The 57,671-nt window shown below is 62.9% G+C and carries 21 protein-coding genes and 2 pseudogenes (1 of these 23 running past the window's edge); 10 read left to right on the top strand and 13 right to left on the bottom strand.

Annotated elements, in window-relative coordinates:
- Window positions 1-904, bottom strand: the 5' portion of a protein-coding gene (locus MWU77_RS23565; protein ID WP_247274927.1) for an enolase C-terminal domain-like protein. It extends 200 nt beyond the left edge of the window; only the first 904 of its 1,104 coding nucleotides appear in the window; the start codon lies at window positions 902-904; its stop codon lies off the left edge, out of view.
- A 4-nt stretch (window positions 905-908) separates the two neighbouring features.
- Entirely contained in the window at window positions 909-2,702 is a 1,794-nt protein-coding gene (locus tag MWU77_RS23560; RefSeq protein ID WP_247274926.1) for a thiamine pyrophosphate-requiring protein, read from the bottom strand.
- Window positions 2,703-3,053: 351 nt separating this feature from the next.
- On the opposite strand from MWU77_RS23560, the gene MWU77_RS23555 reads away from it, so the two are divergent.
- Window positions 3,054-4,808, top strand: a complete 1,755-nt coding sequence (locus tag MWU77_RS23555) for a glycoside hydrolase family 15 protein (protein ID WP_247274925.1) — start codon at window positions 3,054-3,056, stop codon at window positions 4,806-4,808.
- 63 nt (window positions 4,809-4,871) lie between these two features.
- Complete coding sequence (locus MWU77_RS23550; RefSeq protein WP_247274924.1) at window positions 4,872-5,897, top strand: SDR family oxidoreductase; 1,026 nt, start codon at window positions 4,872-4,874, stop codon at window positions 5,895-5,897.
- A gap of 28 nt (window positions 5,898-5,925) precedes the next feature.
- Here MWU77_RS23550 and MWU77_RS23545 read toward each other — a convergent pair whose 3' ends face one another.
- Together MWU77_RS23545 and MWU77_RS23540 are read right to left on the bottom strand one after the other, a co-directional pair.
- Complete coding sequence (locus tag MWU77_RS23545) at window positions 5,926-6,432, bottom strand: MarR family winged helix-turn-helix transcriptional regulator (protein ID WP_247274923.1); 507 nt, start codon at window positions 6,430-6,432, stop codon at window positions 5,926-5,928.
- Window positions 6,433-6,501: 69 nt separating this feature from the next.
- Window positions 6,502-6,918, bottom strand: coding sequence for a hypothetical protein (locus tag MWU77_RS23540; RefSeq protein ID WP_247274922.1), 417 nt, complete (start codon window positions 6,916-6,918; stop codon window positions 6,502-6,504).
- Window positions 6,919-7,089: 171 nt separating this feature from the next.
- Here MWU77_RS23540 and MWU77_RS23535 point away from each other — a divergent pair, with 171 nt between their 5' ends.
- Window positions 7,090-11,454, top strand: coding sequence for an AAA domain-containing protein (locus MWU77_RS23535; protein ID WP_374229967.1), 4,365 nt, complete (start codon window positions 7,090-7,092; stop codon window positions 11,452-11,454).
- Window positions 11,455-11,570: 116 nt separating this feature from the next.
- Window positions 11,571-12,293 carry an endonuclease/exonuclease/phosphatase family protein gene (locus tag MWU77_RS23530; RefSeq protein WP_308198863.1) on the top strand — a complete coding sequence of 241 codons (723 nt, stop codon included), beginning with the start codon at window positions 11,571-11,573 and terminating at the stop codon, window positions 12,291-12,293.
- Window positions 12,294-12,498: 205 nt separating this feature from the next.
- On the opposite strand, the pseudogene istA reads toward MWU77_RS23530, so the two are convergent.
- Window positions 12,499-13,386: pseudogene (istA, locus tag MWU77_RS23525) on the bottom strand (IS21 family transposase); the annotation flags it as partial.
- A 579-nt stretch (window positions 13,387-13,965) separates the two neighbouring features.
- Between istA and MWU77_RS23520 the strand changes: the two are divergent.
- Window positions 13,966-20,643, top strand: coding sequence for a DUF3320 domain-containing protein (locus MWU77_RS23520; RefSeq protein ID WP_308198862.1), 6,678 nt, complete (start codon window positions 13,966-13,968; stop codon window positions 20,641-20,643).
- Between the two features lie 266 nt (window positions 20,644-20,909).
- Here the strand turns inward: MWU77_RS23520 and MWU77_RS23515 are convergent.
- Window positions 20,910-21,554 (bottom strand): annotated as a pseudogene (locus MWU77_RS23515) (transposase); the annotation flags it as partial.
- A 34-nt stretch (window positions 21,555-21,588) separates the two neighbouring features.
- Window positions 21,589-22,808 (bottom strand): IS3 family transposase gene (locus tag MWU77_RS23510; protein WP_169691051.1). Its coding sequence is split into 2 segments (ribosomal slippage): window positions 21,589-22,499 and window positions 22,499-22,808, totalling 1,221 coding nucleotides; the frame shifts between segments, so codons are not numbered across the junction.
- 129 nt (window positions 22,809-22,937) lie between these two features.
- Here MWU77_RS23510 and MWU77_RS23505 point away from each other — a divergent pair.
- Window positions 22,938-25,592, top strand: coding sequence for a DEAD/DEAH box helicase (locus MWU77_RS23505; protein ID WP_247274920.1), 2,655 nt, complete (start codon window positions 22,938-22,940; stop codon window positions 25,590-25,592).
- A gap of 847 nt (window positions 25,593-26,439) precedes the next feature.
- Here MWU77_RS23505 and MWU77_RS23500 read toward each other — a convergent pair.
- The 5 genes from MWU77_RS23500 to MWU77_RS23480 form a co-directional block, all read right to left on the bottom strand.
- A complete protein-coding gene (locus tag MWU77_RS23500; RefSeq protein WP_247274919.1) occupies window positions 26,440-28,680 on the bottom strand; it encodes a 3'-5' exonuclease in 2,241 nt (746 codons plus the stop codon).
- The gene (locus MWU77_RS23495; RefSeq protein WP_247274918.1) at window positions 28,680-35,057 is read right to left on the bottom strand and encodes a DEAD/DEAH box helicase; all 6,378 of its coding nucleotides are present in this window, start codon (window positions 35,055-35,057) and stop codon (window positions 28,680-28,682) included. The genes MWU77_RS23500 and MWU77_RS23495 overlap by 1 nt, the downstream gene beginning before the upstream one ends.
- A gap of 97 nt (window positions 35,058-35,154) precedes the next feature.
- On the bottom strand, window positions 35,155-36,837 hold the full coding sequence (locus tag MWU77_RS23490) for an AIPR family protein (RefSeq protein ID WP_247274917.1): 1,683 nt from the start codon (window positions 36,835-36,837) through the stop codon (window positions 35,155-35,157).
- Between the two features lie 51 nt (window positions 36,838-36,888).
- Complete coding sequence (locus MWU77_RS23485) at window positions 36,889-41,472, bottom strand: DNA methyltransferase (RefSeq protein WP_247274916.1); 4,584 nt, start codon at window positions 41,470-41,472, stop codon at window positions 36,889-36,891.
- Between the two features lie 3 nt (window positions 41,473-41,475).
- Window positions 41,476-44,373, bottom strand: coding sequence for a helicase-related protein (locus tag MWU77_RS23480; RefSeq protein ID WP_247274915.1), 2,898 nt, complete (start codon window positions 44,371-44,373; stop codon window positions 41,476-41,478).
- A gap of 136 nt (window positions 44,374-44,509) precedes the next feature.
- Here MWU77_RS23480 and MWU77_RS23475 point away from each other — a divergent pair, with 136 nt between their 5' ends.
- The 3 genes from MWU77_RS23475 (at window position 44,510) to MWU77_RS23465 (ending at window position 56,393) form a co-directional block, all read left to right on the top strand.
- Window positions 44,510-47,923 carry a hypothetical protein gene (locus tag MWU77_RS23475; protein ID WP_247274914.1) on the top strand — a complete coding sequence of 1,138 codons (3,414 nt, stop codon included), beginning with the start codon at window positions 44,510-44,512 and terminating at the stop codon, window positions 47,921-47,923.
- On the top strand, window positions 47,923-52,821 hold the full coding sequence (locus MWU77_RS23470) for a DEAD/DEAH box helicase (RefSeq protein ID WP_247274913.1): 4,899 nt from the start codon (window positions 47,923-47,925) through the stop codon (window positions 52,819-52,821). The genes MWU77_RS23475 and MWU77_RS23470 overlap by 1 nt, the downstream gene beginning before the upstream one ends.
- Before the next feature lie 65 nt (window positions 52,822-52,886).
- Window positions 52,887-56,393 carry a hypothetical protein gene (locus tag MWU77_RS23465; protein ID WP_247274912.1) on the top strand — a complete coding sequence of 1,169 codons (3,507 nt, stop codon included), beginning with the start codon at window positions 52,887-52,889 and terminating at the stop codon, window positions 56,391-56,393.
- Here the strand turns inward: MWU77_RS23465 and MWU77_RS23460 are convergent.
- Complete coding sequence (locus MWU77_RS23460; RefSeq protein WP_247274911.1) at window positions 56,346-56,693, bottom strand: hypothetical protein; 348 nt, start codon at window positions 56,691-56,693, stop codon at window positions 56,346-56,348. The two genes, MWU77_RS23465 and MWU77_RS23460, sit on opposite strands and share 48 nt — an antisense overlap.
- An 84-nt stretch (window positions 56,694-56,777) precedes the next feature.
- Here MWU77_RS23460 and MWU77_RS23455 point away from each other — a divergent pair, with 84 nt between their 5' ends.
- Window positions 56,778-57,569 (top strand): hypothetical protein, encoded by a 792-nt coding sequence (locus MWU77_RS23455; RefSeq protein ID WP_247274910.1) that lies wholly within the window; start codon window positions 56,778-56,780, stop codon window positions 57,567-57,569.
- The last annotated feature ends 102 nt before the right edge of the window (window positions 57,570-57,671 follow it).

The raw sequence follows: 57,671 nt of genomic DNA, 5'->3' as shown, positions 1-57,671 counted from the left end.
GCGCGCAGTGCCCGGACAGCTGCAGATTGTGCGCGGCAGCGACGGCGGCCACCTGCGCGAAAGCGGTGATACCGCCACAGCGAGAGACGTCGGCCTGAAGGCAGTCGACTGCGCCTGCCGCACACATACACTCGAAATAGTGCAATGCATAGCCGTATTCACCGGCCGTGACGTCCGGGAGCACGGCGTCACGGACCTGCCGCAGGCCGTCGAGATCGTCGGACGAGACCGGTTCTTCGAACCATCGAACGTCGAACTTCTCTGCCCGGTCGATGATCCGGATGGCCTGCTTGCGTTGATAGGCACCGTTGGCGTCGACGTAGAGCTCAGTGTGGTCGCCGATCACGGTGCGGGCCTGCTCGATCCGCGCGAGATCACGGTTCTCGTCGGAGCCGAAGGACTCTCCGATTTTGATCTTCACCCGTGGAATCGACTGCTCGTACACCCAGTGTTCGAGTTGCGCGGTGAGCTGATCGGCGTCGTAGGTGGTGAATCCACCCGAGCCGTAAACGGGCACCTCACGGTGTACGGCGCCGAGGAGCCGGTGCAGTGGTAGGTCGAGGAGGCGTGCTTTCAGATCCCACAACGCCACGTCGACCGCAGAGATCGCGCACGCGGCGATACCCGGCCTCCCGGCGTTGCGGACCGCTTTGGTCATACGGTCGTAGGCGCCGGCGATATCCAGCGCGCTACATCCGCGTACTCGGTCGGCGAGGACGGACTCGACGACAGCGGCGGAGGCCGCAGGCGCGTAGGTCCAGCCGGTACCCACCCGATCGGCTGCGCGGACCTGCACGAGGACGAGGGTCGTCGAATCCCAATCGAGGGTGCCGTCGGCCTCGGGCAGATCGGTGGGGATGGTGTAGGCGGCGGTGGATACCTCCCGTATCGGTGCGTCGAGCATCCGGTCAGCCGTTTCTGTGCGGCAGGAACTCCTGGGCCTTGGTCTTGATACCCGCCATGGTGAATCCCCAGCTGTCCTCGTCGCCGGAGAGAACCGCCGTAGCGACGGACTTGAACTGCTCCCAGGTCGCGTGCGGCGGGATGGGCGGCATGTTCGGATCGGTGTGAACATCGAGGACGGTCGGACGATCGGCAGCCAATGCCTTGTCCCACGCACCGGCAAGCCGACTCGGATCGGTGATGGTCTCGGCGTGCAATCCGAGGCTCGCAGCGAACCCGGCATAGTCGACATCCGGAAGCATCTGGGACTCGACGAATTTCGGCGCCCCCGACATCGCCCGCATCTCCCAGGTCACCTGGTTGAGATCGTTGTTGTGCAGAATCGCGATGATCAGCCGTGGGTCGTCCCACTCCTGCCAGTACCGTTTGACGGTGATCAGCTCGGCGAGTCCGTTCATCTGCATCGCCCCGTCTCCCGCGAACACGATCACCGGACGCGAAGGATGAGCGAACTTCGCGCCGATCCCGTACGGCACACCCGGCCCCATCGTGGCCAACGTCCCCGAGAGGGAACCGCGCATGCCCGGACGGAACTTCAGCTGGCGGGCATACCAATTCGCGGCCGACCCGGAGTCGGCGGTGACGATGACGTTCTCGGGCAACCGGGGCGAGAGCTCGGCGAACAAACGCAGTGGGTTGACGGGATCGGCCGCGACTTCCGCCTCCTTCGCCATCGTCTCCCACCACCGCGACACGTTCGATTCGATCTCCTCCTGCCACGAACGGTCCGTTTTACGTTCCAACAACGGAATCAACGCTCGAAGCGCGCTTTTCGCGTCGGCGACCAGGTTGACCTCATTGGGGTAGCGCATGCCGATGAACCGGCCGTCGATGTCGATCTGCACGCCACGGGCCTGGTCGTACTCGGGCAGGAACTGTGTGTACGGGAACGACGAGCCGATCGTGAGGAGGGTGTCGCAGCCCATCATCAGCTCGTAGCTCGGCCGCGTGCCCAGCAGACCGATTGAACCGGTGACCCAGGGCAATTCGTCCGAGAGCACGTCCTTGCCGAGCAGCGCCTTCGCGGCACCCGCTCCGAGGAGATCCGCGACCTGAGCGATCTCCTCGTCTGCGCCGCGCGCTCCCTGCCCGACCAGCAGCGCCACCTTCTTCCCGGCATTGAGGACCTCGGCGGCCCGTGCGACCGCGGCATCGTCGGGTGTGGTGTTCGGCCAGTCGATACCGATGCTCGACGGCACCATCTTGAACTCGTGGGTGGGAGCGGCGTACTCCAGTTCCTGGACGTCGGCGGGGATGATCAGCGCGGTCGGCGCCCGTTGGCTCAGTGCCACTCGAATGGCCCGGTCGAGAACGTTCGGCAGTTGCTCGGGCACGGTCACCATCTGCACGTAGTCGCTGGCCACGTCCTTGTAGAGGCTGAGCAGATCGACTTCTTGCTGGTAGGAGCCACCCATAGCGGTGCGGTTCGTCTGCCCCACGATCGCGACGACCGGGACGTGGTCGAGTTTGGCGTCGTAGAGACCGTTGAGGAGATGGATCGCGCCGGGGCCGGAGGTAGCGATACACACTCCGACCCGGCCGGTGAACTTCGCGTAGCCCACCGCCTCGAACGCGCTCATCTCCTCGTGCCGTGACTGGATGAACCGCGGTTGATTATCGGCTCGGCCCCAGGCGGCCATGATTCCGTTGATGCCATCTCCCGCGTAGCCGAAGACGTGTTCGACTTCCCAGGCGCGTAACCGCTCCAGCAGGTAGTCGGCAACGTTCTGACTGGCCATCGGATTGTGTCCTTCCCTCGGCTCACGGGCATTGTCCGGTACCGGACAACGCCATCGACGTGACGGAGCAGGGTGCGTGTTCGACGCGCAGCAGAGGCGAGACGTCTTCCTTCCATCATTACGCGCAAACGTTGCGGTAACGCAAGGTCCCTGATGGCGTCGATTCGGCGACTGTCCGTCCTTGCCCGAATGCCCATCCCGACGCCGTTCAACCGTGAATTCTCATTTCGAATCTCGATGTTTGAACCATCTTCGTGCGGGAACACTGCCCACCACCCATGTAGTTGCGACCCCGCAATCATTGCGAATACGGGCATAAGATGACCACCTCGTCCGAGGGAGGCGAAATTCATGACGCCCCACGAGTCCGGCTTCGGCGCCTCCTGGCCACCACACGTGCTTCGCGAGTACGCCCTGATCGCAGACGGGGAGCGGGGCGCCCTGATCGGCCCGCGCGGAGACTTCGCGTGGATGTGCGCACCGCGGTGGGATTCGGGCGCGGTGTTCAGCTCACTGCTCGGCGGACCCGGCGGATATCTCGTGTGCCCCGCGACCCCGCGCTTCACCTGGGGTGGACACTACGAGGAAGGGACGCTGATCTGGCGCAGCCGGTGGGTCACGACCGCCGGCATCATCGAGTGCCGTGAAGCACTAGCGTTTCCGGGCGATCCGCACACGGCAGTGGTGCTCCGCCGGATCGTGGCGGTGGACGGCGAGGCGCGGGTTCAGGTCTCGTTGTCTGCCGATGCAGACTTCGGTGCCCACCCGATGCATCAGGTCGCGCACCGCGAGGACGTCAGGGTGTTGCGCGCCGGACCGCTCCACCTGCGGTGGGCCGGCGGCCGCGGCGCTCATCTTCGGAACGGGCAACTGGAGACGGCTCTCGAGCTCCGGGAGGGCGAGCACCACGACCTCGTCCTCGAACTCAGCGACCGGCCGCTACCCGAACACCTCCCGAACCCGGATCAGCTGTGGCGGCAGACCGAACACGAATGGCACCGACGTGTTCCGCACATGGACGGGACGCTCGCCGACCGCGACGCCCGGCACGCCTGCGCGGTCCTGACGGGGATGACCAGCAGCTCGGGCGGGATGGTCGCCGCCGCGACCACCGCTCTGCCCGAACGGGCCGAACAGGGCCGCAACTACGACTACCGCTACTGCTGGATCCGCGACCAGTGCTACGCCGGTCACGCGGCTGCCGCAGCGGGCGCCGACTCGCTTCTGGACGCCTCCGTCGCCTTCATCGCCGAACGCCTACTCGACGACGGTCCCCAGCTGAAGCCCGCCTACACCGTCGGCGGAGGGCGGGTGCCCGACGAATCCGTCCTCGACCTTCCCGGGTATCCCGGAGCGGACGCACGCCTGGGGAACTGGGTCAACGAGCAATTCCAACTCGACTCCTTCGGTGAAGCTCTGCTTCTCTTCGCCGCCGCCGACCGCGTCGGCCACCTCGGCAGTGAGCGCTGGAAGGCCGTCGAGATCGCGACCGAGACGATCGAACAACGCTGGACCGAACCCGACGCCGGTATCTGGGAGCTCGACAACGCGGAGTGGGCGCACTCGCGTTTGACCTGCGCCGCCGGTCTGCGTGCCATCAGTGCGGCCGCTCCGGCCGCGCACTCTGTTCGCTGGGATGCCCTCGCCGACGCTCTCGTCGCCGACACCGATGCCCGGTCGCTGCACCCGAGCGGGCGCTGGCAGCGCGCCCCCGGCGACGATCGCATGGATGCGGCGCTGCTTCTGCCTGCGATCCGCGGTGGTGTTGCGGCCGACGACCCCCGCACCCGGCTCACGTTGGATGCCGTGCGCGCCGATCTCGGCCGGGAGGGATACGTATACCGGTTCCAACATCGGGGCCAACCTCTCGCCGACGCCGAGGGCGCGTTCCTGCTGTGCGGTTTCGTCATGGCGCTGGCCGAACATCAGCAGGGCCACTATGTCGCGGCGGCGCGCTGGTTCGAACGCAACCGCGCTGCGTGCGGTTCGCCTGCCTTGTTCACCGAGGAGTTCGACATCGTCGAACGGCAGTTGCGCGGCAATCTGCCGCAAGCGTTCGTTCATGCGCTCTTGCTCGAGTCCTCCCATCGCCTCGCCAAAACGTGATCGTTCACGTTCTCCGCCAAAGCAACTCACAGTCCCAACTTCGATCGTGACAAGGAGGCCGAGATGAAGGCACCGCATTCGGAACAGGTTGTCGTGGTCACCGGCGCCTCGGGCGGGATCGGCCGGGCCGTCGCCCGCGCTTACGGTGCCCGCCGGGCCAAGGTGGCGCTGCTCGCCCGCGGTGAGACGGGGCTCGCGGGCGCGGTCGACGACGTCGAGGCGGCCGGAGGCCGCGCTCTCGCGATCCCCACCGACGTCGCCGATCCCGAGCAGGTGGAGGCCGCTGCCGCGGAAGCCGAGCAGACGCTGGGCCCCATCGATATCTGGGTGAACGTGGCTTTCACCTCCGTCTTCGCCCCCGTCAGCGAGATAAGCCCCGCCGAATTCCGGCGGGTCACCGAGGTCAGCTACCTCGGCTACGTCTACGCCACCCTGTCGGCACTGCGGCGGATGAAATCCCGCAATCGCGGTGTGATCGTGCAGGTCGGCTCGGCGCTGGCCTATCGCGGTATCCCGCTGCAGAGCGCGTACTGCGGTTCCAAACACGCCATTCAGGGGTTTCACGAAGCGCTGCGCTGCGAACTGTTGCACGAGCGCAGCGGTGTCCGGGTGACGATGGTGCAGATGCCTGCGGTCAACACCCCACAGTTCTCTTGGGTGCGGTCGAGGCTGCCGCATCACGCGCAGCCCGTCCCACCCATCTTCCAACCCGAGGTCGCGGCGCGCGCAGTGCTCTACGCCGCCGATCATCCGCGCCGCCGCGAGTACTGGGTGGGTGCCAGTACTGCGGGCACCCTCGCTGCCAATGCGATTGCGCCAGGCATCCTGGACAGGTACCTCGCCCGCACGGGGTACTCCTCCCAGCAGACCGACACCCCACGCGATCCTGATCAGCCGGAGAATCTCTTCACGCCGGCCGACGGCGTGGACGGTCGCGACTTCGGGGCGCACGGCATCTTCGATGATCGATCCCGTGACCGCAGCGCACAACTGTGGGCGTCGCAGCACCACGGCCTCCTCGGTGTCGCCGCGGGTCTGGCGGCCGCGGCAGGCGCCGTCGCCGTGTTCGCCGGACTAAACCGGCGGTGATCCTGCATCCGCTGGAGGAGACGCGACATCAGCGGTTCGGCGGCCACAGCAGGGTGAGCACGTCTCCGTCGATCGGCTCACCGGCAGCGGCTGCGAAGCGGCGTAGCGCGACGGTGAGGGAGTCGCGGTCTTCGGGGGTCATCCGCTCCAGAACCGCTGAGATCGAGTCGCGTCGATGCGCGCTGACCTTTTCGACCAATGCTTTTCCCTCAGCGGTCAACGTCAGGTTCAGGTTGCGCCGATCCTCCGGTGCATCTCGCCTATCCATCAAGCCTGCCTTGATGAGCCGGTCGACCGCGCGGCTGGCATTGGACGGATTGACTCCCAGCGCCTGCGCGACCGCCGCCAGATTCAGCGGACCCCAGGTGTCGACCATGACGAGAATCCGCAAGTGCGGCACCGACACCACGTCTTCCACCTCGGCCACCGATGCCGCCGCGATCCCCACCAGCGCACGCGACGCCCACAGCACCGCATCGACCTGAGCCGGGAAATCTTTTCCTCGGCCGGATCGTCGACGCTGCGTAGCGTTCATATCCCGCATCCTTCCGCAGTCGATTGCGGTCTCGCAACCATTGCGTCCGTGGGAGAAATGAGTCGGTCACTACTTCTGCGGCGGTAGGGCTCCACCGGCCGAGGCAGCACCGAACACTTCGCGTCCGGTGCGTGCGCGAAACGGATCGAGGACAGTGCGTTGGCGCTCGGCGCGGGCGATCAGTTCGTCGAAGTCGATCTCGGGCAGCCGGGAATCGAGTTCTGCGAGATCACGCAGCGTGGTCCACAGCTGTTTCTTGCCCTCGATACCCATCAATAGGAACTCGAGCTCCACGAACCGGCTCAGCGGCGAATAGCCGCGAAGCCGACCGTTGAGTTTCAACCGTCCCATGCGCTCGGCCCACGTATCGACCTCGTCTTCGCTCACTCCCTCTGCGAGGTGCATGTCGACGCGGGTGGGCCACCGCTCGCCGGGACCGTACGGGGTGCGGGTCCCCCAGGGTTGCCCGATTCGGTCTGTTGCCATGACCACGCGATACCCGACGGGTAGGTGTCCAAACAGGCGTCGCGAGGAGCGATCCGCGGGACGACTGCTGTCGCGAAGCGGGGGTGGGCATGAACATGTCGGGGAGAGTTCTTAAGGTTGGTCGTGCCCGCGCCGCTGACGGGCGGAAGTGGTGTCCGCAGAGTGAGGGGAGTGGGTGTGGAGTCGAGGGACAACGATCCTGAACTGAGGGATCGAGTACAACGCCTGCTCACCTTCCTGTCCGAGCTCGTCAAAGCGCGCAGCACCCCCGTCCGAGTGCTCGCCAAACACCGCGCCGTGATGTCTCTCGAGGAAGGCAACCTCGACATCGGACTGAGTGCCGCTGCCGCAGCGGGCGACGTCGTCCTCCGCGCACGACGTGTTCAACTCGAAGACCCGCCGCAACCTCCCGCGTTGATCGCGAGGTATGTGCAGGGAGCCATCGACGACTCCGCGGTCGAACCCACTCTCGACCCGAACGCCACCGACGCCGCCGAACGTTTCGACAGCTGGCTCACCGAATGGCGGGTGTGGGCGGCAGTCGACCGTGAGCGGCGACCCGCCTCGCACCTCTACACCTTCCTGCAGCGCGCGATGCTCGACCTCGAAGCCCAACCCGAATCGCTAGAGCTCGTACTCGCGTCGGGGCTGCTGCATCTGTCGGCCGAGGTCGCGGGGGAGCAGGTGCGCACGCACCTGATCACGCAGTCCACCCTCGTCGAACGACACGCAGCAACCGGCGACCTGCTGGTGCGGTTGAATCCCGACCTCGGGCCGTCGCTCGAAGACACCCAGCTCCTCACGGGGCTGGAGGTGTTCGACCCGTCCGGCACCCGCAGCCTCCACGAGTCCCTTGCAACCCAGGTTGCATCGCCCGTGGATCCCGCAGCCCGCGGTTTTCTCAAAGGCTGGGCCGACCGCGCGCTCATCGTGCCCGTCGACGTCGTGGACCAGGCCGAGGACGCGTCGTCGCCCGACATGTTCCTCACACCGTCACCTTCGCTGGTGCTGCGTAAGCACGGCGCTTCAGCACTCATCGAGTACTACAACCGTATGGCCGAGGCCGTTGCCGACGAGTCGAAGCCGGTGCCGCTCGGTCTGGCGCAGCTCGTCGAGGCGATCGAACCGGAAGAGCGTGTGGCCTGGCTCGACCACATCGGCAGGCCGCCCGCCCTGTTCACCGGCGACCCGATGTTCCCGCTGCCTGCGAACGAAGAGCAGCGCGACATCATCGATCGCCTCACCGGCGACAGTGGGGTCGTGGTCGAAGGGCCGCCGGGTACCGGCAAGACCCACACCATCGCCAATATCGTCTCCGCGCTGCTCGCTCGCGGCCAGCGGGTGCTGGTCACCAGTGAGAAGGCCCAGGCGCTGCGCGTGCTCCGCGACAAGCTTCCGCCCGAACTGCAGGAGCTGTGCGTATCGGTGACCGACCCAGTGCAGGGTGGTTCGGCGGAGCTCACCCACAGCGTCAGCGAGATCGCCACGCGCAAAGCGCAATTCAACGCGCGGCGAGCACAAGAACGCATCGACGACCTCACGGCGCAACGTGATGAGGCACTGAGCCGCCGCGCGATGTTGATGGAACAGGTCCGGCAGGTCAGAGCGGAGGAGACGGTCGTACAACCCGCCGTCGCCGCCGGCTACGAAGGCACAGCCGCGTCGATCGTCCGGAGGGTCCGCGCACAGGAATCCAAGTACGAGTGGTTGCCCGCGCCTCTTCTCGCCGACGTTCCACCGCTGACCGTCGATGAGGTCGTCACCCTTCACGGGCTCCACCAGCGGTCGAGTGTCGAGCGTGCACGGCGCAGGCACCAGCTTTTCCCCGATCTGTCCCTCCCCACCCAGAGGGAGGTGCAGTACGCGTGCGCTGCGGTCGCGCAAGCGCCGAAGGACATCGGGAGCAACGCACTGCAAGAGGTGCTGCGAATACTCGAGGGTGCGCCACTCGACGCACTCGCCCGCATCCGCGACCTGTGCGAACAACTACAGGGCGCCCTGGAGGACGCAGAGCGGCTCGATGCGCGAATTCAACGCGTGACCGACGACGTCCTGTCCGGCAAGGCGCAGCACCTGTGGGGCAAGACCGCTGAACTCGCAGATCTCGTGCAGTCCGCTCAGGCCGCAGACCGCGCAGTCGGCGCCAGCTCGGTCGAGGTGCCGGTGACGGGACCGCTCGCGCTCGAGGCGTATGACGCGCTGGCCCGCAAACTCGAGGCCGGCGACACGTGGCGCAGCGGCTTCACGCGCTTCCGCAGGAGCGACGAGCAATCAGCCGTCGAGGCGCTGGGCGAGGTCGCTACCGTCGACGGCGTCGCAGCCACCACCGCACACACGGCACGCATCGTTGCGGAACACCTCCGCGCGCTCGAAGCGATTCGGGTCGCGGGGATCGTCCTCCGAGATCTCGGCATCGATGTTGCGCTCGACGAGTCGCGCAGCCGAGCTGTCGGCACCATGGCATTCATCGACCGCGACCGCGGCATCGTCGACAATCTCGTCACCCGCGTCGGAGCCGTCGAAACGGAAATGCGCCACATCCACCCCGGTGCACCGCGGATCACGAGTATCGAACAAGCTCGGTCGGTTGCGGAGTCCGCGCGAGTGATCGCTGCAGCCGGCACTGCTGAAGCAAGCAAGACCTGGCTCGAATCCATCGGCATGGACGTGCGGGGCAAGACCGCAGGGGGAGCATCGCCTGAGGGACGCGCGCTGGCGCGGGCCTTCCACGACGCGGACTTCGACGGCATCAACACGGCGCTGGACGCGTGGGATCGCGCAGTCGGTGAACAGCGCGAAGAGCTCGAGCTCGTCTCGCTGCATGCGAAGCTGACCACCGCCGCACCGGCGCTCGCGCAGGCGATTGCTGAGAATCCGTTGAGTTTGGGCTGGCCTGTCCGTCTCGCGGACATCGAGGATGCGTGGGCGTGGCGTCGCGCGGATCAGTGGGCAAAAACGTTCCACGAGCATGGTGACGACGGGCAGTTCGAACGCGACCTTGACGCAGTCGAACAAGACATCGCGCGTGCGACGACGCAGCTCCTCGCCGTGAAGGCGTGGAGCGCGTGCCTCGATCGCACCACGGCCGAACAGGTCCAGGCCCTCCACTCGTACCGCGACCATGTCGCGAGCATCGGTAAGGGCACCGGAAGGTACGCCGAGCGTTACCGGGCTGCAGCGAGAGAAGCCATGCAGGTCGCGCAAGGTGCTGTGCCCGCGTGGGTGATGCCGCTGCAGCAAGTGTTGTCTTCGGTTCCGCCCGAACAGAATTCATTCGACGTCGTCATCGTCGACGAAGCGAGCCAGGCCGACATCAGCAGCCTGTTCCTGTTGTGGCTCGCTCCGCGTGTGATCGTCGTCGGCGACGACAAGCAGTGCGCGCCCAGCGGGGTGTCGCTGGGTGCGCTCGACGGGGTGTTCAGTCGTCTCGATTCGTACCTTCCCGACATCCCGAAGTATCTGCGCGACAGTTTCACTCCGCGATCGAGCATGTTTTCGTTGCTGCGGTCGCGGTTCGGGAGCATCGTCCGCTTGCGGGAGCATTTCCGGTCGATGCCGGAGATCATCACGTGGTCGAGCGAACAGTTCTACGCGGACGACCCGTTGGTTCCGTTGCGGCAGTATGGAGCCGACAGACTACCGCCGCTGCGCACCACTTTCGTCGAGAATGGTGCTGTCGCAGGGCAGAATTCGTCGCTGACGAACCGAGCCGAGGCTCTCGAGCTTGTCAAGGTGCTAATGCGGTGCCTGCATGACAAGGCCTATGACGGGAAGACATTCGGCGTAGTGGTGCTGCAGGGGCAGTCGCAGGTCGACGTCATTCAGAACGAACTGCTGGCAAGGCTCACCCCCGAACAGTGGGAACAGCGCAGGCTCCGTGTGGGCGCGCCCCCGGATTTTCAGGGCGACGAGCGGCACGTGATGTTCCTGTCGATGGTCGTGGCGCCCGAACAGAACATCGCGGCGATGACGAGGACCGAATACCAGCGACGGTTCAACGTCGCAGCGTCGCGGGCGCAGGACCAGTTGTGGTTGTTCCATTCGCGCACGGCAGACACACTGCGACCGACGGACCTGCGACATTCTCTGCTCACATACATGCAGTCGGTGTCGCCGGCACCTGCCGAGTCGATTCCGGTGGGTGTGACGCGCAGCGAGCGGCACGAGGCGTTCGGCAGCCTCTTCGAACAGGCCGTGTTCCTCGATATCGAGTCGCGCGGGTATCACGTGAATCCGAGAGTCGACGTGAACGGTTACTTCATCGACCTGGTGGTGACGGGTGCGGCGGGGAAGCTGGCTGTCGCGTGCGATGGCGAGCTATGGCACACCAGCCCCGAGCGACAGGGTGCAGATCTCGAGCGGGAACGTGAGCTGACGCGAAGCGGGTGGAAGTTCTGGCGGGTTCGCGAATCCGAGTACTACTTCGATCCGGTTGCGGCGATGGCGGGGTTGTGGGATGAGCTCGAGCGGCGCGGGATCACACCGGACGTCGCGGATGCTGTGGGCGTGGTCGATGCAGGTTGGACGCCGGTGTAGTTGGCGGGTGAGGAGGTGATCGTGTGTGTCATTGGAAGCTAGACGAACCCACCGTCGACCAGGTCCACCAGAACAGCAAGGGCGCGGTCGAGTCACGCTCCTCGTAGGGTACGAGAGTGGACAACAACGAACTCACGGTCGCTACCTGGAACACGATGTGGGCGACTGGGTCAGGCCCACGCGCTACACGTGTGCGTAATTGCCTCCGCGATGTGAACGCTGACCTGCTTGTGGTGACGGAAGGTAGGCGCGATTTGCTTCCGGATGGTGGCTATGTCGTCGACGCAGGGACGAACTGGGGATACGACGTGACTTCCACCCCTCACCGACGCAAGACCATGCTGTGGTCGAGGTGGCCGCTCACCGACGTGGTAGCGCTGACAAGCCGAGCCGGCGCGGGCAGGGTCGTGACCGCGCAGACTGTGTCGTCAATCGGCCCCATCAGGATCCTCGCCGTGTGCATTCCGTGGGCAAGCGCACATGTGAGTACCGGCCGCTGCGACGCCAAGACCTGGTCCGAACACCTCGAATGCTGTGACCAGATCGAGGAGTTGGCCACACAGTTCGACCCGCGGATCCCCACCGTTGTCGCCGGGGATTTCAATCAACGTGTTCCTCGAGTTCGGCAACCGGTTCGTGTGGCCGATCGCCTCACCGGCTTGATGGCGCGCTGGACGATCCACACCAGGGGTGTCGTCGATCATGGCCCGCTGATCGACCACGTTGCGTCGGATCTCGAGTGCACCTCGGTGCGCACGTGGCCGGGTAGCGACGAGGTCGGGCGACTGAGTGATCATTCAGGAGTCGTGTGCTCATTGCGCGCGGCAACCGTGGGTTGAGGGAGCGAAGGCTGGACCTCCGCATCGCCGTGTAAGGGAATCCACTGCATACCAGGATGTACACCCTGATAGCTGTTTGAGCAGGTCAGAGAGGCGAGACGGCCGGTGTGGCGACGGGGTCGTCGAGGACTTTCTGGCGTGACAAGGTTCTGTCGCAGTGAGGCCTTATGGTGTGTATGTCCGTTCCGTGCTCGTGGTGGAATGGACCGTAGACGTCGGTGCACCATGTCAGCGCGGCGGCCTGCATCTGCGTCAGCGAGGTGAATTCGTGGCCCCGGAAGAACGAGTCCCGGATGTAAGGCATCGGTCGCTCGATGCGTGGTTTGTCCTTGGGTTTGCCGACCCGGGCCGGATCGATCAATACCTGATAGAAGTCGGCGAGTTCGGTGTAGGCCCGGTTGATCTGCGGATCGTAGAGATCGGGGCGGTCTACCCCGGTTTTGAGGTTGTCGCACACCATCCGCGCCGGGGTCCCGCCGAAGAACTCGAATGCGGCCACATGCGAGGCGCACCACGAGGTTTGATCCATCCGCAGCGCGGGTTGGACGAACAGCATCCGCGAACACGCCAGAATCATCGCAAACGCCCATACCGCCACCCGCCGATCCGTCGCCGGGTCGCGCCACATCCCGAGCTTGCTGTAGTCGACCGTGCCCTCGTCGCCCGGCGGGACCGGACCGCGGGGAAAGGTGGTCGTCGACGCCGCGACCCGGTCGGCGAATCATGTTGCGATATATCGCCGCACGGTCGATTCGGACACCGCAACACCGCGATCGTCACGCAGACGTTGAGCGATCGTCGCCACGGTCACCGACTCGTCGAGTTGGCCCTCGATCCAGGCGTGGTGGGCGGCGATCGCCGGCCAGGTTACCGCCCGCGCCGTCGGGTTCACCACGTCCGGGAACCAGGCCGGGATCAACTCACGCCACAGGTTCTCGTCGAACTTGTCGCCGTCGCCCGGCGTCGACCCCGCCGCCAGCGCTGGGGTCAGGTACTTGCGGATGGTTTTGCGGTCGAGTCCCAGGGCTGTCGAGATCTGCACCTGGGAGCGGCCGGGATGCCAATGTCGGAACAACTCCATCAGATCGGTCATCGTCCACGTTCTCCTTGCCACCGTCGGGCCCCTTCCCAGGCCCTCGTGGTGGACCTTGGGAAGAAGCGAACCTGCAGCAGCACCCACACCCCGGTCGACACGCCCCAGGGGTGGGGAATTACGTGACGGCTGGGTGAGGAATTACGTGACGGGCCGACCCCTCAACCTGGGGAATTACATGACCGCTGACACCCTCAGTGCGGAGACGGGAGACCGTCAATGGCTGGCGTGATCGGACAGAAGACCTGGGCAATCGCGTCTCACAAGGCTTTCGTTACGTGGGACGGTGAAAGTTAGGGGCAGATTCCACCATGTCGGAGCGAGTATGGAGAATGTCCGAAATAGTGGAATTACTTGACCCATGAAGATCAGGAGGTCGCCGTGAGAGACCCAACAGCCACTGCGGGCACAACCTCGCATACCTGTGTGCGCTGACAATGATGGTTTCACATCCTGAAGCGACGGACTGGATACCTCTGCTATCCAGGTGATGCCTGGTGAGGATGTGCTACAGGATCTTCATGCACCTCCGATAAGCCACTTGCGGCGCTCGCGTGGCTTCCGAACGAACGATAGAAGATGGCAGTGATGAGTGTGGCAACTCCGAGCGGATCTGGCGACGATGCCGAACGTTTGAGCGGTGTTATCGCCAAATGGCGCACTTCCTTGGTCGACTTGAGCGGTAGAAACCGTCTATTGAACTTTCGTCACACGCGTGCGGCAACGTTGGAGATCGTATATCCTGCTGCCGCAGACCTCGTCGCAGGTCTTGAACGCGGATGGGATTTCGAGCCCCTGCCCGAGGAAGAATCTGAGCCAGAGCAGAGGGTCGTTCCCAGGACAACGGGGAAGCACCAACGCGTTGTGACCCAGAAGACGACTGCACCAGCTCTGTTCCGAGCGCAGAGCAATCTTCGCAAGAAGGCTACGCAGGTTTTCAATGACTATGGGATTTGGACACTCCAGCTCGGAATTGGAATGCTCAACTGGCGGGAAGATGGTGCGGTCACGGGGAGTGATGCTCCGCTCGTCTTATTTCCGGCGTCACTCGAGCGCACTGCGAACGGTCGGATTCGGCTCGCTCTCAATGAGGATGAGGAACCGAAGCTCAATCCTGCGCTGCCGGTGAAGCTGGAACAGTTTCACATCGACTGGTCGTCTGTTTCGAAGTTGGATCCGACCGACTTGACCTCGGTGCTGGCAGCAGCAAGATCATGCATTGCAGGAAAGCCGGGCTGGCAAGTTACGGAACGCGTAGTTTTAGGGCAGTTCGCGTCCCACAAGGAGTCCATGTACAAGGATCTGCTTGATAACGAAGAGCAGGTCATGCAGAGCGACTTGATCAAAGCTATCGCGCTGGGTCCCGCAGCGAAACTGGCAGCTGACCGCTTCGACTTCGAGGAGATTCCGCTCGGGCGCATTGATGAGCTTGCTCCGCCGGAGGAAAGTCCGCTCGTCTTGGATGCTGACTCCTCGCAACGACAAGCGGTAGCCGCGGCCGTCGCGGGCAACTCATTCGTAATGGATGGCCCTCCGGGTACTGGCAAGAGCCAAACGATCGCCAACATGATCGCTGGGCTCATCAGCGCTGGTCGAAGCGTGTTATTCGTGAGCGAGAAGGCTGCGGCCCTCGACGTGGTTCTTGATCGTCTTCGCGCGGTCGGACTGGGTTCATATGCCCTGGCCCTGCATAGCAATTCTGCGAGTCGCGGTGCGGTCGCTAAGGAACTTGGTCGTGCTTTGGATGAGGAGCCCAGTGCTTCAGGCATGACGCACGACGCCAAGATGGCGGTGCGTGAGGCACGCGAAGCACTCACCGGATACGCCGACGCCATGAACGAGACTCGCGATCGGTTGGGGCGGACACTGCACGATGTGATCGGCAGGATTGGGGTACTTTCCAGCGCCACGGTTGCATACACTGACCCGCACACTCCAGACGGTGGCTTCCGGGCGGAGGAATTGAGCTCTAGAGATCTGGATAGCATCATTGCGGCAACTGAGGTGATCTCGAGGGGATGGGCTGCAATCGCAGACTCTAAATTCCCATGGAGAGATGTGCGCCGGGACGTTGCGAATGCAAGGCCGGCGTTGGCTCAGGCCCTGGCGGCGCTTGGGGAGCTGATGAGATCAGTCGACGAATATCGTGAGTCGGCAGGTTCCGACCTCCAGGTGCGCGATGAACGTGATGTCGAGCGGTTGATCAACATACTCACATTGGTTCGTTCGAGGCTCCCAGTTCCGCAATGGTGGTTGACCACACCCGACTTCGCTGGCGCGGTTGAGGACCGGACAGATCAATTCTTGGAAGAATTGGACCTTGTCCACGATGCTCTTCTCGGAGCTCAAGTGGTTGGTGGTAGACGTTGGCAGGAATTGCCGACCGGACTCGCGGTGGACAGCAGCGCTGCTGCAGACGCCCTGTCGAAGATGTCACCGGCGGGGATGGATCTGCGCGGGTTGAACGAGAAACAGGTCCGAGAGACCGCAACCAACTTTCGCAGTGTCGCTGAACAATTGGAGCGCACGCACGGGCTGATAACCGAGTTGGTAGACGAGCTTGGGTTAGAGCACCCGCAGGATGTAGCAGGTGCCTACCGAATCTGCGAGATTATCGACCTCACGGAAGCCCAACATCGGCCGCTCGACCACTGGCTTATTCCGAACGGTGCGACCAAGGCTCGCCATTCGGCCGTCGAGTTGGTAGCGGAACGGGTGGCTGCATTCAAAACCAGGCGTGACCTCACGATTCGTGCAAGGGACCGAGCAGTTCAGTCGGCAGGCCGCGAGTGGGAACAGGTCGAACGATCACTCACCCCGGTACGTCCAGCATGCGAGTTGGCGCTCGAGGCGCTACACCCGGCGGGTTTGAATCTCGAGCCGTTCAACCGCAAGCAACTTGGCAGTATGCAGGACACCTTGGCGGGGGCAGCGTCGGCACTCGAAGAAGGCGACGTATTGGCAGGTGCGTTGGCTGACCGTCTGGGCTGCCCCAATCCTGATTCGGTCGCGGCGGCCGAAGTGCTTGTCGAACTTGTCGAGGTGAGTTCGATTCCAGATCGTGCGTTGAAGCTGTGGTTCGACGCGGAAGTCCTCGCAAAGGTGCGGGAAGCGGTGACCGAGGTATCTGCGGCAGTCGACCGGTTGTCCGCGGCTGAGTCGCACGCGAAAGACTTGTTCCTACCGACCGTCATCGAGGTACCGGATCTCCCGGACGTGATCTCACGGCTCGATGAGGGACCGCGTGGGATCGGTGCATTGTTCTCCAAGCAGGTTCGGTCCGACAGGAAGCTGATCGCGGCGACCACGGTTCAGGGCGCATGGCAAGGTGAACACTACGATGCCTTGCCCCTTGCCTTGGAGTGGCACGACGCGTACCTGAGCTTGCGCGCTCTATGTGAATCTCATGGCGCACTGCTTGGACGTTTTGTGGATCGGCAGAGCGTGAGTGTCGACTCCGATGCGCTGAATTCTGCATTGGCTCACGCCGAAGAAGTTCACCGCCTTGCGCCGACTGCTATCACGAATCCTGTAAGTAGAGAATCTATCGCGGGCGAGTTGTGCGACGGAGGTGCACTCGATCCTGTGTTGCGCGATAGTGCCATTCGGCTCAGGGAGCTACTGGGGGTGTGGAGAAAGACCATCGAATACTTGGAACTTCACGAGAAGTCTGGTGAGCTCGCCAGAATCCCTCTCGGGCAGTCCGCATACTGGGCAGGTGCTCACGCTGAGCCTCTACAAGTCGCGACTCAATTCATCGACATGGCGCAGCCGACAATCGGTCGCTACGCTCCTGATGCTCAGGAGCATTCGCTCGGTACCGTCAGGGCAGCGATCGCGTACGCTCACGATGCTCAGGTGAAATGGAAGAGTTTCCAGGCCGCGGAACCTCAGGATCGAGAATTGCTTGGGCGGTTGTACGATGGGCTCAATACATCACTTACCTCGCCGGACGGAACCCCAGTTCCAACTTTGGAGGGGAATGCCCCTGCGAGTAGCCTAATCAAGAGTGCTCTTGTGAAGTTGTTGCGGCAGCCTGAAATTCATATTTCCCCCCAGAGGATTGAGTTCCTCGATAGCTACGCCCCACAGGGAAACCCCAGTGTATTAAGACTTTCGGAGGCCCTCGAAGTAGCCGAGTCGCTTGATAGATTGGCGCCGGCCACGCTCAAAGATCCTCGACAGCGTATGAAACTGGTGTCGGCAATCGCAGGTAGACCCGGAGTCGAGGTCCTACAGGAAAGGGGACGGGAGCTCCGCGGCCGGCTTGTCGACTGGGAACGAATGGTCTCATCCCCCGAACTGGGGCACGCGAGTGCCGGGTTGATCGCTATGCCAGCCGACGACGCGGCCAAGTGGTTCCGCAATCACTCAGAGGCCTTTTCGGAGGTCGGTGAACTCCTCCGCCTGGTGGGGAGGGTCGTCGACGACGTCGAGAATCTTACAGTGGAGGGTGCGCGCTCAACCGTTGTTGCTGTCTCGAAGGCTCGCGAAGCAGAAGGCGCCTTCTTGGCGAATCATGAGCGTTACAGAGGCTTGATGGAATCCTTGTACGAAGGGATCGCGACAAAGCCGGAAAGGATTCGCGAGGCCGTTGAATGGTCTCAATCGCTCAGAAGAGCTGCGAACAAAGGAGTGTCGGCGCCTCTTGACAGCCCTCTCGCACTACTTGTGCTCTCCGCGGAGCCGGACACCTCTCTGCAAAGACACTTCGAAGACTGGCGGCGTCAGAGGAATGGACTTCTCAAGTTTTTCGCACGGGAGCGCCGTCGGGAACTCGAAAACGAGCTTTCGAGCACTCTGGTCCACGCGTTCGAGGTGCTCGACGAACTCGAGAAAGATCCGTTCGGGCCCGAGACGTGGGTGAGTTGTAAAGATGCGCTTGGCGTTCTCAGCAAGTACCACCTGGATGGTTTGCCGTCGCAGCTAGCTGGGCGGGGTGTATCGGACCGTGAGTTCCCGTCGGCGGTCGAACGGGCAGTGCTAGTCGCTTGGGTCGAGCACCTGCTCGCAGTCGACGGGAGACTCAAACCGCAGAGAGCAATTGATCGAGACAATCTGGTTTCTAACTTCCAACAACTCGATCTTCGGTTGATTGAAGGCGCTCACGCTGATGTGATCGCTGCGTGTAACGCACGTCGCCCGCGAAAGACCACGGTTGGTCAGGCGGCGATACTCCGTCGAGAAGCTGGGAAACAGCGGCGCCATATGCCAGTTCGGAGACTCCTCGACGAAACTCGTGACGTCGTTCGCCGCGTCAAGCCATGTTTCATGATGAGTCCACTCACCGTCAGTCAGTTTCTGTCATCTGACTACCGCTTTGATGTGGTCATTTTCGATGAGGCATCACAGGTTCTGCCTCAAGATGCAGTGAATTCGATCTATCGCGGTGATGCGCTTGTGGTGGCAGGCGATGCTCGTCAACTACCCCCAACGTCGTTCTTCAGCGCGGCGAATGACAGGGACGACGACGATGAATGGGACGAGGATGACATAAGCTTCGAATCCATCTTGGACGGCTGCAAAGCAAGTGGGGTGCTTCGTTCCCTCCCGCTTCGTTGGCACTACAGGAGTCGGCATGAGAATCTGATCGCATTCAGCAATTTCGAGTTTTATGACAACTCGATGATTACGTTCCCCAGCGCACGCGAGGACGGTCACGACATCGGAGTCGAGTACTTCAAGGTCGACGGGATATATGACCGTGGTGGGCGCCGAGACAATCAGATTGAAGCTACGCGCGTGGCGGAACGGGTTATTCACCACTTCGTGACCCGACCGGACCTGACTCTTGGCGTGGTTGCGTTTTCGAAGGCGCAAGCCGAAGCGATTGAAGTCGCGGTTGAGCAGGAGCGGAGGAAGCGCCCCGACCTCGCGGCGTCCTTCACTGAGGATCGATTGGGCGGATTCTTCGTCAAGAACCTCGAGACCGTGCAGGGCGACGAGCGGGACGTCATTATTCTGTCGGTCGGGTACGGTCCTGACGCGCAGGGTCGCTTGCGGTCCGAGTTCGGCCCGATCAATAGGGAGGCGGGTTGGCGCCGACTGAATGTCGCTGTCACGCGTGCACGTCGGCGAGTGGAAGTCGTGGCCTCGTTCAGAGGCAGCGAACTGTCGGATAGCGCCAACAAGAGCGTCCACCACCTGAAGCGCTACTTGGAATACGCAGAACACGGGCCAAACATCCTCGAAACTGAGGCGGCAGATCCAGATGCAGTTCCCGAGAGTCCCTTTGAGCAAGAGGTTCTCGATGTTCTGAATGAATGGGGATACACGGTACAACCACAGGTGGGCGTCGCAGGGTTCAGAATTGATATGGCAGTCCGCCACCCTGATGCGCCTGGAGCATACGCGCTGGGAATCGAATGCGACGGTGCGATGTATCATTCGTCGCGTGCCGCACGAGACCGGGACCGACTTCGTGAATCCGTTCTGCGAGATCTTGGTTGGGAGCTACATCGGATCTGGGGTACGGATTGGTATCGAAATCGAAGTGCTGCATTGACACGTCTCAGAGAAGCTGTAGAGGCGGCTTGCACCGTCGATCCGTACGTTGCGAGTGCTTCACTCAGTCCCGCCCAACCGGAGGGTGAAACGGGAGATGCTGAGCAATCCGTGACTCCCGGCAGCGTGCGAGCCATGCAGTTTGTTCCGGTGGAGGAAAGCACTTCTGAATGGGCGCGCGAGTACGAGCATGTCGGCAGTGACGAGCTTTGGGAGATTCGAGACGAGGCAGTTCGGGAGTCAGTTGGCCATTGGGTCGACCTGCGGGAAAGTGGATCCACGAGTGCGATTGCCATGGTGGTGCTTAAGGTCCTCGATCGTGAAGGGCCCATCGAGGAGGATTTGATATTCACCCGGGTGCGGACCGCATGGGCACTGTCAAAGTCGGGGAAAATCATTCAGCAACGGATTCGCGCAGTCTTGATGGCTCTCGTCCGGAGGGAGGTAATCGTTCGAGTTGGTTCAGCATATAACCTTCCGGACCGGGAGATCACTGTTGCACGTACTCCCTCGCGCGAGTGTCTCCGAAAAGTTGTGCAAGTGCCAGCAGTTGAACGGCAGTTTGCGCTTAAACAGGTTGTGGCTGAGAGTCCAGGGATAGTGCGAGCCGAATTGTTGCGGGAGGTTGCGCGCTTCTTTGGCTGGGGGAGAACCGGATCCGATATCAGAGCCGCCTTGACAGGAGACTTGGATTGGCTGATGGACCAAGGTGTCGTCGTGGAATCTGCAAGTGGAACCTTGTCTTTGGTGTAGACCGCGAGCGTGAAAGCGAGGGATCGGATGGCCCCCGATCCATGGTTACCGGAACCATGGTTGCTGGGTATGCCTATACCCCAATACTGGTGGCGTGTCCCCTGTGAGTAGGTCCGGGCTGTTCTAGAGTCCTGATTGCCCTGGTGAGGGCGAAGAAGGGACGATAGGGATCATGGCGGGACGCAAACGTCACTCGGCGGAGGACATCGTGCACAAGCTGCGCCGAGCCGACGAGTTGGCCGCGGACCTGAGTTAGGACATTTGGCTTAGTACCCCGATTCGAACCCGAGACGAGACAAAATCGCCTGCTCAGCAGCACCGATCTGCGGTGGGAAGTCCTGCACAGCACCATTGATCGCGATCATCGTCGAGGTTCGCAACGGCCGCAGCTGCTTGACCAACCTTGCGATCGCCACACCCGTCTCGTCCTGAACACAGCGGGCCACGGCCAACGCCGTGAACACGATCGTCAGGTGTGCTTCGATCGCGTCGCGGGTGCGGTGGAACATCGGCCGTGCCCGCAGGTCGGTTTTCGACATCCGAAACGATTGCTCGACATGCCACAGATCGTGGTATTTGCTGATCACCTCGCCAGGTTCCATCAGCCTGACCGGGATGTTGCTGACGTAGCCTTTGAGCCCGACGAGGGATCGCGCCCTGGTCAATGCCGTTTCATCGAGCTGCTGACCGCCGGCGGTGGTCTTGACGAATCGGGTGGCCTTGGCCTTCTTCGTGCCGTCGACGACCGCCTTCGCGCGCGCTTCCTGAGCGTTCAAGGTTTGGTTGTCGCGCACGGCGCGTTTTCGGGTGTACTGCCAGATCGCCCGCCACGACGTGGGGTGCTCCGCCGGACCCCACCTCGGTTCGGCGCGTCGTTTCACGGTGTTGACCACGCTGCGCGCATGCCGCGGGGGGGCGTTCCCCCCGAGATGTGGACACCAATACCTATGCGGCGGAAGCCATCATAGTCGATCTCTGCTCGAACTCGATAGGACAGATCTGACCGAGAGCGGAATGCCTCCTTCGCGTGTTGTAACGCGTGATCCAACGGAAGACGGCGGTGCGGGCCTCACCTGCGCTGTTCCACCGCTTCCGGCCCTGGAGTGTCTCCCGCTTCAACGTCGCGTTCCATGATTCGGCGGCGGCGTTGTCCGCCGACGTTCCGACCGCACCTCGCGACCGGGTCACGCCCAGCTCGCGGCAGACATCCGCGAAGTTCTGCGAGACGTATTGGGCACCGTTGTCGGAGTGGAAGATCGCGCCGTCGAGACCGGCGGCACCGCGGGCGGCGGCCGCTGCCCGCAGGGCGTCGGTGACCAGCTCGGTGCGCATATGCGGTGCGATCGACCACCCCGCCAACCGTTTGGAGTTCAGGTCCAATACTGTTGCCAGATAGAGGAAGTCACCGTCCCCGACGGGGAGGTAAGTGATGTCGCCGACGTACTTGGTGTTCGGTGCGCTCGCGGTGAAGTCCCGCCGGATCAGGTCCGGCACCGGGCTCGCGGAAGGTTCGGGGACTGTGGTGCGCACGGTCTTGCGCAGGTGCACCCCGACGATCCCGTTCGCACGCATCACCCGTTCGACCCGCTTGTGGTTCACCTCGATCCCGGCGTCGCGCAACTCAGCCGTGATGCGCGGGGCACCGTAGGTGCCGTCGAACTCGTCGTGAATCCCACGGATCCGCGTCGCGAGCTCCTCGTCGGCACGGGCACGTTCGGCCCGGGCAGGCGCGGCGGCGAGCCACCGGTAGAAACCGGATCGGGACACCTCGAGGATCTGGCACAGCCACTTCACCGGCGCGGTGTTGCGGTGGTCGTCGACGAACTGGAAGCGGCTCACCAGTTGGTCTCGCCCGCGAAATATTTCGCGGCCCTCCGCAGAATTTCCCGCTCGGTCTCCAGCTTGCGGATCTGCGCTTTGAGATGCCTGTTTTCCTCTTCCAACACGGACTCGGACGATACCCCGCCCGCCGGTGCCGGCTTCCGGGGCCGGTCCGCTGCGGACGCAGTGCCGGTGCGTTTACGTTCCGCACGCACCCAGTTGCGCAGGGTTTCGCGGCTGACGCCCAGGTCCTTGCCGATGCCCTCGAAGGTGTGGCTCGGGTCGGACAAGTACAGCGCGACGGCATCGGCCTTGAACTCCGCCGAATACGCCTTCATCACCATCGTGACATCACTCCTTCTGGGCCCTTCATGGCCCAGTGTTCAGGATGTCCACACTCCGGGGGGAATGCCCGATCACGTTGTCGGGACACCGGCTAGTGTCTTGGATAAGAACTCAGATAGATCGGGCATATGGAACGAAACGACAATAAACGACTGAAGGCGATCACTGACGAAGTCGCAGGCTGGGTTGGCCTCGGCGATGCCATCATGAGTGACCGCAAGAAGGTCGAACAGTCCGCTGAAGGTGCAGTCCGCACACTTCGCAAGTCCTTCGTGTCAGTGTCGCGCGACGGTGCCGCGGTTTGGCGGGTACTCCCATTGCGTGCCGCCGACGGTCAATTGCTCGGCTCTGTTGCGCAATATGAGCATCTCGTTCCGCTGGCAGCTGCCGACAAACAGACTTTCAGACTGCTTGCCACCGACATTGCCGACGCGTCCCGTGACGTACGCTCCGGTTTCGGCGTTCGTCGATTCTTCAGTGGTGGAAAGAAGCGCGAGGCAGGCCGTGTCGCTGCCGAGTTCTTGTGGAACTTCCATCAATGGGCAATAAGTGCGGGATTGCCGGACCTCCTCGCTCGGCTGAGTGCTCAATCTGGACCTCCGACAAGTATCGATGTTTCCGATGCGCTGGCCGAGTGGGTCGGCCTCGTGCCACGGTTGAGCGACCTCGGAACCAATTCCGACGTTTTGGCAGTAGCCGCGGTGGTCGATCTGCCCGACGCCATCGCCACTATAGAGCGAGCACTGAGAGACGATGCCAAGTACCGCGCGGCTGCGATAGACGCGGGGAACGAGATTCGCCGGGCCGAGGCTCGCGCGCTGCTCGTCGAGATGAACGTGGATCGACTCAAAGACGCAACCCGCGACCGGTTGGTTGTAAATCCGCTGAAAGAGGCTGGGATCACGACAGTTCAGGCGGTGCTGGATGCAGGTGATCGAATCGAGCGTCTACCCGGAATTGGCCCGACCTCCGCGACCCGGATACGTGGAGCTGCTCAGACGCTGTGGCAGACGACGTATGACGAGATGCCGGCCCGTATCGACGTCAAGAACAGAACGAGCCTCACCACAGAGTTGCTCCGCCGCCTCGCTGCCTGGGACGCGTTGCGGAAGGTTCAGGGTTCGACTACCGACCTTGCCCGCGCAGAGGGGTTCTCGGGACTTGCCAGAGCGATCGACCGGGACGTCAGCCATCTGGTAATCCTCGCTGAGCATGGTGCGTCAGTGACAGAACTCAAAGACGATGTCGCGGCCGTCATCCGAATGGCCCGTGAAATTTCAGGCTCTGCGGGCGGGGCCGGATCCATTGACCCATGGGACGACTTTCTGTCGCGTCCAGCTGACTACTTTGCACTTCTTGCCGAACTTGGTTTCATTACTGAGGACGAAGGGAAAACGCACGGTGATCTTTCGGACGAGATTATCGATGCGGTCCGATCACTCGAACTCGACACGAAGTACCTGAGAGCTTCGTTGCGCGGTTACCAAAGTTTCGCAGCGCGGTTCTCGATCGTCCAGCGGAAAGTCATCATCGGAGATGAGATGGGGCTGGGCAAAACGGTTGAGGCGCTGGCTGTCCTCGCACATCTCCGATCAAAAGGGGCGTACCACTTCCTCGTTGTCTGTCCGGCGGCCGTTGTGACCAACTGGGTTCGTGAGGTGGGGTCCAAGTCCAAACTGCTTCCGCACCGAGTGCACGGACCGGACCGCGCGGCGGCCAGTCGGAATTGGATTCGCAATGGAGGTGTCGCGGTCACAACCTTCGAGACGTTGGCGTGGTTCGAAGCGCATGCCGAGAAGGTCGAAGCTATTGCCTGCGTCGTCGTGGACGAGGCTCACTACATCAAGAATCCCGCTGCACAGCGTTCGATGCGCACGACACGCATGCTCGGCGCGGCCGATCATGCAATTCTGCTGACCGGGACTCCGCTGGAAAATCGGATAGACGAATTCCGCAATCTTGTGGGCTACCTTCGTCCGGACCTCGTGGTCGATGCGACCGAGCTCGCACCCCGCAAATTCAGGAAACAGGTTGCACCCGCGTATCTCCGCCGCAATCAGGAAGACGTGCTTACAGAGCTGCCGGAGTTGGTTGAAGTTGACGAATGGCTGCCGCTATCGACCTACGATGCAACGGCATACAGAGACGCAGTGGCAGCCAGCAATTTCATGGCGATGCGCCAGGCCGCGATGCTACAGGGAGGTCAGTCCGAGAAGGTCCGGCGGTTGATCGAGATCGTCGCGGAAGCCGAGGAGAACTGTAGGCGGGTAATCGTCTTCTCTCATTTTCGCGGTGTACTCGATCAGGTAGTTGCTGCATTGCCAGGGAAGGTATTCGGTCCGCTGAACGGATCGGTTCCCGCAGCGGCACGGCAGGCGATGGTGGATCAATTCTCTGCCGCAGGTCACGGCGCGCTTCTCGTGTCGCAGATCGTTGCCGGCGGCGTGGGACTGAACATTCAAGCGGCCTCGGTTGTCGTGATCTGCGAACCGCAACTGAAACCGACCACCGAGTGGCAGGCTATCGCGCGAGCGCGACGAATGGGACAGCTGGAATCGGTGCAGGTTCACCGGCTCCTCTCTGAAGAGGGCGTGGACCAGCGAATCACCGAGATTTTGGCGCGCAAACGCGCGATTTTCGAAGACTTCGCGCGGGAAAGCGATACGGCCCAAAGCGCACCAGAGGCGTTCGACGTGTCCGAAGCGGAACTTGCCCGGGACGTCATCGCCGCTGAACGTGAACGGCTTTTCTCCATTCCCAGGCCGGATGTCGCAGCCACCTGATGCGCCGTAGGAGTAGTCGGTGGGGCCTCGTGGCACGCCCCACCAAAGGTGCCACGGGCCACCATGCATTAACCCAGTGCCTAAGCCGCGAAGATTGAAAGAACTCCTATTGCAACTAGGGTGAGTGTCGTCGTGGCGCCAACGCCCAACAGTCGGCTCCCTTGGTTTCGATCCTTGCTTCGCGACAGTCCCGCTGGGCTCGCCACTTCTTGCTCCCACTCGAGCAGGAGCTTGTTGTATTCGACGAGGGCCGTCTGATGCTGCGCATCAAGTTGCACCTGCTCCGCGGCTCGCTTGGACTCAGCTGCAGCCTGCAATTTCTGCCACTCCTCGTATGCTGGGTTCGGCACGTTGGCGTACCGAGGGCCGTGGGTCTTGATGCACGTTGAGCCCACCCGCGCGCGCATACTTTGTGGGTTTGTCAGTGCGCGACCACAAATCAGGCAGTGGGTGGCAAGCAGTGGAATTTGCTTCGCTGGTGCCCACGGGAGCCTGTCGCGCTTCGCCATCTTGGCACGGGGTTTCCGTGGCTGAGGCGGATTTCTGTGCGCGTACCACAGCAAAGCCCCTTGGATCAGCGTGGCTACGGAAATCACGATGAGAGGGAGGAGTAAGAAGAGGAGCACTAGGCTCACTGTGATGCCCGCGAGTGCGACGATGAGTCCAAGGGCTACCACCGCTAGTGCTGCTCTCGTGAGCGTCCGCCGATGGGTGATGTCGATGTCGAAGTCGATTCGAGATGAAATCGGCACGGTACTTGGTTCCTAGTGTTTCTCTTGGTGAGCTGAGGTGTGAGCCAATCGAGGTGCGCCGTTGACCGGCGAAAGTTGTGTTCCGCGTGCTCTTTCTACCCCAGCAACTCCGATCGCTTCCCACTCCACGTCACCACTAACGCATCTCGTGCACGGCTGGCAGCGACATACAGCAGCGACCGTTCCCTCAGAAGCGCCTCGGCCTGTTCCTCTTCCGGAATGGACCGCAGCGTAACGGCAGAGGGGACATGCGCATTGTCTACTCCCGCGAGAATGACGCGCGAGAACTCCATGCCCTTGGCGCGATGCATTGTGAGTACCTGGACGTGTCCACTGGTTGCAGGGCTGTTGTCCAGCGCGCGAGCCTCAATACCACGCTCGCCGAGTGCCCGGACGAACTGGCTTCGATCGTTCTGTCCGCGAGTGAGGACGGCGATCGTGGACGGGTCGACCTTGTTCCCCTCGTCGTGGGGCTCGATCCAGCTGCGAATCAAAGCTGCGACCTGGTCCAATTCATCTGCAGGATCCTTGCACTCGACCAACCGAGGATCCGGACCCAGCCGAGCAGACCTGTACTCCGTTGTCGACTCTTCGCCCTGTTCGAGGTCCTTGTACTCTGCACCGGCGAGAACGCTCACAGCGAAGTGCAGGTTCTGGGCGGTCGTGCGGTAGTTCAGTGTCAGGCGCCGAGCGCGTCCGACAATCTTGATTCCGAGCCGCTTGAGTACGACGGGCTGTCCGTAAATCCGCTGGTGGGAGTCTTCGGCGATGAACAGGTCGTTCGGGCCTTCAGCGACCAGACTGCGAAGTAGAGCCCAGTGCGTCGCGTGCAGGTCTTGCGCTTCGTCGATGAGTACACGATCAGCGATGAAACCATTTCCGGCTTCGGCGCGTAGCCGGAGTTGTTCTGCGGCAAGCGCAAGGATCTCCGGGAAGCTCAGGCTGCCGTCTATACGGCTCTGCCTTCTGAATGCCTCGACCAGCTTCCACACCGCGATGCGTTGTGGGCGCGTGAGACGCACGCCGCGGCCAGGGCGCGCGACCTTTGCGTACTGTTCGAGCGTGGTCACCTTGTTGGCGAGAATCACAGCCACATACTCGTTCTCGAGGAATCCGGGTGTTGCAAGTTTCGGATCGAGCCCACTGTTGACCGACTGAGCGACCTCGCGCCACAGCTTGTCGGTGGAGGTTCTCTGGTGGGTGAGTTCTGTGTGGTATCCGAGTACAGCCTCGGCAGCGTCACCGATGTCGCCGGTCTGGTTGAGCACTGCGTAGCCGAGCGCGTCGATGCCGTCGACATAGATCCCTGGTTCGCCGGGGCGGTCCGCAATGGGAATCTCGGGGTCGAGGGTTTTCAACGCAGCCTTGAGATCAGCGGCGAGGGTCTTGTTGTAGGTGGTGAGCACAATCCGTGCGGTCGGGTCTTCCTTCGCCATGCGACGAGCCCGGTGGATCGCGACCACGGTCTTGCCGGTGCCGGCACCACCAGACAGACGGAAGGCACCGTTGAAGTTCTGCTCGACGTACTTGCGTTGTTCCGGGTGCAAGAACGTCCGCCACGCGGCGAAGTCGCCACCCTCGATGACGCGACGAAGCTCCTCGTTGTCCTCGGCGAACGTGAACTGCATCTTCGACGCGGGCTGCTCGAGAGCCTTGAGGATCTGCTCGTCCTCGTCGAGGGTGTCGTCGACGGGAGTGTCGGTGAAGCCGTGCTTCTCCCGGATTGTGTCGATGTGCAGGCCAGTGGCAAGGTCGAGAAGAGCACTGCCCTGCCATCCCACTGCATTCGCTGCGATGTCGAGGACGGTGTCCTCGTCGGGGGCTGCCAGTGCGCGTTCTGCCAAGTCGAGTTCCAGCCCTAGGCGATCGGTGAGGTCCGAAAGACTGAATGTTGCACCGAGGTACGACTTCGGCTGCTCCTTCACAGCTCGGTTCAGTTCGCCTCGAGGATCGGGCACGACAGTTCGCTTCTTGCGGTCTTCTTCACCGTCGAGCTCACCGATGATGCCTTCGAGGACGCCGTTGATCGGATTGACACGCAGCTTTGAGCGTTCGGCGAGCTTGTTGGCCACGTCGTGCTTCCACGTGCCCATGTAGATGAAAGTCGGATCATCGCCGAGCTTGGAGTCGACCTTGAACAGGATCGCGCGAAAGTTCAGATCCACTCGGCCGGTGCGAACGCGCGGGTCGATAGCGCCCTGGATCGGCTCGATGTGTAGACCAGGAGCGGTGTGATCGGCAGAGAGCTTCTCGATGAACGCCCACACTTTGTCGTTGGTGGACTTCTCGAGCTTCTTCATTGCCTTGGTATTCGATGCGATGACCAGGTTCGCCACTACGAGACTCCATTCCTCATCGCTGCCGCAATCTGTTCTGCATCGGGTGGGCATATCGTCCACCCCAATTTGGACATCGTACGAGTGACCTCGTCGTTCGGCTCAAGCAGCACGCCGATGCGATGTTCGCCCCACGCGAAGTCGACGACCTCACCGTCGTTGGTCTCGTAGCTCAGCTCGGGGACGGGCACGCCGCTCTCTGCGAGCGCGACGACGAGCTGTTTCTCGGCGTCGGAGACGGTGGAATCGAACACTTCCTGCCATTCCGGGCTGAGTGCGGCGGATGTCGGCGCTTCGACGGGGGCACTGGAGTCGAGCTCCAACAGTTTCCGGGTGGTGATGCGATGGCTGCCGCCCAGGCCGAACCAGTTGGACAGCCGCAGCCATTCTTTCCAGGCACGACCGTCGAGCATTTCGATCCGATCGTCGTGATCGTCCACCACGACGACGGCATTCATCGCGCGCGTGCCGGTCCGCATGGTGGCGGTGACGGTCAGCGGTCCGTCGGCGTACGCCCAGCACATGTCGACGCCATCCCCGAACTTTGCCTTGCCGCCGTCGAGAAGTTCCAGCGCGGCGGCGGCGATGGTGTCGCCGTCGCCCTTGGCCCGGTTACTGCCGTTCACGAACGCGAACGGCAGCCAGCGACCAACCATTTCCCACGCTTCGCGGTCCGGGTCGCTGATGAATGCGAGCAGCATGGTGATCGGGTCGGCGGATAGCAGTTTGACGATCGCCGGCCGAAGATTGCCGGCCTTCATCACGTTTGCAGCGACCTGGTCGGTGAGCCACGCCGGCGTCACCGTTTCGTTCTCCGTGAACCGTTGCAGATCTTCGTGTCCGAAGGACCAGACCAGGTGTCCACTGTCGCGCAGGATTGCCCGCTTGGCCGCGTCGTCGGCGACGCGATTGAGATCGCCAGGCATCGCGTGGTACTTCCTGCCGTCCGCGAATAACGCGATCCGCGGTATCTCTGGATCCCTGGTGCTCAGCTCATAGTCGGGCTTCGAATTGGCCATGTGTACCTGCGGTATAAGTTGCCAAGTGCGGATCTTCTTGCCGGGCAGCACGATCGTCGCAGACGGTCCGTAGGTGCCGGGGGATTCCTTCACGGTCGCGCCGATGGAACGCAACCGCTCAACGAACGCAGCGTAGAACTCCTTCTCCAGCGGAGATTCCTCGCTACCGACCGGCTGTGAAGGCGCCTCCTCGGTGACTGCTGCGAGCCATGCCTGCTGGTCCGGTTCGGCATCGTTGTCGACGCCGAGGATTTGCTCGAGCACCCGCACCGCGACCTTCCGCGACACCTTGTCGAGTTCGTGTGGCGGCGAGAACGGCAGAAGGCACTTGTGGCACGCAAGTCGGTCGTGTTGGGAGCAGTCGCAGTCGCGCACCACAGTGCGCGCGGCGTCGAGCACCGCCCACACCTTCGCCGGGTCGGCGAACTCGGCGAGGTAGCCAGTGCCGCCGGGGACGGTGTCGTGGATCAGCAGCGCTCGCTGGCTGGGGGCGTACAGCGCGTCGGTGATGGTGGCGACGTCGAGGTGTTCGGGGGAGCCGCCGATCACCTGCCGCAGCCCGAGCAGGATCGCGGCGGACAGGCTGGGGTGCGCGAACTGGTCGTACTCGAGCGACCGCGGCAGGTGCAGCAGCACACCCTGGGTGCGGAGCGTGCGGGCCAGCGCGATCTCGCGGACGTTCTCCGTCGCCGAGTTGCGGTGCCGACACCAGCTGCGGTGCTCGTAACGGCTGTTGCGGCCTGCCGCCTTGTCGAGCTGCCCGCACGCCGAGCACACCCGGAACAGGCCAGTGGTGGTGTCCTGCCCGGCGATGGTGCGGCTGCGGCCCTGTGAAGTGCGCCGGCCCATATTGAGCCAGCGAACATCCAAGCGGCGCAGGTACTCCGCGCCGAACTCGAGGTCGCCGACGAACCAGGACCGGTCGACGTTGACGGGGTCGATGTCGGCGGCGGTGACGACGGTGAACGATTCCTTGTGCCGCTCGTCGCGGGAGTCGTTGATGGACGCCTCGTCGCGACGGACCTCCGCGGACACCCGCGCCATCTCCACCACCTGCAGCTGCTGGCTGACATCGGCGATGGCCCCGGTCCCGCAGCGCGGGCACGACGTCACGGTCGGGGCTTCCTCGCCGGCGAGGGTTATGCCCGCCCATCCGCACTGCGGGCACAGCCGCCAGGTGTGGATGTTGGATTCACCGGCGCCAAGGTCGACGGCGTCGATCCGCGCGGCAAGGCCCTGCGCGTAGAAGGTGGCGCCAGGTGCGAGTTCGGTAAGCGCGACACGGGATCCGCGCTGGTAGCTGGTGGCCTCGCCCATGTACTGGTTGGTGTCGGGGTCGATCCAAGTGACGCCGACGTCGAGGGTGACAGAGTCGTCGAGCAGCGTGTAGTTGGGCAGCACACCGTAACGCTCCAGCACGCTGATCCAATAGTCGTCGGTGAGGTCGTGGATCTGTCCGCCGAGCAACCGCAGCGATCCCTTGGCGGTCCGCAGGTCTCGTAGGTCGTCGTCGGTGGCGGCAGGTGACGATGCTCGACGCTCGAACTCCGGCATCTCCGCCTCGACGGCGGCGCGGCGGGCGGTGAGTTCGGTGAGGTCCCGATTCCAGCGGTGCACGGCTTCCTGAAGGTCTGTCATCAACCTGCTCGGGGCGCCGTCGTCGCCGGAAACGGCCCAGGTGCGCAACGAGTCCCGGGTGTGTGCGTCGAGGACGTCGTCGAACTGGGCGAGGAACTCGTCGACCTGCTGGTCGGGGTCGGTGTCCACCGCGGTGAGCAGACCCGCCATCCAACTGTCCGGGTCGAAGCTGCCGAGTACAGCGCGAGCGCCGCGTGGGGCGACGGTGCTGGGGTCGCGGGCGAGCCGGTCGATGACGTGCGCGACGTACTGGCGTTGCAAGATCTCCTCGGCGGTGAGGAAGGTCGCGGGCGGGCGGACGTCGCCCTGGATCACCGACGTGGGGTCGTACAGCTTGGGCAGGTGTTCGCCGCGGCCGCGGACGAACGCGAGGACGAGCGAGTTGCCGGTGAGGCGTCCGGCGCGGCCGACTCGCTGCAGATACGAGGAGACGGTGCGCGGCAGCGACCCGAGTATGACCGTGGACAGGTCGCCGATGTCGATGCCCATCTCGAGGGTGGGGGTGGCGACGAGGACGTTGGGGGCCTGCGGGTCGGCGCCGCCACGTTTGAACGCGGTCTCGTAGCCGAGCCGCGTGGCGGTGGGCAGTAGCGACGTGTGTTCGCGGGCGACGACGCGCTTCATCTCGGCGGTGTCGTAGAGCCGGCGGTAGAAGTTCTGTGTCTTGGGTGCGCGAGAGAGGGTGCCGGGGCAGCGGACGAGAAGGCAGGGTGCGCCGTCGAGTTCGTCGACCACGGTGACGCTGCCGGGGGTCGGGGTCTGGCAGACGCTGCACACCAGCATGTGTCGGCCTGCTCCGAGATCGTCGTCGGCGGGCGCGGAGACGATCACCGATGCGGGGGACAGCCCGTAGGCGGTGAGGCCGGCCTCGGTGAGCACGGCCGTGAGCACCCGTTGCTCGGCGAGGACGGAGAACAGGGAGCGGGCGAGGAAACTGCCGTCGAACGGCGACACCCCCAGACACTGCGACGCCCATCGGGCATACCACGACGAGACCGCGGTGATCGCGTCGAACCCCTCGGGGACGGAACGCGATCCGATTGCTGGGAACGCGGGTGCGGGTCGGCCTTTCGGGAAGGCAGGCATGCCCTCACCCTTGGGCCGAGCACCCCATACCCAGCGGCGGTTTGCGTCCTTCTCGACGTACTTGCGCAGCCACGGGTGGTGTATGGCGCCGCGGGTGCGTACGCGTTCGACGGTGCCGCGGACCCAGCGAGTGATCGCCGCGGCATCTGGTGGGGTGAGGGTCAGCTGGTGTTCGGTGGCGTTGAGTGCGGCGCGACCAAGGCGGACAGGACGCTCGCTGCCGCCGAGGTCCACTTCGGCGACGGCGCTGCCGGTGAGTTCGAGGGTACGGCCGAGCCGAGACTGCAGCCCGAACTCCAGGTCGATGTCGAACTCCAGGCGACGCAGCACCTTCGCGGCCGCCTTCTTGCGCGCCGCGGTGGAGGCGTCGGGCTTCCAGAAGGAGGTGAACTCGTCGTGCTCCACGATGTCGGGGGCGAGGAGGTGGTAGCGGCGGGCAGGGTCGGTGCCGGCACGGGTGACGACGGCCTCACACAGTTCCGGCAACGTGAGCGTCTTGTCGCCGATTGCGCTGCGGAGGGTGGAGCGGAGGCTGAGGGTGTGGGAGCGGGCCTGCACGAAGCCGGCGCGGTGTGCGGCGTCCTGCACGCTGTCGGTGAACATCAACGCCTTCTTCTCGTCGGCGTCGAGGCGGGCGTCACCGAACAGGTTCGACAGGGTCACCGAGAGTTGGGTGGCGACGGCGCTGCCGAGGAAGCGGATGCCGTCGGCGGCGCCGCAGGCGGGGCACATGTCGTTCTTGGAGTTCTCCTCGACGTTGTCGCCGGTGAGCGTGAGTACGGGGAGGACCTTGCCTTCGAGTTCGTCGGTGCTATCCGGGTCGGGTGGGGTGTCGGAGATTTCGCGGTCGTCGATGCGGAACCAGCGCAGCCCTTCGATCTCCTCGTCGGGGCGGGTGGCAGCGAGCAGCGCTTCGGCGGGTGCGGAGAGGAGGGCGCGGAAGCGGGAGGCGCCGGCAGCGTGGTCGGCGCGGATGGATTCGTCGGAGACGTCGAGGGTGTGGCCGGTGGGGGCGAGCCGGGCACCCCACCCGGAGCGTCCGCAGTGCCGGCAGTACACCGCCGGCAGGTGCATGACGTCGCCGTCCTCGTGGACGCCGTCGTCCGACCAGCGGTAGGTGGTGTTGGTGGCGACGGCGCGGTCGATGCGGGAGAGTTCCCGAATCCACAGGTGCACATCGACGTTCAATGCGTCGCGGCCGATCTCGGCGCGCAGGTGCGACAGGGCGGCGAAGAGGTACTCGAGGAATCGTTGCTGCGCGTCGCGGATGCGCCGGGTGTCGCGCTCGGTGGCGGGGACGTCGAACAGGGCAGCAGCGAGGTCGGCGAGGGAGATCGCGTCGACGGCGTGGTCGAGGAGCCGGGCCAGCAGCGGGTGCGCCTTGAGCAGGTGCAGCTGCTCGACGGGCGTGAGGGAGCGCAGGTCGGTCGGGGTGAGGCGGCGATCGGTGTCGAGATCGTCGGCGGCCGCGAACAGCTCGGTGCGCTCGAACACTTCGGCCCGCTCGAACAGCTCGGCGAGGACGGCGGTGGTCAGGGCGGCGTTGGTGGGTGAGCCGGCAGCGAGTTCGTCGAGGCGCTGAGCGGCGTCGGCGACGGCAGGAGCGATCGGGCGGTACAGACGGTCGAGGGCGGTGTCGCGGTCGGCGAGCCACTCGGTGGCGGTGAGCCGGGTTTCGCCGATGACTGCGTCCGCGTCGAACTGTTCGCCGAAGACGGTGTGCGCGAAGCCGAGCATGGCGGCGGGTTCGGCCTTGGAGCCGAGGGTGGCGGAGGTCGCGACGGGGGTGATGCGGCCGAGGGGACGGGCGCGATCGTCGACGCTGACGGACGAGGCGTCGGTCCAGTGCGCTTTGACGGTGAGGCCGAGGCGGCGCAGCAACATGGCGACGTCGGTGCCTTGGGCGCCGTCGTAGGTGTGGAACTCGTCGAGGACTACGTACTGCAGAGAGTCGGCGGAGAGGCGCCAGATGTCGGCGCGGTCGGGGTGCAGCAGCAGGTGGTCGAGCATCTTGTAGTTGGTGAGCAGGATGTCCGGGGGAGCGGCGTGCATCAACGAGCGGTCGGTGATGAGCCCCTCTTCGGTGACTTTGGTGCGTCCGCCGATGGATTGTTCGCCGGTGTAGAGGCCGGCGGACACACCGGCTAGTTCGGGGTGCTGCGTGATGAGGCGGGCGAGGCGTTCGGCTTGGTCGTTGGCGAGCGCGTTCATCGGGTAGAGGACGAGCGCCTTCATCCCCGTGACGCCGGCGGCCTTGGCGCGGAGGACGTGGTCGAGGATCGGGTAGAGGAACGCCTCCGTCTTGCCGGAGCCGGTACCAGTGGTGACGAGCGTCGGTTGTGGGCGATCGTGGAACTTGGTGGATAGCCGCTCGAATGCCGCCGCTTGGTGGCCGTATGGGGTGAATCCTGTTGGCCACCAGTCCAGGTGCATACTCCAGTTCCCGCCGGAGGCAGCGAACGGCAGACGCAGGCGAGTGTAGGGGCCTTTGAACATGCCGGTGTCGGGGTGGCCGACAAAATCCGACAGGGCGCCCTGAGCGTCGGGGTCCGTGAGAGCGAACGTGGTCGCGAGGTAGTCGGTCAGGCCCTCACGCAGGTGGTTGGCCTGGAGGGTGGGGAGGAGGGTGTTCATGCTCAGCCTCGTTGACGCATGAAGTGTGCTGCGCGTGGTGAGTCAGGTGTCTCGGCCGGCCACAAGGTTGCTGGATCGCAGAATCTGACAAGCGTAGTCACTGCGCATCCTTTAGGTGCGCGACTACCGTCGATTCGAGTGCGCTTACCTTCGAGGAATTTTTGAATAGACTCGCAGGGTAGCCTGGGTGGTTTGACGTGACTTCCTTAATCACGGCGGAGAGAACTTGAGGAAGGAGCGTGGATACCTTCGATGCTTCATTGCTCCACTTGTAATCCGGGTCGTCTATCTTCGCCATATTCAGCTGTGAGAAGATGAGATTGAGTATGGCGCGATTTCCGTGCGTAGCAACGAGTCTGTCGCGTCCCTCAAGTGTGGATTTTTCTTTTGACAAGGAGTCCTCGACGAGGCGAAGAATCTCGACACAGCGCCATATCCTGACATACGTGGTTTTTCCGTTGAATAGAGAGCGGTACGGCGCGCGTTCAATATCGTCCCACAGTCGGCTAATTTCTCTTTTCGCCTGCGTCGCGAGTTGAGGAGAATGAGCACAGGCCAGAGCTACAGTCGCCTGGGTGAGGTCGCAACCAGACTCCGGGGATGGCGATTCCTCCCCAGTTCGGTAGGTGTAGGTATAACCGGCCACGCTGAACTCATCCTTGATCCGCTTCTGTTGTGGATCCAAGGCGACGAAATCTCGACCGCCGATTCGATTCTGCGTGTTCGTGGCCCGTGTGACCTCAGATGAGAAGGTCTCTTCTGCTCCATTCAGTGAAATAAACCGAGCCATCACCTGAACCGACGAAAGTTCCCCGCCTTGTTGTTTAAATTTGTGAAGGACGCTCGCCGTTTGCGCGCCGTTTACAATACTTGCGTTTGTTGCGCGAAAAACTCCGATTCTGCGGTCTGTTCCGCCGGCGGCGGACTTGTCGATTCTTTCGCAGAGGACCGTGATGCCATTGTTGAAGTACCAGAACTTGTCAGGTTCCGTCGTGAGGGTCTTGAGGAGGCCGTCGTTGACTTCCGAATCGGAGAGTGCAACGCGAACGTTCTTGGAGAGAATTGACTTGCCGTGTTGCTGATACCATGAAGAAATATCTGACGCGGAAACATGGCCGTAGTAGGCAGCTGGTGGACCTTCAATAACTCCCCAGTCGGAGAGTGCGACATCCAGGTCGATCTGTGTGCCTTCGGTTTCCTCAACTAGCATCTTGTGAATTCGGCCTTGGTTGAGGTAGTTGAAGGTCCCGATCTCTGTCGGGTCATTTAGCTCCGCGAGGTATGAGTCCATGATTTCGGCGACGGCTGGTGCGACGTCACTGGTTCCGAGATGAGCGAAGACGATGTCGATCTTCGCGTTGGGGTCCAGAAGGAGCTTCTCGAGGTCGGAACTCTTGCTTTGAAGCTTTGTTCCGAACTTGTGCCAGTTAAGCGAGAGTAGGTCATCAATTCCTTCGCGAAACTTGATCATGTCGGAGCTTGCGGCACTGCCTCCACTATCGTTTGACCACTTCGATTGCGTTACAACGATTCGTGATTCTTCTGACAGTGCGATGATGGCGTCAATTCCGTTGTCGCCGGATTCGTCTGTGACTGCCGATGCTGCCTCCGTCTCGGTTACCCCGCCCAGCTTCATGATGACAAATGCGGCGAGCGACCGGCTGTTCTTGGTTTGTTTTTGCTGCTCTGGTCCGTGTGCGCCGAGGTCTGAGCAGTCGACATGTGGCATCACGGTTTGCTGTAGGCGTTGTTCAATCTGTGTTACGTGCAGCCGTCCCATTTTTCCCTCTCTGAAAGTTCCTGCATACTAGATAGAAACTAGTGGCCTGTCTTAGTGCGCTGTCGAGTGCGTGGCGAAGTACTCGTGGGCGAGTTCCATGTCGCGTTCGCGGTCGACGCCGGTGAAGGGCTCTTGGTAAGTGACGCCGTCGACGGTGAGGTCGGCCGGCTCGAGACCGCGATGTCTGCGGTACTCCGACGCGAGCGTCGTCGGGAGCTGGCGGCCTGTTGCGTCATACAGGGCTTCTCGTTCGTACTTTTGCAGGACCGGAAACTGGGTGCTGTAGATGGTAAGTAGCTCCTCGGCCGATATGTCGAGCATGACCGCGACGATTGCATCAATTTCGATGAGTGCTTGCCTTCGATCAAAATCGCTACGGATCGGAGTCGACCAGCTCCATTGGGGCTCTACCGCGCCAAGTGATAGCCGAGTTCGGTAATTCTCGGGGTTGTACGCCCATGAATCATTTGTCCAGTCTAGGTTGTAGAGGCTAGACCATAATGTGCCGTAGTCGTTCGTCAGCGAGTTCAGTCGTAGTGTGCGCAAAACGAGAGACTGTTCGAGAGGGTGGTTTCGTACATGCGGTAGTCTTGCTATGGCGCCGACGTTGATGTGTCCGGACGTGGAAATCTTCATCATGAAGTCGCCTATTAACGAGGATGCGAAGCCGGCGGCCACGGCTAGGTCGAGATGGCCAACGTCGCCCACTGAGTGCATCGTGAGAACATGTGTCGGTCCTGGAGGGATGACCGCGGCATGGAGCGTTCGCACGGTTGCCGAGTCGCACATCTCACGCCATACCAGGCGGAAGAAGGTGTTACTGGGTGCGTCCGACCATCGAGGGTACGCCGAGATGTACTCGGTGTATGGAACATCTGGGATGTAGTTTGTGGACGCGACAAACTCCTCCGGTATGGAGGTGAGGTCAATCTCTGCGTAATCTCGGTTCGTCTTGTTGTCGGATAGTGGCGCTTTGAATAGTGGGTTCGATACGGTTATGTGTGGCCCTTGTAGGATCGAGACATTGAGATTGTCCGGCGTATGTGTGTAGTTCCTTATACGCCCCCTCTTCTTCTCGGCGGCCTCGTCCCATCCGAAGCACCATTTGAAATTGGTTTCGGAAAATCGGGGAGCGTTAGCGATTTTTCGAAGGACAGCGGCGCTCGGTTGGTTTATTGGGTACAGAATACGTGCCTCGCGCGCGGGCGTTCCCGGTTCATCGATTACTTGGGCCCATACGCCCAGCACTGTGTCATCTACGTGGATGATTCTTTTTGAATGTGGTCGCAGATCCCATGACCCGTCGGCGTCCTTCATGCCGGGCGTCTCTCCGCTTCCATCGTGATTGACGGATCGGGCCGCTGTGTCTGGATGGAATAGAGACGCACCCTGGATAAAGTCTGGTTTGTCGGTCCTGCCGTAGATGTGGACGGCGTAATGGATGTGGCGGTCGATCTCGGTAAATAGATGGATTGCATTCCTAAATTCCCAGTGGCGGCGCAATCTGGTGTAGGCAGCTTCGCGTAATTTGCGCGCACGAAGCTCAGTGAAGTGGGTGTCGGGATGAATGAGTGCAACGATCCCGTTGGTCGAAGCTGACCGCCAGGTTCGTTCCATGAAGCACCTGTACAGGTTTGGGCGTAGGCCCTCGAGGATCGGTCGATCGTTCGATGAGCCGTAGTGCTCGATCGCCCCCGCCTGAACAGCTCGTTCGTTGAGGAACTGGCCAGCGATACTTGGGCCGGAGAGGAGCGCGGCCCGCTTCTCTCGCTTGGTAGCTTCAGGAGCCTTCGTTGCCAGTAGCCACCAAGGATCAAACTCGGCGAGCACGCTCGCTTCGTCCCAGTCCGGTCGCACCCACGGCGGATTACCGACTTGCAGGTCGATGCCTCCGCCCGCGAACACCGGAGCGAAGTCGAGTTCCCAGTGGAAGAAGCCCTGCGGCTCGGCAATCTTCTGCGCGACGTCCAACCATGGGAACTGGTGGTACGCATGGCCCACAGCCATCGCACGGGAGAGAAGCAGGTCGTTCTCCTCGGCGAAACCAAGCTCCTGCCAACTGGTGTCGCGGCCAATGCTCATCTGGCCACGTCGTTCGGCCGCGGTTTCCTTCACAGGTACTCCGAGCACGGCCTCGAGAGCACCGACCCACTGATCCCAATCCGGTGGCTCGATATCCGTCGTCATCGGCCACGACCAGATCGCGCACCACGCGTCCATCACCCGACGCAGACGCTGATACGCGCCATTCGGGTTACTCAGGACGAGCTCGATCTCCTCACGCGTCACCGCCGGGGTGTGGTCGACAGGCTCCGAACCCCACAGGTGAATGTCGCGTCGAATCTCTGACTCCGCGATCGTCAAGCGTCGGAGTGTGAACTCCCACAGCGTCTCCACGCGCTGCGCCAGCGCTTGCAGGCGCTTCACGATCGCCTTGCTCGGCGACTTACGGATCTCGTTGCGCCACAGGCGTAATTCTTCACGTTTCTCCGGCGCATAGGTCTTGGCCTCTGCCGTGTCGATCACCGCACCCCAGCCCTCGGCCGGGAGAAGGAAGTGGTGGATTCCGTCGCCGATCTCCTCGCGCAGCGGCACATCCTTCGCGGGCTCCTTGAGCCACTGCTTCTTCGCGAGCAGGCTCGGTGCGTACACCGACCTCCGTGCACCGATCAGCGAGTTGCCGCGGCGCAGGTGCAGACCGAACCACGGGGCTTGCAGGCCGGCAACCATCGTGTCCAGCCACAGCGAGATCTCCGCCAATTCCACAGCTGTCGCGTTGAGGTCCACCCCGTACACCTGGTGCAGGGCGATGTGCGCCTTCACCTTCTGCAACTCGACTGGGTACTGGTCGGCGTCGATCAGCTCGCCCAGATCCTCCTGCTTGCGCTTCAGATACTCGGCGGCGAGCTGGCGGACCGCCTCGATGGCGAACGCGCCCGACCCGAGCGCGGGCTCGCAGATCGTCAGCTCCAGGATCTGCTCCGGCGTTGTCCGCTCGTCGTTCTGATCCAGCAACTCTTCGAGGGCCTGCGAGACCACGAACTTCGTCAACACCTCGGGGGTGTAGTACGAGGCCGACTGCTGGCGTTCGCGGCCGGCGAGGCGGAACACGAACGTGCCCTTGCGGTGCAGCACCGGCTTCTCCTCGCCGGTCGCCTCGTCCACCGCGCGGACGAAATCCTTCTCGTCTAGGTAATCGGAGCGGTCCACCGGGACTACCCACGACCCCTTCTCCGGATCACCGTTCTTCGCCACCTCGTACAGGTCCTCCTCCGCGAAGAACCCGGTGTAGCTCATCAGGCCCTCGTACACCGCGCCCAGCTGGTTGATGCCCAGCTCGGCGTACGAGATGAAGCCGCGGTCGGCGCCGCGGCGGCCCTTCGATTCCTTCGACAGCAGCAGGTGTTCGAGTACCCGCTGCGTCGCCTCGTTGCCCAGGCCCACCTCGTCGATCAGCGCCGTGGATTCCGACTTGAACAGGTCGGCGCGCAGCGGCTGGAACTCCAGGCCCGGCGCCGGGTCGTCCGCGACATCCTCCCGAACATTGGGGGTGTGGCCGCGGTCGACGAGCCGGAAGAGTGTCGCCAGCGACTCGTACAGGTGCGTGCCGGTACGGGACTGCTCCGACACCAGCTCGGTGAGCGTCAGCTCCCGCAGCCGGTCCAGGCCGTAGCCCTCCTCGTACTCCGCGGCACCGGTCGGCAGCACCCGCATCTCCGGGGACGCCTCCGCGTACAGCAGGAACAGGATCCGGTACAGGAACCGCAGTGAGTGCTTCGCCAGGTCCTGCCCGTCGATTCCGTCCAGCGTCAGCCCCTGTGAGGCGCGCCGCTTCACCACCTCGTTGGCGATGATCTCGATGGACAACCGGATGCCCTCACGCAAGTCCTTCGACACCCCGACGGTGTGCTTGACCGAATCCTCCAGCACCCCCGTCCACCAGATGTTACCGTCCGCGTCCGGCAGCAGCGCCTGCCGGCCGAACATCGCGGCGACGCGGTCGATCTCGCCGCCCTTCGCCTCGTGCCGCCGCTCCGCGACCACGAGCAGATCTACGGCCAGGTAGCGTCCCTCCGCCCAGCGTTCCGCCTCGGCGAGCAGGAGCCACTGTCCGGCCTGCACCACCACGAACGCCGGCGGCGCATCAGACCGAAACGCCGCCGACACCGCCTTCGACGCCGATTCGATCGACTTGCCGTCCTCCACGGCCGGGGAGATCAGAAGGCCTGTCTCGGGATCGAGCAGGTCCTCGATCGAGGCGACTGGAACCGCCTGCAGGAACAACACGCTCGCGATGCCATCGAGCTTCGCGTCGGGAATCTCCAGTTCGGAGCCGGCCCGCTCGGCGGTGAACGTCGACAGCGCCGCCGGGTAGCCGAACGTGGTCCGGGTCAGGGCGTGTGCCTCGGGTGCGGCGTCTGGGTTCTCCGCCAGCCCGGCGAGTGCTGTCTGCAGTTCGGTGGTGGCGGCGAGCAGGTCGTCACGGACCGTCGTCCGGCCGTCCTTCTTCTCCGCATCCCACAGCTTGCGCAGTTCGAGCACCTTGCCGTGGAACGACTCCTTCGCCGAGTCGGTGGTGAAGTAGTGCTCACTGATCCAGTCCTCGCCGATGACGATGGAATCGAAAGAGGCCACGACCTACTGGTCCTTTCCGGAGTTCTGGGCGGGGACGATGAGCAGTAGCGGACGCACCAACTGCTGGGTGGGGGCGAGGGATTCGGCGAGGCGCTGCTCCTCCGCGATGCGGCGGGACAGGGTGTCCACCTTCTTGCGCTGCCCGGCGACGAGCTCCAGCTGCTCGGCGCCCGAGTGCCAGCGGTCGGCGCGCTTCCGCCAGCTCGCGAGCCGCTCGGTGGCCGTGCGTTCCTGCGCGCCGAGGACGAGGTGCATCGCTGTGGTCGCCTCATCCACCGCGATCGGCACCAGCGCTCGGTACCGCTCGGCGTCTGCGACCGCGCCGGGGTTCGCAGACCCCGGCCGCAGCCCCGTGTCCGTGGTGAGGAAGTCGAGATCCGCCAGGGTCTCTACCACGCAGAACGACGGGTTGTTCGGATTGGGGAACTCGGCGGTTGAGAACACCCGCGAGATCAGCTGGCCGCGGCGGTTCATCAGCGTGCCCATCAGCAACACCGTCGGGGCGTCCACGTCGCCGCGGATCACGAAGATCTGATTGCGGCCCAACGCGCTCAACGCGCGGTCGCTCGCCCAGTCGAGAACCGGGTGCAGTGGGCCCAGGAAGTGCGCCTCCGGCCACGTGGTGTTTGCGACGCCCTTGCCTTCCTTGGCGGCGGCGAGCTGCGCGTTGCCGACCTCCGGGGAGGTGGCAAGGGTGAGGCGTTCGAGCACTTTGCCGTGCTGCAGGTAGTTCTGCGGCAACTGCCAGAGCCGCTGCCGCAGGTCACGTGGCGGCGTCAGCTCCGCGACCGCGTGATTGGCGTGCACCGTCCAGCCGACACCGCCTTCCTCGGGCTTCGCGTGCGGCACGTCATGGAACGAGGCCTTGAGCGCCTCGTCGAGGAAGGTGAGGTCGTCGGCGTACAGGCTCTGCCGCGGCGCCTGCGGCAGCGCGTTCGCCGGGGCGTCGTCCTCGGTCTCGTCGAGGTCGAACTGCGCGAAGAACGCGTCCAGGTCGTCGCCCGCAGCGACGTCGTGGACGTCGCGGATCTGCTCGTCGAGGGTGGACTTGCCGACCAGGACGTCGCGGATCGCGTTCTCCTCGTCCGTCACCGAATGCTTGCCCATCAGTGACGCGACGTCACCCAGGGTGCCGTGCGCCTGGTTCTCCCTCTCCAACAGCCGCGACAGCACCCGCAGGTCACCGGAGAAGTCCGGGTCGGACGGTTCGAGGATCAGCGACGAGATCACCGGCGGATGCTTCTGCCCATACCGGTCGACGCGGCCGTTGCGCTGTTCGATGCGGATCAGCGACCACGGGATGTCGAAGTGGATCAGGTGGTGGCACTGCGCGTGGAGGTTCACGCCCTCTGACGCGACGTCACCCGTCACTAGCACCCGGATCGGGGAGGTTTCCAGCTTGAAGCTGTCTACGATCTCCTGCTGCTCCACATCCGACAGGCCGCCGTGCAGCATCGCGACGTTTTCGGGCTTGAGGCCCAACTGCTTCGGCAGGTGCTCGGTGAGCCAGCGCAGTGTCGCGACGCGTTCGGCGAACACCACCGCGCGGGTGCCGGACTTCTTGCCGACCCCGATCTCCTTGAGCCGCTGCACCAGCGCGGCCTGCTTGCCGGCCGAGTCGTTCAACGCCTCCGCGTTCAGCTCGTCGAGGGTCGTGAGCGCCGTCAGCTCGGTGGCCTGCGCCGGGATGTGCGGGTCGAGCTTGCCGCGGCGCTGCTTGATCGACTCGGCGAGAGCGGCGGGGGAGGACAGGAACGCCTTCGCGAGAGTCCACGGGAACAGGGCCTTCGTCTCACCCGAATACGGAGAGCGGCCCGACTGCGGGTGCAGCCAGGTCTGCGAGAGTTCCTGCGCGACGGCGTCTTCTGCAGGTGACGGCGTGACGAGTTTGTGGACTGGTTCGGCACGCTCAGCCCAGTCGCTGCCGACCTCAGCCGCGACCTCGGGGTGGTGCCGGTGCCGGCGGATCAGCAGCGACGCGACGTCGTCCTTGGTGAACGAGCCGTCCGCAGCGACGGCCGTCGGGTCGAGCAGCCGCAGCAGCTCCGCGAACGACTCCTCCTTGCCGTTGTGCGGGGTCGCCGACGCCAGGATCAGCGCCTCCGTGTTCGGAGCCAGGACGCGGGCCAGCTCGTTGTTCTGGGTGCCGACGTTGGTGAGGTTGTGCGACTCGTCGATCACCACCGCATCCCAGTGCTGCCGCTGCAGGTGCGCCTTGTAGCGGGGGCTCTTGAGGGTGTCGATCGAGATGATCGCCCGCTTGAAATACGTGAACGGGTTTCGCGTGGCAGGTAGCTTCTGTCGCACCTTCTGGATGCCCGCCGAATCGAGTCGCACGAACGGCAACGCAAACCGGCACCACAACTCGTGCTGCATCTGCTCGAGCACATGCTTCGGAGTGACGATCAGGATTCGCTCACCGCGACCGCGCCGCACCAGCTCCGACAGGATCATGCCGATCTCGAGGGTCTTGCCCAGACCCACCGCGTCCGCGATCAGGATGCGCGGTCGGATGTGCTGCGGATCGAGGGCCTTCGCCACCGCCGCCCGCTGGTAGCCGAGCGAATCGGCGAGCATCTGCGTCGACACAGTCAGAGTCTGGTCGCCGTACGGGAACGGCGTCTTGCGTAGCAGCGCCTCCAACCACAGCCGCGAGTCGCGGTAACCAGAAGACCCGTCGGCAACAACCTGGGCGTTGCGCGGGTCCAGCACCTCGATCGTGTCGAGACTCGAGTAGAACGTCGCGGTGGTGTCGGCGACCAACTCCGACAGGCCACGGACTCGCACTAGCCAGCCGTCCGAACCCTGCTCGGCGGACGTGACCAGCCACTCGTCGTCGCGAACGACCACGATCGACCCCGGGGCGACGTTGAGGTCCTCGCTCGGTAATGCAGTGGTCATGCCGTGAGTGCTCCTGCTGTGTCGAAGTCGTGATGTATCAACTTAACGCTCTGGAACTAAACAACTGTTACATGGGCGGTTCGTGAGGTCTGTCGGATTTGTGAGCAAGGGTTCTTGCGAGGAGGGGGAGTTTTCATTGAGTGGGGCGTCGTTTCGGCAGCAATGGCTGTCCGACCAGGAGTTCGAGCTCACGCGACGACTGGAGAAAGCCGCTCTCGTAGTCGAGATCAACCTCGATGAAGACGAGATCCGCCGGGCTCAGGAAATGTACGGCCGCCAAGCTGCGGACATGCTCCGTGTCGGTAGGACTGCCGAGGACGTCATCGCGAAGTATCCGGCACTGACACTCGCGATCCTCGTCGGCCAGGCTGCACTGGGTTACGAACAGCACCGCTACTGGGACGAGTTCTTCGCCCGACTCGATCTACCGCGCGAGCAATCCGTCGAACACGCTCTGCGCAAGTCGCTCGACCGATTGTTGACACGCTTCAGTCTGCGCAAGTTCCCGGAGCTGAGGAGTGAGTATGTGCAGTTGATGGCCATGCACGCGGGTTTTCCGGTGTACTGCATGCGCGACATCATCGATGTGCTCGAAGAACGTATGGTGGTGGGTGTCGTGGCCAGCGGTGCGGAGATCATCGAGTGGTTGCGCGAGCCAGGCAAGAAGCACCGGATGAACGCACTCGATGTCCCGGTTCGCAACTTCATCGCGTACGGAGACCAGTTAGCCGTCGACATTCTCAACCGGATCATCGAATTCGTACAGTTCACGGTCAACAACGAGGATTGGGCCGCGTCCGACCTCGACCTCGAAACCTCGACCACCGGTCTGCCGACACTGCTGCTCGAAAAGCTGATCGAGCTGTTGCGGGATCGCCCGTTCGGGAGCGGGCCGCGTCCTGTGGTGCCACGTGCGCGACGTCGCCGTAAGCCGACCATCGCATTCCTGCCGCTCGATCGACAGATCGTGGTGGAAGTGCCGTATCCGGACATCGACCCCGAGGTGCCGTGGAGATTGTCCTTCGACGGGGTGAGCCGGGAAGCTCTCGCTGAACCCGGCTGGGGTGTGCGCGCCGACGAAGAACATCCACCGACTCAGGTCCCGGTGCCGGGCCCGGTGCGTGAGGTGCTCTTGCAGCATCAGCCAAGCGACGAGTCCACCCAGATCGCTGTGGTCGACAAGGACGATCCGCTGCTGGTCTTCGACACTGAGGGGCGGTGGATTCCCCGTCACACGGCGTTACCGCGCGGCTGCGTTCTGGCTGTGTATCCGAGCGACGCCCAGGTCGTCGACGTCGGTACCGGTAGGTCTCTCATGCCGACGTTTGCCGCCGACTCACCGGTCGGTTGGAGCGGTTGGTCAGCCGCTGAACTCGACCTGTCGACGTGCGGCTCGATTGTGCTGACCAGACGAGGCACGCGAGCCCCTGGGGGCGTCCGCACTGTGCGTGACGCAGCGACACCGACATTCGAACACGGCGAGGTCGTCGAAGGTCTGCAGACACTCAACGGCCTGACCGTTTACGGATCACGCCCCGAGGTCACTTTGCCAGCGAACACCGGCAAGCAGGACATCGTGTGGCGAGTCCGCGTGAGACGGGCAGATTCTTCGAGCTGGCTCCTCGATTCCGAAGTTTTTGGCACCACGGAGGAACTCGCAGTCGATCCGTTCGAGTCTATCGAAGACGCGGTCCTCGGCATGTTCGACATCCAGGTGTCCGGTCCCATCGGAGGTGACCTGCGCCAGCAGGTGTTCCTCGCTGAGGGGATTTCCATCGACTACACAAGACCGTTTCGATTCCCGGCAACCGGCGGTCTGATTCCGGTGACCGCGCAGGTGTCGAGCGAATGGGGCCTCGAAGTGCCCCATCCGCGTGTCGAGTTCGCGGCAGGTGACCGCGACAAGTTGGTGACAGTCGCGCAGCCCGAACGGACCTACCGATTGCGGCTCACACCGCCATACCTTCAAATGCGAGCCGACCCGATCGGCGCGCCGGCTCAGTGGCGAACCGCGGCCGCCGTGCTCACCCCCGCCGAGCTCGACGAGCATCGACTCATCGCGTTGCACGCTCCGTTTGCCGAGGCTGCGGTAATTCAGCTCGAAACCCATGATGGTGACCTGATCAAAGATGTCACGCCGGACACCCCGCACTACGACTACTTTCAAGTCCCCAGCCGAGTCTTCTTCGACGCTGCACGAAACGTCGGGCCGTGTCGGATCGTCGCCCTCGTAGACGACGAATACAGTCGCACCACAAAAGTGGTTCTGGTGCACGTCCGGCCGGCAGCCTTGTGCACAGGGATCATCGTCGATGACGGAATGCTCATTCTCGAGAACCCAGCTGGTGAGGAAGACCTCGCCGTCAACCTGTGGGCTCGCACGGCGCCATGGCGTCCGGTTCTGACCGTCCAGGTCGTCGAGGGTCGCGCCAAGTTACCCGACACACACGTCAACGCGGGGCCCATGCTTGCGGAGGTCTTCGTCGATGATCCGTGGACCACCCTCACGCCCCCGTCGTGGCCGCAGAATTCTGCGTTGGAGGTGAACCAGCCCGGATGGATGCACGACCCCGCGCATGAACGCGACAACCTGTCGCGGTTCCTTGCTGGCGAGGGACCAGCGCCCGCAGACGCTGTCAGCATGCCCGAGGTGTGGGCCGCGTTGGCATTGCTCCCGCAGGATTCGGAGGACGTGCAGACGCAGCAGCTACGGTCCGCGCTCGGTCGGATCCTCGCCGAGAATTCACGTGCAGCGCTCGAAGCGTTGGGGAGCAGCACCATCCCGCTACCGGAAATGATGTCGCTCCTCATTCGCACTGGTCTGGTCTATCGGAGCTACACCGCGGATTCGACAGTGAACGACCTCCATCCGAACCCCTGGGTCGGATGCATGATCGAAATCGCCGATCTGCCTTCGTTGTACGAGCGACGACACTACGTGGAAGCTGAGCGCGCCGAGACACTCGACTACCTCGAAGACAAGGGGGGAGATGCCCTCCTCGAAGTATTGACCCGCGGCAAATCCATACAGCTCTACGCGGGGGTGTTCGACAAGGACACACTGCTGCTCGACGGGCTACCCGGCTCACAAGTCGAAGCGATCTTCGAGCATGCGCGCCTGGTTCCAGGTGCTGTACTCGATGAAGACACCCGCGTCAGCGCTGTCATCGATGCATTCCACCAACGCACGAAGTGGATTGCCCAAGGATGGTCGCCGTCGTTCGGTTCGGCCACAGTGCGCACGCTCGATGTCATCAAGCGCACCCGCGGCCAGATCTACCGTGAAGTCGCTGCACGAAACGAGAAGCTCGACGGGGTGAATACGCAACAACATCAATGGATGCTGCTTTCACTGCAGTCGCTGACCTTTGCGGTCCTCGCCAGAATGAAGGCGCACGGAATGCTCCGCCACCCGCCTGTCACTGCGGACTTCGAAGAGTCTTGGGCCGAAATGGCCCGATTGTGCCCAGGATTGGTGATGACCGATCTGCTCATCGCTGAAGCACTTGTAACCCATGCCTGCCACGGCAACCTGATCGGAGAAAATTGATGTCGGATCGACTTGACCCCCTGGCCACTGCGCGGCAGATCGATGAGACCTACAAGCGGTACCTCAAGACACTGCTGGGGCCGAGTGACCCTGCGATCGCGGCTGCGTTCGATGCAGCGATCGACGAGACACGCTTGCTCACCAAAGGGCCGTTGCTGGAACTCACCCCTCCCTACAAGCCTGGAAAGTCCATCCCCGATCTTATTGGCGAGGGTGTGTTGCGGCCGGGTTTGGCCGACCTGTATCCGAATCCCAACGAGTTGAACCGGCCGTTGTACCTGCATCAGGAGAGGGCGATCAGGAAGGTTACCGCCGGACGCAACATCGTCGTCAGTACCGGTACCGGTTCTGGTAAGACAGAGAGCTTCCTCCTTCCGATCATCAACTCGCTCATCGAAGAACGAGAGGCCGGAACCCTCGGTCCGGGAGTGCGCGCATTGCTCCTGTACCCGATGAATGCGTTGGCGAACGATCAGCTCAAACGTCTCCGCACGATGCTCAGCGGGATCCCCGACATCACGTTCGGCCGGTACACGGGTGAAACCCACGAGTACGCGGACAAGGCCGCCAGCCGTTTCAGCGCCGCGAATCCCGGCCAGAAGCGCGTCGAGAACGAACTGCTGAGCCGTGAGGAGATGCGCGCTCGCCCGCCGCATATCCTGCTCACCAACTACGCGATGCTCGAATACCTCCTGTTGCGTCCTGCCGACATCGATCTGTTCGACGGACCCTACTCCGGTACATGGAAATTCATCGCACTCGACGAAGCGCACGTGTACGACGGCGCTCAGGGGGCAGAGGTTGCGCTCCTTCTCAGGCGGCTGCGTCAACGGGTCGCGCCGGATTCTGCATTGCAGTGCATCGCAACATCGGCCTCTCTCGACGGCGAGCGCGGAGAAGCAATGAGGTTCGCGCGGAATCTGTTCCAGGCCGACTTCGAGTACGTGGACGAAGATCCTGATCGTCAGGATCTGGTACAGCCGGTACGGCTCACACACGATGAGCCGCCCACCTGGCAGATCACCGATACTGAACTGGACGCGTGGGCGAACCCTGACGTAGACCTGTCGGATTTGAGCGCCCACTCGTCAAGAGGCGACGCCGCCCACGCCCTTCATACGGAGAAAACCATCCAGGCTCTACGTGACGAGCTCAAGGATGGGCCACTCGACGCACGAACGTTAGCCGAGCGACTCTGGCCAAGCGACTCACGGTGTGAATCCAAACTGCGGGATCTCGTTGCGCTCGGCTCTGCGGTTACTGATGTAAGCAAGAACCCAGTGCTCTCAGCGCGCTACCACATGTTTGCCCGCGCCACGGAGGGCGCGTTTGTCAGTTTCGGTGATGATGGACCGAAAATCCTGCTCGGTCGTCACTTGTTCGACGACACCACACGACGCGCCATGTTCGAATTCGGAACCTGTCAGCGATGCGGCGCCGTGCACCTTGCCGGCGATGTGGAGCTCCGGAAGACGGGGAAGTACTTCGTCCCCAGTGCGCGGGACGATGGAGCAGTCAAGTGGTTGGTTCTCACTGATGCCACCGACACCAGCGTGGACGAGGACGAAGCAACGCTCGGCGACAGCAAAACGGGCGACTCGGGAATCAAGTACCTGTGTACCGGCTGTGGTCGGCTGGATGAGGCCGATGGATTGTGCCCCACGGCTGACTGCAACGGAGGTACCTACCGGCAGGTGCGTGAGCACAAGGCGCCCACGAAGGTCATGAGTACCTGCACTGAATGCGGTGCAAGCGCTCGCCAACTCATCCGACGATTGCGGACCGACGTGAACGCGGCACCGGCTGTGATCGCTACGGCGCTCTATCAACAATTGCCGGCGGCCAGCGACGACACGGTCAAAGAGGTCGGAGAGGGGCGGAAGCTTCTGATGTTCTCCGACTCGCGGCAGGCAGCAGCCTTCGCGGCGCCCTACCTGAGCCGCACATACGGGCGCTTGCTCGAGCGGCGATACCTGACGATGGCGATGCAGGACCGCAAGTACGAGGCCAAAGACCTCACCGTCGAAGATCTTGCCCTCCTCGCGCAGAAGAAGGCCAACGCGGCGCATCACTTCCAGCCCAACGCCGGCAGTGTCGCGATGGAGAAGGAGGTAAACGAGTGGGTCATGGGCGAACTGATGACCATGGACCACAAGCAATCCCTTGAAGGTCTCGGTCTTATGCGAGTGAGCATCGCTCGTGACGGTGCCCCCGAACCGCGCGGTTTGACGCAGCTGGGTCTGAGCGCGAACCAAGCGTGGGATCTGCTCGACGAGCTACTCAAGACCGTTCGCCTTCAAGGTGCCGTCAACCTTCTTGACGAAGTCGACATCAGAAGCGAACGGTTCGAGCCGCGGAACCTTCGGATTCGTATCACCCGCGTGGGCTCCGACCCGAAGAACAAGGTCATTTCATGGCTGCCCAGCGGACGCCCAGGCAGCAGCAATAATCGAGCACGATTCGTCACGAAAGTGCTTGCTGCACTCAATCGGACCGTCGATACAGAAAAGTTGCTGGATGGATGCTGGCGGTTCCTGCTCGACAACGGGTATGTGAAACACGAGCCCGACAAGTTCGAATCGGATGCTTATCAGATCGACCATACCTACCTGCGCGTTCACAACGGTATGGACTGTTCGTGGCATCGATGCGACACGTGCCGCCGTATCACCGCGTTCAACGTGCTCTCGATCTGCCCCAACGCCGGCTGCCCCGGGGGGTTGCAGGCATACGACGTACCAGGAATCGCCGACGATTCGAACCACTACAGGAACATCTACGGCACGTTGAATCCTGCACCGCTATCGGCCCAGGAGCACACCGCGCAGTGGACAGCCGAGGAAGCGGCAGAGATCCAGCGCGCGTTCATCGACGGCAAGGTGAACGTCCTTTCATGCTCTACTACCTTCGAACTCGGCGTCGACGTGGGCGACCTGCAATCAGTTGTCATGCGGAACATGCCGCCGAAGACCGCGAACTACGTGCAGCGTGCGGGTCGTGCCGGTCGACGTGCAGCGTCCGCCGCACTCGTTCTGACCTACGCGAAACGCAGCTCGCACGACCTCTCGAAGTTTCAGGACCCAACGTCGATGATCAGCGGCACCATGCGCATCCCGTGGGTGCCGGTGGAGAACGAGCGGATCGGTCGTCGCCACGCACACTCCGTTGCCCTGGCCGCGTACTTCCGGCACGGCTTCGAAACCAACGGTAAGGCGTGGAAGGAAGCCGGGGAGTTCTTCCGGCCGGCAGAAGGCGAGATGACCTCACCGGCATCACGAGTGGGTTCCTTCTTGAACCCGGTACCGGACGGCATGAAGGACGATTTGCGCCGCATCCTCCCACCAGCAGTTCAAGACGAGATCGGGCTCGAAGAGGATGGCTGGGTCGAAGATCTGGTGACGCTGCTCGACAAGGTCGAGAGTGAGGTGGAGAACGACTTCCAGACGTTCCGTGCCCTCATCGAGGACGCAAAGCACGCCGAGCACTTTCGATTGGCCGAGCAGCTGCAGAAGACACTTCGCACTATCGACCAGCGGCAGCTCCTCGGCTTCCTTGCCAACAAGAACATCCTCCCCAAATACGGTTTCCCCGTCGACACTGTGGAACTCAGGACATTGCACTGTCACGAGCCGGTCGGTCGGAAGCTGGAGCTTTCGCGTGACCTGAGCCAGGCGATCTACGACTACGCGCCAGGCAACCAGGTTGTCGCGGGCGGCAAGGTCTGGACTTCTCGGGGCATTCATCGGGTGCCCAAGCGCGATCTGGAGCAGTTCGAATACAGGGTGTGTCGGACGTGCGAGCGATTCGAGATCGGGCACGTGCTGGACGCCGGCGCGACATGCACAGCATGTGAGGAACCGTTCGAAGCCATCCGGAAGCTAGTGGTGCCGGAGTACGGATTCGTAGCCGATGCCAAAGCAACCGATGTGGGCACCGCGCCGCCGGAGCGAAAGTGGGGTGGCGCAAGCTATGTCGAAGACGTTGGAGATGTGATCGACACATTCACTTGGCAGTCGGTTGGCGGCATCAGGGTCGAAGCCAAGGCGGGCACTCGCGCGCGTATGGCTGTGATCTCGGATGCACAGGGCAGCGGGTACATGGTGTGTAGGTGGTGCGGCTGGGCAGCTCCCCGAGAAAGGAAGGCGATCTCACGCAAGCATGAGCGGCCCACGACCGGACAACCGTGTGAAGGGCAATTCGACGTCCTGTCGCTCGCACACCGATACGAGACGGATGTTGCGGAGTTCACCTTCGGTGGAGTCTCGTACAGCAAAGAGAGCCAGGCGCATTGGCTCTCCGTCCTCTATGCTCTGCTCGAAGGCGCGTCGAAAGCACTCGAGATCAGCCGCGACGATATCGACGGAACATTGTCGTGGAGCCGAGACGGCCAACGCAGCATCGTTCTCTTCGACACGGTGCCTGCGGGCGCAGGTGCAGCGAAGAAGATCGCGGAGAACCTTGGGCTTGTGCTTGCCGGTGCTGTCGAGCGACTCAACGCGTGCGACTGCGGTGAGGAGACATCATGTTACGGCTGCTTGCGGACTTATCGGAATGCGCGGTACCACGATGAACTGACGCGAGGCGGCGCTCTCGATATCTTCCGCCAGATCTCGGTTGCGGGTGGGGTGTCGTCTGCCTGGCAGGAAGCGCTCGAACAGGTGGACCCGGAGGCGAGGCCGTTGCTGGCGCAGCTCGTGGACGCTGATGTGCCCGTGCCCGACATTGGCCTCGAAGTGGGTGATGGCTGGCCGATTGAGATCCTGTGGAAGGGACAGAGGATCGCCATCACCAACTGTGAGGACCCCGAACGGGACGCGTGGCTGGTCGAGAGTGGTCTCACTCGGATTCCTCTCGAGCGAGTGGATACCGATGACCTGATCAGGAGACTGCGCGGCTGACTTTCGGTGTCCCGGTCCAGTGACGAGCACCGGACCGGGAGAGGACTGATCAGGAGGTGGATGTGATGGGGGACTCGGAACCGCAACGCCGAACTCTCAATACAAGCGATCTCGAGCAGTGGCTCGCGGACACCGAACTCGAGATGGCCGGCCGTCTCGACCAGGTGAATCTCATTGTGCGTGCAGACTTCGAAGAATCCGAGGTGCATCGTCTGCAAGGGTTCTACGGAATTGCGTCGAAACGCAGTCGACTGCGTCGTCGTCCTGTGCGGGAGTTCGTCGCCCAGTATCCGGCGCTCACCTTGACAGTGCTGGCCGGACATGCGGCCCTTGCTTATGAGCAGGGTCGCTACTGGGAGAGCTTCTGGGAAGAACTCGGCGTCCCGAAGACTCTCGCATTCGAGAGCGCACTGCGTGAATGCGTCGAACCGAACCTCGAACGGTTCGGACTCGACGTCTTCCCTGAACTGCGGGGTCGCTATGTTCAGACACTCGGAGTGCACTCGGGTATCCCGATCCACTGCATGGATGCTCTGGTGGCTGTTGCAGCTATGTACCTACACCGAGGAATGGATGCCTCGGGCGCAGGACTTGCCGACTGGATCACACGCTCGGAGAGAAACGCCGACGTACTTGCGCTCGCGAGTCCGGTTCGGAATTTCCTGCGGTTCGGCGGAGTATTCGCGATCGAAGTGCTTGATCGAATCGTCCGCGGTCTTTCCGACTCCGACTCGGATCGACCGCTCGATGCTCTGGACGATCATGGCATCACGCTGCCCGCGATCACGCTCGAAGGAATCCGGGCTGCGCTGTCAGCGTTCCGAGCCCCGGCGGTGCCGGGGACACAGCCTGCTGTAGTGCGACGGCAAGCGAACCCCACACTCGCTTACTCGTTCCTCGACGACCAGATTGTCGTCGATCTGCCGGCAACACCCGCGGACGACGAAGTGTGGAGTGTCTCCGTTGACGGTGAGACCAACCTGGTCGAACCGGAATCGCGTTGGGGAATCGAATGGTACGAGGCGCCGCCTACGAGTGTTCCGGTGAAACGACCTGCTAGAGAGGTCATTGTCGAGCAGGGGTCGTCCGGGCGAATTCGTAGCCTCCCGGTGGTACGTGCTGACGACCCGGTCTTGCTCTTCGACATGGAGGGCAAGCCCCTGAACGATCGTGCTTCACTCCCGAAATCAGAAGTCATCGTTGTGCAGCCGGTCGATGCCACGCTCGTCGACCGGGTCTCGGGCAGCGCCATCGAACCGTACGCAGAATTGGTCACACCGTCAGGATGGGCTGGATGGCGTGCCATGATGGTCGACCTTGCGGGCTCGGATTCGTTCCAGATCGAAACCGGTTCGACACACGGAATTCTCAGAGGGGTCCGCGTTGTCGAGGCCCCGGAGATCGTTCTCAGTGATCGGTTGATCGGCCTCACCACATCCTCGGGGATTCAAGTGGTCGGGAGTCGACCCAGGCTGCGGCTGCCTGCTCGTGCAAGTAGTGAGACCTCGAAGTGGCTCGTCCGTGTCCGTGCCGCGAACGGAACGGTTCTGGCAGAGTCGGAGTTTGCTGCCAGGTCGGAGCGCCAGGAGGTTGACCCCTTCGCGAACATCACCCCGCCACTTGTTGGGCCCCTGACGGTTTCGGTGACAGGATCCGCCGGGTCGAGCGTCGAGTTCACGACCTTCGTCCTCGAAGGGGTCCAGGTCTCACTGAGTCGTTGGGTACGTGTTCCTGCATCAGGTGGGCTGAGCGAGGTCACAGCGCGATTCGACTCCACCCTTGGCATTGACGCAATCGAACCTCGGATGACGTTTGCTGCAGGCGACATACGTCGTGCAGCGACATTCACCAACGATGGACACAGTCATACGCTCTACCTCACCCCTCCCCATATACAGATCCATGTCGGCGTACCGGATCAGGCGATCAAGTGGTTCACTTCCTCCCGCGTATTGCTCCATGACGACCTGGAGACGTCGCTGCTGGTTCTGTCCATTCCAGGGTGTACGTCAGTCCGTCTGGAGGTTCGTGATCGAGATGGAAACCGTCTGAAGTGGTACTGTCCGAAACGTCGCGTCGACGATCAATTCGCGGTTGATCTGAGGGTGTTCTACGACGTGGTTCACGGGCTCGATCAGTGTGAACTCACTGCGCTTGCTGTGTCCGAGGACGAACGGATCGCCCGATTCGCTGTGGCAACGATCCGACCGGTTGGGACATGCGAAGGCATCTGGGTCGAAGACGGCCACATGGTCTTCGACGGGCTGAGAATCGTCGACGATCTCGCTGCCAGTGTCTGGTGGACCACCGCACCGTGGGCCGGAGGCATCGAAATGGCGGTGACAGAAAACCGAATGCCGTTGCCCAAAGAGTTGAAGAGGGCCGGGGACCTGCTTGTGAAGCTGCACGTCGCCGACCCATGGGTTCGGTATGACCCACCCATCTGGCCGGACAACTCAGCGTTCGTAGTCGAACAACCCGGGTACAAGAAGGACCGCAACAACGGCCGCGAGCGACTGTCGAAGTACCTCGCAGAGGGCGGCACTGCCCCTACGAGCGAGAAGACGATGCCGGAGATCTGGTCGGTGCTCGCACGAGTCCTCGACGACGTCGGTGATGTCCATTCCTCGCAGACACGCCGTGAGCTACTTCGGGTGGTGTCGGAGAACCCACGCAAAGCGTTGGAGACTCTGGGAAACAGCACTGTGCCCGCTTCGGGGATCCCTGCCCTCATCGTGGAGACCGAGATCGTGCGGCAGAGCTTTTGGGCGAATGACACGCGAAACGAGTTGCACGTCAATCCCTGGGTCGGTTGCATGGTCGAGATTGCGGATCTGCCGTCCCTGTTCGTTCGACGGCACGATGTCGTCGAGGAGCGGTCCGAGACGCTCCGCTATCTCGCGAAACACGGCGGTACCGAGCTCCTCACCGTGTTGTTGAGTGGGCAACTCCCGGCGACAGGTCGCCAGAGACACGAGATTATCAGCGACATCGTTAGGCTGGGAGACGAAGCACTCGAACGGTTTGCGGTTCTGGCACGGAGCGTGCCGAGCGCACTTCTCAGTCCCGAGTCGATCTGGTCCGCATACCTGGAAGCCTTCGATGCAAGGGAGGCGTGGTTGGGAATCGACTCGCCCTCTGGATTGCTCGCGGATGCCCGGCACCTCGCGAAGGACTTGGCGGGCACATGGTCACATCTCGACGCAGCTGTGAACGAACGGCTGGACATCGTGGCGGCAGTGTTCGACGAGGGCAATCAATGGACTGCGATTCCAGCCTTTACCTTCGTGGTCGCGGCGCTCGCACGCCTCGAGGCGCACGGGCTGGTCTCCGACGCCTTGTCGCCCGGCATGGTGGAGACATGGGGGCGGCTCGCAGCACGCTGCCCGAACCTCGTCACGACCGATTTGCTCCTTGCTGAGGCAGTCGTCACGCGCCACCAGCACGGCGACCTACTCTCGGAGTCGATCGTTGATGAGACGGTGCGCCGCCTGAGACGGCGCAACCTGGTTGGGAGTGACGCGTCAGCCGGCGATGCCGAGTTCCCTCAGCAAAGACTGGAAAATCGGTGACTCACCCTCGGAGCTCTCGTGATCCGAATTGTGGGGTGTGTTTGGCCGCGCGGCTTTGGCCGCCGGAAGAATATCGGGGAACGCCTTGAGCAAGACTTCGATGAGCTGGACAGCCATGTCGCGGTCGATCTGTATTGACTGGCTGCTTTTCGGCTTGGATTTGCGATAGTCGGACCCGAAGGTAGTCAGGTGCAGCAGGCGGAGATCGTCCTCGTCGAGGACGTTGTAGAAGCAGTCGACTTCGCTGTCGTGCGCGCGGATCTTCTGCGTACCTTCAGCGATTGAGCGGATGCGAGCCATGGTCAGGATTGTAGCGAGGCTTATGAAACGTCCAGAGGGGCGTGTGTCAGGGTTCGAAGGCGAAGCTCCACTAATGTTCACGAAGTGCCGAACGTTGACCTCGCTGCCCTGACCCGTCCTTCCGTGCTCTCCGCGATCAGGGAGTTCGATGACCTTGGACAGGAGGAATTCCTTCGTCGCCGCGGATTCGCCGAAGCCCGCAACTTCAGGTTGGTGTACCGCGGGCGCTTCTACGACTCGAAAGCGATCGCGGGTGTGGCTCATGGATACGCGACCGGCTATTTTGCCGACAATCGCGAGTTCTCGGGAGGGTTGGCGACGGTCTCGGATTGCCTGACCGCGTTGGGGTTCGTCGTCGACCACGGTGGGAAGCACGCGAGAGGCGGCCTAATGTGGGATCTCGAGAGCACCAAGGTGTTCACCAGAAACGGGAAACAGGCAGCCTATAAGTTCGTGCTGCTGCTCTGGGCGGCAGCAGATATCACGAGTCGTGATCGCCTCATCCCGTTGTCAGAGGTGCGGAATGAACTTGCGGAGTTGTTGGTGCCGTTTGCCGTCGCGGATTCTGCGCCACATCCCGCCGATCCGTGGGTGGCACTGCGACACTCGGGGTGGTGGGAGCTCGAAGAGCCGGAAGGTGTCGATACCGCCGCCATGCGTCACGAGGAACTGCGTGCGCTCGCGGTGAAGGAAGACCTACGCGCAGGCGTGACGGAAACGGTCCACTCTAGGCTCGGGGAACCGCAGTGGCGCGGCGAGGCGATTGCCCTGCTGACGCGGCGGGTCGGAGCGCTGGCGGACCCAGACCGGGCTGGTTGGCTAGCTGAGAAACTCGGCCTCTGGGGTAAGTCCCAGGGGATGGTGGGAATCGGCTGAGGAACATCCGGCCAGGCCAGCGGCGTGTCGGCCCTCGTAAAGGTGGGCCATCGCGTAGTGATCGACGAGTTACCGACCAAAGTGACTCGACACGAAGGAACC

This window comes from Rhodococcus sp. F64268, assembly GCF_023015605.1.
Taxonomy (GTDB): Bacteria; Actinomycetota; Actinomycetes; order Mycobacteriales; family Mycobacteriaceae; genus Rhodococcus.
This window is presented reverse-complemented; position numbering and strand designations above follow the sequence as displayed.

What these genes read in the sequence shown, in the direction of transcription:
- MWU77_RS23490 (WP_247274917.1), bottom strand. Translation starts at nt 36,837, where the DNA reads ATGGGACGGCTGCACGTAACACAGATTGAACAACGCCTACAGCAAACC.
- MWU77_RS23505 (WP_247274920.1), top strand. Translation starts at nt 22,938, where the DNA reads ATGGAACGAAACGACAATAAACGACTGAAGGCGATCACTGACGAAGTC.
- MWU77_RS23520 (WP_308198862.1), top strand. Translation starts at nt 13,966, where the DNA reads ATGGCAGTGATGAGTGTGGCAACTCCGAGCGGATCTGGCGACGATGCC.
- MWU77_RS23470 (WP_247274913.1), top strand. Translation starts at nt 47,923, where the DNA reads ATGTCGGATCGACTTGACCCCCTGGCCACTGCGCGGCAGATCGATGAG.
- MWU77_RS23545 (WP_247274923.1), bottom strand. Translation starts at nt 6,432, where the DNA reads ATGAACGCTACGCAGCGTCGACGATCCGGCCGAGGAAAAGATTTCCCG.
- MWU77_RS23465 (WP_247274912.1), top strand. Translation starts at nt 52,887, where the DNA reads ATGGGGGACTCGGAACCGCAACGCCGAACTCTCAATACAAGCGATCTC.
- MWU77_RS23550 (WP_247274924.1), top strand. Translation starts at nt 4,872, where the DNA reads ATGAAGGCACCGCATTCGGAACAGGTTGTCGTGGTCACCGGCGCCTCG.
- MWU77_RS23460 (WP_247274911.1), bottom strand. Translation starts at nt 56,693, where the DNA reads ATGGCTCGCATCCGCTCAATCGCTGAAGGTACGCAGAAGATCCGCGCG.
- MWU77_RS23480 (WP_247274915.1), bottom strand. Translation starts at nt 44,373, where the DNA reads ATGACCACTGCATTACCGAGCGAGGACCTCAACGTCGCCCCGGGGTCG.
- MWU77_RS23495 (WP_247274918.1), bottom strand. Translation starts at nt 35,057, where the DNA reads ATGAACACCCTCCTCCCCACCCTCCAGGCCAACCACCTGCGTGAGGGC.
- MWU77_RS23555 (WP_247274925.1), top strand. Translation starts at nt 3,054, where the DNA reads ATGACGCCCCACGAGTCCGGCTTCGGCGCCTCCTGGCCACCACACGTG.
- MWU77_RS23540 (WP_247274922.1), bottom strand. Translation starts at nt 6,918, where the DNA reads ATGGCAACAGACCGAATCGGGCAACCCTGGGGGACCCGCACCCCGTAC.
- MWU77_RS23560 (WP_247274926.1), bottom strand. Translation starts at nt 2,702, where the DNA reads ATGGCCAGTCAGAACGTTGCCGACTACCTGCTGGAGCGGTTACGCGCC.